Source organism: Peribacillus sp. NPDC101481 (assembly GCF_044767165.1).
Taxonomy (GTDB): Bacteria; Bacillota; Bacilli; order Bacillales; family DSM-1321; genus Peribacillus.
The window spans coordinates 1,589,010-1,646,680 of sequence record NZ_JBIWNJ010000001.1; the positions used below are offsets into that span (position 1 = coordinate 1,589,010).

At 41.2% G+C, this 57,671-nt stretch carries 59 protein-coding genes, 2 pseudogenes and 1 other annotated feature (2 of these 62 cut by a window edge); of the genes and pseudogenes, 13 read left to right on the forward strand and 48 right to left on the reverse strand.

Annotated features, from left to right (window positions below):
• The 3 genes in view from ACIROD_RS07660 to pruA are tightly spaced (at most 22 nt apart) and all read right to left on the reverse strand, a layout consistent with a single transcriptional unit that may run on beyond the window.
• Positions 1-782 carry the 5' portion of a Glu/Leu/Phe/Val family dehydrogenase gene (locus tag ACIROD_RS07660; RefSeq protein ID WP_260358427.1) on the reverse strand. Its footprint begins 484 nt before the window's first position, so only the first 782 of its 1,266 coding nucleotides appear in the window; the start codon lies at positions 780-782; its stop codon lies off the left edge, out of view.
• A 22-nt stretch (positions 783-804) separates the two neighbouring features.
• The gene (locus tag ACIROD_RS07665; RefSeq protein WP_402939219.1) at positions 805-1,998 is read right to left on the reverse strand and encodes an ornithine--oxo-acid transaminase; all 1,194 of its coding nucleotides are present in this window, start codon (positions 1,996-1,998) and stop codon (positions 805-807) included.
• 18 nt (positions 1,999-2,016) lie between these two features.
• The gene (gene pruA / locus ACIROD_RS07670) at positions 2,017-3,564 is read right to left on the reverse strand and encodes an L-glutamate gamma-semialdehyde dehydrogenase (RefSeq protein WP_101223092.1); all 1,548 of its coding nucleotides are present in this window, start codon (positions 3,562-3,564) and stop codon (positions 2,017-2,019) included.
• A 383-nt stretch (positions 3,565-3,947) separates the two neighbouring features.
• Here pruA and ACIROD_RS07675 point away from each other — a divergent pair, with 383 nt between their 5' ends.
• Positions 3,948-5,360 carry a sigma-54 interaction domain-containing protein gene (locus tag ACIROD_RS07675; RefSeq protein ID WP_402939222.1) on the forward strand — a complete coding sequence of 471 codons (1,413 nt, stop codon included), beginning with the start codon at positions 3,948-3,950 and terminating at the stop codon, positions 5,358-5,360.
• 605 nt (positions 5,361-5,965) lie between these two features.
• Here the strand turns inward: ACIROD_RS07675 and ACIROD_RS07680 are convergent.
• The 20 genes and pseudogenes from ACIROD_RS07680 to ACIROD_RS07775 all read right to left on the reverse strand — a co-directional run bounded on the left by ACIROD_RS07680 (position 5,966) and on the right by ACIROD_RS07775 (position 26,676).
• Positions 5,966-6,652, reverse strand: coding sequence for an FMN-dependent NADH-azoreductase (locus ACIROD_RS07680; protein WP_402939225.1), 687 nt, complete (start codon positions 6,650-6,652; stop codon positions 5,966-5,968).
• A 33-nt stretch (positions 6,653-6,685) separates the two neighbouring features.
• Positions 6,686-7,534 carry a VOC family protein gene (locus ACIROD_RS07685; protein ID WP_402939227.1) on the reverse strand — a complete coding sequence of 283 codons (849 nt, stop codon included), beginning with the start codon at positions 7,532-7,534 and terminating at the stop codon, positions 6,686-6,688.
• A 4-nt stretch (positions 7,535-7,538) separates the two neighbouring features.
• Complete coding sequence (locus ACIROD_RS07690; RefSeq protein ID WP_260358432.1) at positions 7,539-7,943, reverse strand: DoxX family protein; 405 nt, start codon at positions 7,941-7,943, stop codon at positions 7,539-7,541.
• A gap of 282 nt (positions 7,944-8,225) precedes the next feature.
• On the reverse strand, positions 8,226-8,990 hold the full coding sequence (locus ACIROD_RS07695) for an ABC transporter ATP-binding protein (protein WP_101223097.1): 765 nt from the start codon (positions 8,988-8,990) through the stop codon (positions 8,226-8,228).
• A complete protein-coding gene (locus ACIROD_RS07700; RefSeq protein WP_402939232.1) occupies positions 8,987-9,784 on the reverse strand; it encodes an ABC transporter ATP-binding protein in 798 nt (265 codons plus the stop codon). The genes ACIROD_RS07695 and ACIROD_RS07700 overlap by 4 nt, the downstream gene beginning before the upstream one ends.
• Positions 9,781-10,620 (reverse strand): nickel transporter permease, encoded by an 840-nt coding sequence (gene nikC, locus ACIROD_RS07705; RefSeq protein WP_402939235.1) that lies wholly within the window; start codon positions 10,618-10,620, stop codon positions 9,781-9,783. Before nikC ends, ACIROD_RS07700 begins: the two co-directional genes overlap by 4 nt.
• Positions 10,611-11,564 (reverse strand): nickel ABC transporter permease, encoded by a 954-nt coding sequence (gene nikB / locus ACIROD_RS07710; protein ID WP_402939238.1) that lies wholly within the window; start codon positions 11,562-11,564, stop codon positions 10,611-10,613. The genes nikC and nikB overlap by 10 nt, the downstream gene beginning before the upstream one ends.
• Positions 11,565-13,091 (reverse strand): nickel ABC transporter substrate-binding protein, encoded by a 1,527-nt coding sequence (gene nikA, locus ACIROD_RS07715; RefSeq protein WP_402939241.1) that lies wholly within the window; start codon positions 13,089-13,091, stop codon positions 11,565-11,567.
• 587 nt (positions 13,092-13,678) lie between these two features.
• The gene (locus ACIROD_RS07720) at positions 13,679-14,125 is read right to left on the reverse strand and encodes an OsmC family protein (RefSeq protein ID WP_402939244.1); all 447 of its coding nucleotides are present in this window, start codon (positions 14,123-14,125) and stop codon (positions 13,679-13,681) included.
• Positions 14,126-14,154: 29 nt separating this feature from the next.
• Positions 14,155-14,892 carry an amino acid ABC transporter ATP-binding protein gene (locus ACIROD_RS07725; RefSeq protein ID WP_402939247.1) on the reverse strand — a complete coding sequence of 246 codons (738 nt, stop codon included), beginning with the start codon at positions 14,890-14,892 and terminating at the stop codon, positions 14,155-14,157.
• A gap of 15 nt (positions 14,893-14,907) precedes the next feature.
• Entirely contained in the window at positions 14,908-15,552 is a 645-nt protein-coding gene (locus ACIROD_RS07730; RefSeq protein ID WP_214770723.1) for an amino acid ABC transporter permease, read from the reverse strand.
• A gap of 33 nt (positions 15,553-15,585) precedes the next feature.
• Positions 15,586-16,416 (reverse strand): transporter substrate-binding domain-containing protein, encoded by an 831-nt coding sequence (locus ACIROD_RS07735; RefSeq protein WP_402939251.1) that lies wholly within the window; start codon positions 16,414-16,416, stop codon positions 15,586-15,588.
• 16 nt (positions 16,417-16,432) lie between these two features.
• Positions 16,433-16,795: a hypothetical protein gene (locus ACIROD_RS07740; RefSeq protein ID WP_402939254.1), complete on the reverse strand. Its 363-nt coding sequence runs from the start codon at positions 16,793-16,795 to the stop codon at positions 16,433-16,435.
• 90 nt (positions 16,796-16,885) lie between these two features.
• A pseudogene (locus tag ACIROD_RS07745) lies at positions 16,886-17,050 on the reverse strand (TetR/AcrR family transcriptional regulator); the annotation flags it as partial.
• Between the two features lie 221 nt (positions 17,051-17,271).
• Entirely contained in the window at positions 17,272-18,417 is a 1,146-nt protein-coding gene (locus tag ACIROD_RS07750) for a mannitol-1-phosphate 5-dehydrogenase (protein ID WP_402939257.1), read from the reverse strand.
• A 5-nt stretch (positions 18,418-18,422) separates the two neighbouring features.
• Positions 18,423-20,513, reverse strand: coding sequence for a BglG family transcription antiterminator (locus tag ACIROD_RS07755; protein ID WP_260358437.1), 2,091 nt, complete (start codon positions 20,511-20,513; stop codon positions 18,423-18,425).
• 87 nt (positions 20,514-20,600) lie between these two features.
• Positions 20,601-22,544 (reverse strand): PTS mannitol transporter subunit IICBA, encoded by a 1,944-nt coding sequence (locus tag ACIROD_RS07760; RefSeq protein ID WP_402939261.1) that lies wholly within the window; start codon positions 22,542-22,544, stop codon positions 20,601-20,603.
• 201 nt (positions 22,545-22,745) lie between these two features.
• Positions 22,746-24,038 carry a CitMHS family transporter gene (locus tag ACIROD_RS07765; RefSeq protein ID WP_402939264.1) on the reverse strand — a complete coding sequence of 431 codons (1,293 nt, stop codon included), beginning with the start codon at positions 24,036-24,038 and terminating at the stop codon, positions 22,746-22,748.
• Between the two features lie 350 nt (positions 24,039-24,388).
• Entirely contained in the window at positions 24,389-25,078 is a 690-nt protein-coding gene (locus ACIROD_RS07770; RefSeq protein ID WP_063232519.1) for a response regulator, read from the reverse strand.
• On the reverse strand, positions 25,072-26,676 hold the full coding sequence (locus ACIROD_RS07775; RefSeq protein WP_260358440.1) for an ATP-binding protein: 1,605 nt from the start codon (positions 26,674-26,676) through the stop codon (positions 25,072-25,074). The genes ACIROD_RS07770 and ACIROD_RS07775 overlap by 7 nt, the downstream gene beginning before the upstream one ends.
• 182 nt (positions 26,677-26,858) lie before the next feature.
• On the opposite strand from ACIROD_RS07775, the gene ACIROD_RS07780 reads away from it, so the two are divergent.
• Positions 26,859-27,215: a hypothetical protein gene (locus tag ACIROD_RS07780; RefSeq protein ID WP_402939268.1), complete on the forward strand. Its 357-nt coding sequence runs from the start codon at positions 26,859-26,861 to the stop codon at positions 27,213-27,215.
• A gap of 35 nt (positions 27,216-27,250) precedes the next feature.
• Here the strand turns inward: ACIROD_RS07780 and ACIROD_RS07785 are convergent, their stop codons facing one another.
• Both ACIROD_RS07785 and ACIROD_RS07790 read right to left on the reverse strand, forming a co-directional pair.
• The gene (locus tag ACIROD_RS07785; protein WP_402939271.1) at positions 27,251-27,634 is read right to left on the reverse strand and encodes a collagen-like protein; all 384 of its coding nucleotides are present in this window, start codon (positions 27,632-27,634) and stop codon (positions 27,251-27,253) included.
• A gap of 204 nt (positions 27,635-27,838) precedes the next feature.
• On the reverse strand, positions 27,839-28,765 hold the full coding sequence (locus tag ACIROD_RS07790; protein ID WP_402939274.1) for a DNA-3-methyladenine glycosylase family protein: 927 nt from the start codon (positions 28,763-28,765) through the stop codon (positions 27,839-27,841).
• 169 nt (positions 28,766-28,934) lie between these two features.
• Between ACIROD_RS07790 and ACIROD_RS07795 the strand changes: the two genes are divergently transcribed.
• Together ACIROD_RS07795 and ACIROD_RS07800 are read left to right on the forward strand one after the other, a co-directional pair.
• Complete coding sequence (locus tag ACIROD_RS07795) at positions 28,935-29,537, forward strand: bifunctional transcriptional activator/DNA repair enzyme AdaA (RefSeq protein WP_397315445.1); 603 nt, start codon at positions 28,935-28,937, stop codon at positions 29,535-29,537.
• Positions 29,527-30,051: a methylated-DNA--[protein]-cysteine S-methyltransferase gene (locus tag ACIROD_RS07800; protein ID WP_402939277.1), complete on the forward strand. Its 525-nt coding sequence runs from the start codon at positions 29,527-29,529 to the stop codon at positions 30,049-30,051. The genes ACIROD_RS07795 and ACIROD_RS07800 overlap by 11 nt, the downstream gene beginning before the upstream one ends.
• A 60-nt stretch (positions 30,052-30,111) precedes the next feature.
• On the opposite strand, the gene ACIROD_RS07805 is transcribed toward ACIROD_RS07800, so the two are convergent.
• From ACIROD_RS07805 to ACIROD_RS07815, 3 genes are all read right to left on the reverse strand, one after another.
• Entirely contained in the window at positions 30,112-30,549 is a 438-nt protein-coding gene (locus ACIROD_RS07805; RefSeq protein WP_230176842.1) for a DUF2690 domain-containing protein, read from the reverse strand.
• Positions 30,550-30,639: 90 nt separating this feature from the next.
• Positions 30,640-31,113 carry a YjfA family protein gene (locus ACIROD_RS07810; RefSeq protein ID WP_402939280.1) on the reverse strand — a complete coding sequence of 158 codons (474 nt, stop codon included), beginning with the start codon at positions 31,111-31,113 and terminating at the stop codon, positions 30,640-30,642.
• Positions 31,114-31,675: 562 nt separating this feature from the next.
• Complete coding sequence (locus ACIROD_RS07815) at positions 31,676-31,942, reverse strand: transporter suffix domain-containing protein (protein WP_230176643.1); 267 nt, start codon at positions 31,940-31,942, stop codon at positions 31,676-31,678.
• Positions 31,943-32,184: 242 nt separating this feature from the next.
• Between ACIROD_RS07815 and ACIROD_RS07820 the strand changes: the two genes are divergently transcribed.
• Entirely contained in the window at positions 32,185-32,865 is a 681-nt protein-coding gene (locus tag ACIROD_RS07820; RefSeq protein ID WP_402939283.1) for a copper homeostasis protein CutC, read from the forward strand.
• Between the two features lie 206 nt (positions 32,866-33,071).
• On the opposite strand, the gene ACIROD_RS07825 is transcribed toward ACIROD_RS07820, so the two are convergent.
• The 4 genes from ACIROD_RS07825 to ACIROD_RS07840 form a co-directional block, all read right to left on the reverse strand.
• On the reverse strand, positions 33,072-33,494 hold the full coding sequence (locus ACIROD_RS07825; protein WP_402939286.1) for a UPF0715 family protein: 423 nt from the start codon (positions 33,492-33,494) through the stop codon (positions 33,072-33,074).
• A 119-nt stretch (positions 33,495-33,613) separates the two neighbouring features.
• Complete coding sequence (locus ACIROD_RS07830) at positions 33,614-34,396, reverse strand: putative protein N(5)-glutamine methyltransferase (protein WP_397315447.1); 783 nt, start codon at positions 34,394-34,396, stop codon at positions 33,614-33,616.
• Between the two features lie 213 nt (positions 34,397-34,609).
• On the reverse strand, positions 34,610-35,347 hold the full coding sequence (locus tag ACIROD_RS07835) for a MerR family transcriptional regulator (RefSeq protein ID WP_230176642.1): 738 nt from the start codon (positions 35,345-35,347) through the stop codon (positions 34,610-34,612).
• A 463-nt stretch (positions 35,348-35,810) separates the two neighbouring features.
• A complete protein-coding gene (locus tag ACIROD_RS07840) occupies positions 35,811-36,659 on the reverse strand; it encodes a pentapeptide repeat-containing protein (protein ID WP_402939290.1) in 849 nt (282 codons plus the stop codon).
• 264 nt (positions 36,660-36,923) lie between these two features.
• On the opposite strand from ACIROD_RS07840, the gene yyaC reads away from it, so the two are divergent.
• Positions 36,924-37,496, forward strand: a complete 573-nt coding sequence (gene yyaC / locus ACIROD_RS07845) for a spore protease YyaC (RefSeq protein ID WP_402939293.1) — start codon at positions 36,924-36,926, stop codon at positions 37,494-37,496.
• 174 nt (positions 37,497-37,670) lie between these two features.
• Here yyaC and ACIROD_RS07850 read toward each other — a convergent pair whose 3' ends face one another.
• The 7 genes and pseudogenes from ACIROD_RS07850 to ACIROD_RS07880 all read right to left on the reverse strand — a co-directional run bounded on the left by ACIROD_RS07850 (position 37,671) and on the right by ACIROD_RS07880 (position 43,101).
• Positions 37,671-37,817 carry a hypothetical protein gene (locus tag ACIROD_RS07850; protein ID WP_230176639.1) on the reverse strand — a complete coding sequence of 49 codons (147 nt, stop codon included), beginning with the start codon at positions 37,815-37,817 and terminating at the stop codon, positions 37,671-37,673.
• 57 nt (positions 37,818-37,874) lie between these two features.
• Positions 37,875-39,185, reverse strand: a complete 1,311-nt coding sequence (locus tag ACIROD_RS07855; RefSeq protein ID WP_402939302.1) for a CitMHS family transporter — start codon at positions 39,183-39,185, stop codon at positions 37,875-37,877.
• A 173-nt stretch (positions 39,186-39,358) separates the two neighbouring features.
• A complete protein-coding gene (locus ACIROD_RS07860) occupies positions 39,359-40,063 on the reverse strand; it encodes a response regulator (protein ID WP_402939305.1) in 705 nt (234 codons plus the stop codon).
• A gap of 2 nt (positions 40,064-40,065) precedes the next feature.
• Entirely contained in the window at positions 40,066-41,670 is a 1,605-nt protein-coding gene (locus ACIROD_RS07865; protein WP_402939307.1) for an ATP-binding protein, read from the reverse strand.
• Between the two features lie 127 nt (positions 41,671-41,797).
• Positions 41,798-42,256: a VOC family protein gene (locus ACIROD_RS07870; RefSeq protein ID WP_402939310.1), complete on the reverse strand. Its 459-nt coding sequence runs from the start codon at positions 42,254-42,256 to the stop codon at positions 41,798-41,800.
• A gap of 175 nt (positions 42,257-42,431) precedes the next feature.
• A pseudogene (locus ACIROD_RS07875) lies at positions 42,432-42,575 on the reverse strand (ABC transporter substrate-binding protein); the annotation flags it as partial.
• Positions 42,576-42,591: 16 nt separating this feature from the next.
• Positions 42,592-43,101: a GNAT family N-acetyltransferase gene (locus ACIROD_RS07880; protein ID WP_402939313.1), complete on the reverse strand. Its 510-nt coding sequence runs from the start codon at positions 43,099-43,101 to the stop codon at positions 42,592-42,594.
• Positions 43,102-43,397: 296 nt separating this feature from the next.
• Here ACIROD_RS07880 and ACIROD_RS07885 point away from each other — a divergent pair, with 296 nt between their 5' ends.
• On the forward strand, positions 43,398-44,786 hold the full coding sequence (locus tag ACIROD_RS07885) for an L-cystine transporter (protein WP_402939316.1): 1,389 nt from the start codon (positions 43,398-43,400) through the stop codon (positions 44,784-44,786).
• Between the two features lie 55 nt (positions 44,787-44,841).
• On the opposite strand, the gene ACIROD_RS07890 is transcribed toward ACIROD_RS07885, so the two are convergent.
• Both ACIROD_RS07890 and ACIROD_RS07895 read right to left on the reverse strand, forming a co-directional pair.
• On the reverse strand, positions 44,842-45,498 hold the full coding sequence (locus tag ACIROD_RS07890) for a phosphatase PAP2 family protein (RefSeq protein WP_402939319.1): 657 nt from the start codon (positions 45,496-45,498) through the stop codon (positions 44,842-44,844).
• A 228-nt stretch (positions 45,499-45,726) separates the two neighbouring features.
• Complete coding sequence (locus ACIROD_RS07895; RefSeq protein ID WP_101223124.1) at positions 45,727-47,076, reverse strand: amino acid permease; 1,350 nt, start codon at positions 47,074-47,076, stop codon at positions 45,727-45,729.
• A 59-nt stretch (positions 47,077-47,135) separates the two neighbouring features.
• Positions 47,136-47,373 (reverse strand) — a binding site (T-box leader).
• A gap of 385 nt (positions 47,374-47,758) precedes the next feature.
• Here ACIROD_RS07895 and ACIROD_RS07900 point away from each other — a divergent pair.
• Positions 47,759-48,136: a hypothetical protein gene (locus tag ACIROD_RS07900; protein WP_402939323.1), complete on the forward strand. Its 378-nt coding sequence runs from the start codon at positions 47,759-47,761 to the stop codon at positions 48,134-48,136.
• A 380-nt stretch (positions 48,137-48,516) separates the two neighbouring features.
• Here the strand turns inward: ACIROD_RS07900 and ACIROD_RS07905 are convergent, their stop codons facing one another.
• Positions 48,517-48,753: a hypothetical protein gene (locus tag ACIROD_RS07905; protein ID WP_260358454.1), complete on the reverse strand. Its 237-nt coding sequence runs from the start codon at positions 48,751-48,753 to the stop codon at positions 48,517-48,519.
• Positions 48,754-48,962: 209 nt separating this feature from the next.
• Between ACIROD_RS07905 and ACIROD_RS07910 the strand changes: the two genes are divergently transcribed.
• From ACIROD_RS07910 to ACIROD_RS07920, 3 genes are all read left to right on the forward strand, one after another.
• Complete coding sequence (locus ACIROD_RS07910) at positions 48,963-50,123, forward strand: MFS transporter (RefSeq protein WP_214744657.1); 1,161 nt, start codon at positions 48,963-48,965, stop codon at positions 50,121-50,123.
• Positions 50,124-50,445: 322 nt separating this feature from the next.
• On the forward strand, positions 50,446-50,862 hold the full coding sequence (locus tag ACIROD_RS07915; protein WP_402939327.1) for a hypothetical protein: 417 nt from the start codon (positions 50,446-50,448) through the stop codon (positions 50,860-50,862).
• Between the two features lie 17 nt (positions 50,863-50,879).
• Complete coding sequence (locus ACIROD_RS07920) at positions 50,880-51,053, forward strand: hypothetical protein (RefSeq protein ID WP_402939330.1); 174 nt, start codon at positions 50,880-50,882, stop codon at positions 51,051-51,053.
• Between the two features lie 290 nt (positions 51,054-51,343).
• Here the strand turns inward: ACIROD_RS07920 and ACIROD_RS07925 are convergent, their stop codons facing one another.
• The 6 genes from ACIROD_RS07925 to ACIROD_RS07950 all read right to left on the reverse strand — a co-directional run bounded on the left by ACIROD_RS07925 (position 51,344) and on the right by ACIROD_RS07950 (position 56,026).
• Positions 51,344-51,985: a response regulator transcription factor gene (locus ACIROD_RS07925; RefSeq protein WP_214744755.1), complete on the reverse strand. Its 642-nt coding sequence runs from the start codon at positions 51,983-51,985 to the stop codon at positions 51,344-51,346.
• Positions 51,978-53,024, reverse strand: a complete 1,047-nt coding sequence (locus tag ACIROD_RS07930) for a sensor histidine kinase (RefSeq protein ID WP_402939334.1) — start codon at positions 53,022-53,024, stop codon at positions 51,978-51,980. Before ACIROD_RS07930 ends, ACIROD_RS07925 begins: the two co-directional genes overlap by 8 nt.
• Positions 53,021-53,764, reverse strand: a complete 744-nt coding sequence (gene liaF / locus ACIROD_RS07935) for a cell wall-active antibiotics response protein LiaF (protein WP_402939337.1) — start codon at positions 53,762-53,764, stop codon at positions 53,021-53,023. The genes ACIROD_RS07930 and liaF overlap by 4 nt, the downstream gene beginning before the upstream one ends.
• A gap of 157 nt (positions 53,765-53,921) precedes the next feature.
• Positions 53,922-54,557 (reverse strand): PspA/IM30 family protein, encoded by a 636-nt coding sequence (locus ACIROD_RS07940; protein ID WP_098373728.1) that lies wholly within the window; start codon positions 54,555-54,557, stop codon positions 53,922-53,924.
• 19 nt (positions 54,558-54,576) lie between these two features.
• Positions 54,577-54,924, reverse strand: coding sequence for a lmo0954 family membrane protein (locus ACIROD_RS07945; RefSeq protein ID WP_063232490.1), 348 nt, complete (start codon positions 54,922-54,924; stop codon positions 54,577-54,579).
• A gap of 487 nt (positions 54,925-55,411) precedes the next feature.
• Positions 55,412-56,026 carry a TetR/AcrR family transcriptional regulator gene (locus tag ACIROD_RS07950; protein ID WP_101223132.1) on the reverse strand — a complete coding sequence of 205 codons (615 nt, stop codon included), beginning with the start codon at positions 56,024-56,026 and terminating at the stop codon, positions 55,412-55,414.
• A gap of 172 nt (positions 56,027-56,198) precedes the next feature.
• Here ACIROD_RS07950 and kynU point away from each other — a divergent pair, with 172 nt between their 5' ends.
• Positions 56,199-57,476, forward strand: a complete 1,278-nt coding sequence (gene kynU, locus ACIROD_RS07955) for a kynureninase (RefSeq protein ID WP_402939341.1) — start codon at positions 56,199-56,201, stop codon at positions 57,474-57,476.
• 89 nt (positions 57,477-57,565) lie between these two features.
• Positions 57,566-57,671, forward strand: partial view of an amino acid permease gene (locus ACIROD_RS07960; RefSeq protein ID WP_230176625.1) — the start only. The gene runs 1,316 nt beyond the window's last position; only the first 106 of its 1,422 coding nucleotides appear in the window; it begins with the start codon at positions 57,566-57,568; its stop codon lies off the right edge, out of view.

The window sequence follows — 57,671 nt, forward strand, 5'->3', positions numbered from 1 at the left end:
TCCAGACCATCCGGTTTATAGATGGCACCATATGCGTCCGATATGCCAATCACTTTCGCACCAGCATCATGCATGAATTTGGCCAAAAAGCTTCCTGCGTTCCCAAACCCTTGGACGATGATGCGTGCACCTTTCAATTCTATGCCCTTACGCTTTGCCGCTTCCTCGATACAGATGGTGACACCTTGTGCCGTCGCCTTTTCCCTACCGTGTGAACCGCCCAGTACCAGTGGCTTGCCTGTAATGAAACCAGGCGAATCGTGTTCTCTTATTCTACTGTATTCGTCCATCATCCATGCCATGATTTGTGAATTCGTATAAACATCCGGGGCCGGAATATCTTTAGTCGGCCCCACTATTTGGCTGATTGCCCGAACGTATCCACGGCTAAGCCTTTCCAATTCACCGATGGACATTTGGCGCGGATCACAGATGATGCCGCCTTTTCCTCCGCCATATGGCAGATTCACGATTCCGCATTTCAAACTCATCCACATTGAAAGTGCCTTGACTTCTTCCTCATCGACTTCAGGATGAAAACGGATTCCGCCTTTCGTCGGACCTACAGCATCGTTGTGCTGTGCACGGTATCCAGTGAAAATCTTCGTCGAATTGTCATCCATCTTGATTGGAATCCGGACGGTCAGCATCCGAAGAGGTTCCTTCAAAAGCTCGAACACTTCTTCAGAATAGCCAAGCTTATCCAGCGCCTCCTTGATTACGACCTGTGTTGAATCAAGCAAACTGGCAGTTTCTTTTTCTTCTTTGACTGTTGTACTCAATTGAATTCACCTCATAGGTATATTAGGATAAAACTTTTTTAATGCGTTCGATTGCCCAATCCAAGTCTTCTTTTGTAATCACTAATGGCGGAGCAAAACGGATAACTGTATCATGTGTTTCTTTACATAGCAATTTTTCTTCTTTAAGCTGCTCACAATAAGGTCTTGCTGCTTCCGTTAATTCGACTCCGATGAATAAGCCTCTGCCGCGGATATCTTTAATCATTGGATTCTTGATTTCTTTTAAACTATCCATAAAGTATTGTCCAAGCTCCAATGAACGTTCAGCAAGCTTCTCTTCTTCAAGGACTTCCAATGAAGCGATGGAAACCGCACATGCCAATGGATTGCCGCCGAATGTAGAACCATGGGAACCAGGATTGAATACGCCAAGGATTTCACGGTTTGCAGCTACGCAAGAGATTGGGAAAACCCCGCCGCCCAGCGCTTTACCTAAAATGTACATATCCGGAACTACTCCATCCCAGTCAGAGGCGAACATTTTTCCTGAACGTCCAAGTCCTGACTGAATTTCATCAGAAACGAATAGGACATTATTTTCTTTACATAAGTCGTAAGCTTCTTTCAAGAATCCTTGTGGCGGTATGATGATTCCCGCTTCACCTTGAATCGGTTCGATTAAAAATCCAGCCGTTTGCGGTGTAATCGCTTCTTTCAATGCATCAAGGTCGCCGTAAGGGATAAGCTTGATTCCTGGCAGCATCGGTCCAAAGCCCCTTCTATATTCATCATCGGATGACAAGGACACTGCTGCCATCGTCCGGCCATGGAAATTCCCGATACATGCAATGATTTCAGCTTGGTTTTCTGCGATTCCCTTAACATCATAACCCCAGCGTCTAACAGCTTTGATTGCAGTTTCAACAGCTTCAGCACCTGTATTCATAGGCAGTGCCATGTCTTTTTTCGTAATGCGCGAAACCATTTCATACCATGGTCCTAATTTATCACTATGGAATGCACGGGACGTTAATGTTACGCGATCAGCTTGTTTTTTTAATTCGTCGATGATTTTCGGATGCCTGTGGCCTTGGTTCACTGCTGAATAGGCACTAAGCATATCCATATATTTGTTGCCTTCAGGATCTTCAACCCAAACTCCTTCTGCTTTCGAAATGACGATTGGAAGTGGATTATAATTGTTTGCACCATATTGTTCTGTTTGCTCGATTAATTTTTCCGTTAATGTTGTCATGTTGATTCCCCCTAAGATTTATAGCGTTTCAGAAGTTGTTTTTCCTTGAAGATGAAGAACTAAATAATCAGGACCGCCCGCTTTTGAATCTGTACCTGACATATTGAATCCGCCAAATGGCTGGTATCCTACAATTGCACCAGTACAGCCGCGATTGAAGTACAAGTTACCTACGTGGAAATCCTCACGCGCTTGTTCGATATGTTCAATGTTGTTCGAGATGACCGCACCCGTTAATCCATAATCCGTGTTATTGGCAATCTCGATTGCATGATTGAAATCTTTTGCCTTACAGAATGCAACCACTGGTCCGAAAATCTCTTCTTTCATGACACGTGCGTTCTCATCCACATCGGCAATGATAGTTGGCTGGATGAAGAAACCTTTTGAATTGTCTCCTTCTCCCCCTGTAACAATTTTCCCTTCTTCTTTACCGATTTCAACGTAGCTCATGACTTTGTCGTAAGCTGCTTGATCGATAACCGGACCCATGAAATTGTTTAGATCTGTTGGTTCCCCGACTGTTTTTTCTTTCGTTAATTCAATGGCACGATTCAAGACTTGGTCATATACATCTTCCACTATTACGGCACGTGAACAAGCAGAACATTTTTGACCGGAGAATCCGAATGCAGAAGCGACAATTGATTGTGCCGCCAATTCCAGATCAGCCTCTTTATCAACAACGATCGTATCTTTACCGCCCATTTCAGCGATGACACGTTTTAACCAAATTTGGCCTTCATGAACTTTTGCCGCACGCTCATAAATACGGATTCCAACATCACGAGATCCAGTAAAGCTGATGAAACGTGTACGAGGATGATCTACCAAATAATCTCCAACTTCAGCACCGCTTCCTGGAATGAAGTTCACAACTCCTGCAGGCATGCCCGCTTCTTCCAGCACTTCGATGAATTTAGCTGCAATGACCGGTGTTGTACTGGCCGGTTTCAATAAGACCGTATTTCCTGAAACAAGAGCTGCCGTCGTCATGCCTGCCATGATCGCAAACGGGAAGTTCCAAGGTGAGATGATGACACCGACACCAAGCGGGATATAATTGAAAGCATTGTGTTCAATCGGACGGCTTTCCACTGGCATGCCGTCTTTAAGCTTCAGCATTTGACGTGCATAGTATTCCATGAAGTCGATCGCTTCCGCTGTATCCGCATCCGCTTCATTCCAAGGCTTTCCTGCTTCTTTCACCAATAGAGCCGAGAAATAGTGTTTTCTTCTCCGTACGATGGCTGCAGCCCTGAATAAAATATTTGCACGCACTTCCGCTTTCGTTTTTCTCCAAGTTTGGAATGTCTTATCTGCCGCTTGCATAGCTTGCTCAGCAAGATCCTTATTCGCTTTGGATACGGTTCCAATAACTTCTTCTTTATTTGCTGGGTTTACAGAGGTAATGACTTCATCAGTAAACACTTTTTCACCATTAATGATCAACGGATATTTCTTCCCTAAATCATTAGCTACATCATTCAATGCCGCTTGAAAAGCTTTATTGTTTTCTTCGATTTTAAAATTAGTAAATGGTTCGTGTTTATATGTTTGGACCATTATAGCTCATCTCCCTAAAATTTTATGTTTTTTTCTTCACCCTTACTTAACAAGCAAGTTCCGTGCCAACTTTTCATTTTTTTGAAAAAATAATGATATTTCATTAGATATGCAATGAAATTCAGCACTTTTGGGGCAAAATTGACATAGTATGCCATCTTTTTTTGCTCTAATCCCTATTTATGTCGCTTAACCTTACACTTTTTATTAATGCAAGATTCATGCCAACTATAAAAACCATAAAAAACAGTGTTTTTTCACTTTTTCCGCAAAATATTTTTGCACTTCGATGCAAAATTATCTTGCTGTGCAAATTTTATTTGCGCCTTTACTTCAATTCCTCTACAATAGCTCTAAGAAAAGAAGAAAAACGGGAGGCATTCATGAATTTAGATCAAATCATTAAAATAGATGGTTTCCAATCCATCCTCTATTCGCTTGTGGATGTAATCGATACAGGGATACATATAATCGATATAAAAGGGCGGACCATTGTATATAACAAGAAAATGGCAGAAATAGAAGGAATGGATTCAGAAGAAGTGTTAGGGAAGAAGATTCACGAAATCTTTAAATTCAAGGAAGAAACGGAGAGTACATTAATAAGGGCACTTCATTCGGGTAAGACAACCGAGAACTCGAAGCAGACCTACTTCAATAATCTTGGTCAGGAAATTACAACAATCAATAATACGTTTCCGATTTTGGATCAAAAGCAAAATATCATCGGAGCAATTGAAGTGGCAAAGGATATAACGAATCTGGAAAGAATCATTAAAGATAATATCTTAAATAAGGGCGATACCAAATATACGTTTGACAGCATCATCGGAACGAGTGAAAATTTCCTGGAAGTCATAGAAAAGAGCAAGCGCTCGACCAGAACGGCATCCTCCATCCTCGTCGTCGGAGAAACGGGCACAGGAAAAGAGCTCTTCGCCCAAAGCATCCATAATGGCAGCAGCCGTTCGACACATCCTTTCATCAGCCAAAACTGTGCTGCCCTGCCAGATAGTCTAATTGAAGGAATACTCTTCGGAACAAAGAAAGGCGCCTTCACCGGATCGATTGAAAGGCCTGGATTATTCGAACAGGCACAGGGCGGTACCATCCTGCTCGATGAAATCAACTCATTAAATCCGAACATGCAAGCAAAATTATTACGAGCCCTTCAAGAAAGGACGATTCGCCGTGTTGGGGATACAAAGGATAAAAAAATTGACGTTAGGGTCATTGCAACGATAAATGAAGATCCGATAGATGCCATTGCAAATGATCATTTACGAAAGGATTTATACTACCGATTAAGTGTCGTTTCGTTATTCATCCCGCCTCTTCGTGAACGGAAAGAGGATATTCCTCTGCTGGCGCAATCCTTCATCGAGAAATTCAATGCGCTGTTCGAATTGAATATAGAAGGAATCAGCGAAGATGTCTACTCGCTTTTTTATGATTACGACTGGCCCGGGAACGTAAGGGAACTTGAACATATCATTGAGGGGGCCATGAATTTAATGGAACCTGGCGATACAAAGATTGCCATCACCCACCTTCCGGCTCTATTTAGGAAGAAAGCCCATTTGGAAGACATTCGTCCCGATAAAAAAGAAAATCATGAAAATGGAGATTTACAGGAGTCGACCTTATCTCTTGATGATTATATCGCCCATACTGAAAAGCAATACTTGGAGAAGATTTTAAAAGAACATGGGATGAATATCTCCAAAGCAGCCAAGGCCCTGAATATTAGCCGCCAAAGTCTTCAATACCGCTTGAAAAAGTATCAGGTCAAATAACACAAAGAAGGCCCCCATTATATATATGGTGGGCCCTTTAGTTTATCGGCGGAAAGCGAGCGGGTTTCATGCGTATACCCTAAAATAAATGCCCAAATTCCGAATAGTGAGGTGAAGGTTAAAAAAATTCGTGAACGGTTGAATTAAGTTACGTGTAGGTCGAATTAATGCATCAACGGTCGAATTAAATCCCGTGTAGGTCGAATTAAATGCCATGTAGGTTGAATTAATGCTTCAACGGTCGAATTAAATGCCATGTAGGTCGAATTAATGCATCAACGGTCGAATTAAATCCCGTGTAGGTCGAATTAAATGCCATGTAGGTCGAATTAATGCTTCAACGATCGAATTAAGGGTCGAATTTATGCCCCAACGGTCGAATTAAATCCCATGTAGGTCGAATTAATGCATCAACGGTCGAATTAAATCCCGTGTAGGTCGAATTAATGCTTCAACGGTCGAATTAAAGGTCGAATTAATGCGTGAACTGCCGAATAATGCCGTGTAGATCAAGGCAAACTCACTTTCTGCGAATTTGTCTACAGTCTGAAGGCCCTCATTGATAATGAGGGCCTTTTTTTGCTTCTATTCATTTTACTTCGCAATCAGAATGCTTCAGCCGCTTTTACAACGTTTTCCAAACCATCCGCGATGAGTTTTTGTGTCCGATCCGGATACTGATTATGTCCTTCAATGACCACGACATCCGGATTGTTAATTCCCCATAGGCCAATGATATTTTTCACTAAATTCACGGCCATTTCAGCAGAAGCCATTCCTTCTAATGCATAATCAGAACCGCGGGCATTCAATAGCATGACTTTTTTATCACCAGCATACCCGACAGGACCTTCTGCCGTATAATTGAACATTTTACCTGCTTGTGCCAAATAGGAAAGATATGTGATAAGCGGCGCAGGAACCGTTGCATTCCAAAGAGGGAAAGCGAATACCACTTTATCCATGGCCAGGAATTGATTTAAATATTGGTCAACCAGATCGGCCGCCTTTTCCTCTTCGGCTGTCAGTTCAAGACCTTGGTTACGTTTATACAAACCGGTAATTGCCGTATTTCCATAGTAAGGAAGTTCTTCTTTAAATAAATCCAGTTCTGTCACTTCATCTGTACGGTGTGTCTCTTTATATGCTTTTAAGAAGGTGTCATACATTTTCGAGCTGATTGCCTGTTCTGCAGGACGATCGTTCACTTTTACGAATAATACTTTTGTCATTTTTCCATTCTCCCCTGCCGCGGTTTCTTTATTTCTAAATAATCTACTTAAGAATCCCATATCCTCTCACCATTGCTTTCTGATTTATAATATTTAGACGATTAAATGAATCTCATTGCCTGATGGATCTGTTACAGCGAAAAACCCTTCTTTTTCCGTGACGACAGCCCCGATTCCTTTCAGTTGTTCGGTTACTTTTTTTCTCGCTTCTTCGTCTGCAAAAACGAGAGTATACCAGTTTAGCCCTACACTATTTTCCTTAGGAGCAGGGGCGCCAACGCCATTCCAAGTGTTCAACCCTATGTGATGATGATATCCACCGGTTGAAGTAAAGAGCGCTCCACCATATCGATTCACGACGCTAAACCCAAGACCTTGCATGTAAAACTCCTCCGTTTTACGTAAATCCGCTACATGCAAATGTATATGCCCCATTAAGGTACCTGCAGGCAGTTTGCTCCACTTGCCATCGCTTTCTTTCAGAAGGTCATTCCCATCCAGCGGATCCGTGCCCATTGCGACTTCCCCTCCGGCCCATCTCCAATCAGTTGATGGCCGATCAGAGTATACTTCAATCCCATTGCCATCCGGATCGGTAATGTACAGCGCTTCACTCACTTCATGATCAGCCGCTCCAAATGGATATTTCGTTTGAAGTAAATGGCGTAAAAAAATCGATAAGTCAGCACGGCTTGGCAGTAAAAGGGCAAAGTGATACAAGCCCGTCGTCCGCCCTTCTTTCGGAATCACATCTGCAGGCTGCTCAAGTGTCAGCAACGGGGTTTTACCGTCTGTCGTCAAAACAGCTTGCCGGTCGGTTTTATTCAATACTTGAAGACCGATGATTTCTTGATAAAACAGAATGGCATTATTTAAATCCAATACATTTATACTGACCTCGCCAACATAGGTAATCGGTTTTTGATGAAAATTTTTATCCATATTGTCACTTCCCTTTTTTATTGAAAATCACATGATCCAAAGAAAGAACCGTGCGGTTTGCACACGCTAGATAGACAGACATGGCAAGCAGTGCCAAGTCCAGTTCGTAACCCGCCGCTTGCCCGTTTCCAAGAAAACCAGCAGGTAATTTAGCCGTGAAAATCGCCCCCGCCATAATGACCGCAAATAGGACGGATACGATTCGTGTTCCCAAACCCAGTATAACCGCAAGTCCTCCAATCAATTCGATTCCTGCAACGATGTATGCCATGAAGCCAGGAATGCCAAGGCTATCGAAAAATCCCGCCGTATTTCCTATGCCCCCTTGAAACTTTGAAACGCCGTGAATGAAAAAAGTAAGACCTAAAATCACCCTTAAAAAAACTTGACCTGCATCATTTTTATTCATGTATGAATTCTCCTTTTGTCAGTTACTTTATGTAAGTAATTATATTTTCATAAGCTTATAATGTCAAGTAAGTTTATTGGAATTCATTTTTTTACCTAAAAAAACGAATTGCCGAAAGCAACTCGTTATATGGTGTCACTATTTAAATGTGTAATAAATGGTTGAATTGATGATGAAAGAATCCGCAATCGTTCTCCCGACTTCCTCACATGCCACCCTACTTCCTCCTTAAGAACTTAATTGAAATCTTTACGATTTAAAACTCAAATAAACACAACTTCATTATTCAAACATCGAAATCAGTTCTTTTGTGTATGAATGGCGATCGCTGCAAAAAAGCTGTTCTTTTTCAAAAGAATCCACAATAACACCCCCTTTCATCACCATGATCCGTTGGCTCATCTCCTGTACAGCCGATAGATCATGGGAAATAAAAAGGTAAGAAATGTCCAAAGTCTCCCGCAGCCCGCCTAACAATTTCAGCACCGCCGCTTGAGACAGAACGTCCAGGCTTGAAGCCGGTTCATCCAATATAATGAGGGCCGGTTCAATGCTGATTGCGCGTGCAATGGTCACCCGCTGCTTTTGTCCGCCGCTTAGCTCATGCGGGTAACGTTCAGCAAAACTCCTTGGAAGCTCCACAGTTTCCAGGAGCTGTTCGATAAAGTTCGCTTCACTTGTATAAGTAAAATGTTTCAGATTTACCTGACTTCCAAATTGAAGATATGGATCCATTAGTGAATCTTTAATCCTTAGTTTTGGATTCAAAGCCGATGCAGGATTCTGCAAAACAGCCTGGATGTTCTTACGATACGGTTTTAAACTGCGTTCGCTTTTGTTTTGCAGCGCCGTTCCTTCAAATAGGATGCTGCCCTGGTCAAAAGATTCAACCTGAAGGATGAGTCTTGCCAATGTGCTTTTTCCGCTCCCGCTCTCTCCCACTAATCCAAGGCATTCCTTCCTTTCGATGCTGAAATTCACGTTCCTTAGTATTTCCACTCCGTTATCATAGCTTTTATGGACATTGCGTACGTCTAATAAACTCATCCTGACACTCCTTCAAGCTTAAATGGAATTCTGCTCAATGATGGTGATGATTGAATCAGTTCATTCGTATAAGTGTGCCGCGGATGATTCAATACCTGATTTTTATCACCGGTCTCAATGATGGCCCCGTCTTTCATGACCGCAATGCGATCCGCATACTTCCTGACATGACGTAAATCATGGGTAATGAACAAGATCGCACATCCGGTTTCTTTTTGGAGCCTTGATAACAGCTGTAAGACCTTAAATGAAGATACACTGTCCAAGGCTGTGGTCGGTTCATCCGCTATCAATATATCCGGCTCAAGCAGCAGGGCTATTGAAATGGATACACGTTGAAGCTGCCCGCCGCTTAATTGAAAAGGGTATCTGCTGTAGATATCTTCATTCAGGCCCACCGAAATGAGCGCCTTGACCGCTTGCTTGCGCCTCTCCTTTTTGGAAAGGTTCAAATGTGTTCGCTGATATTCGTCGAAATGTTTACCGATGGTAAGGAACGGTGTAAATGAACCCTGGTAATCTTGAAAAATATAAGCCAGGCGGTTTCCGCGAATCTTCCTGATTTCTGAGGAAGATAGCGTTAATAAATTCTTTTCCCCGTACCATATTTCTCCCTTCGCTTGGAGATTGGGTGCAAGCAGCTGACATATTGCCATGGCAGTCATGCTTTTGCCGCTCCCGCTTTGTCCGACAAGTGCGAACCATTCACCTTTCTGCACATCCAATGAAATATCCTTGACGATATGATTTTGCTTCCCCATGATATTTAGATGCCTCACGGATAAAATGCTCATGATTCCACCTCCTTTTTCACATCGAATGCATCGCGCAAATAATCACCGAGCATGTTGGATAGAAGGACGACAAATACGATGGCTAGCCCTGGGTAAATCATCAGCAACATATTGGATTGAAAGTATGGACGGGCATCATTCAGCATGGCTCCCCACTCTGGTGCCGGCGGCTGCGCCCCGAGCCCGATATATGATAAGGAAGATATGAGCAAAATGATTTTTCCTAAATCAAGGCTAGAAAGGACCAGCACGTTCCCGATAAGGTGCGGAAATAGATGCTTCCGCATGATTCCAAATGAACTTAATCCATTGATTTTAGCAACTGTGACATAGTCCTCCTGACGTTCGGTGATCACCGCACTTCGTACAAGCCGGGCATAATTCACCCATTTCACTAGAACGATCGCCAACAGGAGATTTTCGATTCCTGGTCCTAATAAACCACTAAGCACAATGGCAACGATCGTATCAGGGAATGCGAGAAACGCGTCGGCAATTCGCATGAAAATCCGATCGATCAGACCTCCTTTAAAACCGGCAATCACACCGAACGGGACGCCGATGATAACCGCGGCAAACAAAGATAAGAGACCGTAGCCAACCGTCAGCTGTGCGCCAAGCAGAAGACGTGTCAATACATCACGCCCTAGATGATCTGTCCCTAACGGATGTTCCATGCTTGCCGGCCGTAGCCTTTCTCCCAGATTTACCAGAGCCGGATCATGTTCCAGAATAAGAAAGGTATAAGCCGTAACAGCAAGGACTGTGGCCATCACCGTAAAAAGGACTGTCATTCTCCAACGCCTTTTGGATTTTTTTTTGATAACTAACTCCATTTTCCATGCTTCCTTTCCTTCAGTCTTAGCTCCGGATTTAAATACCGATAAGATAAATCCACGGCACTATTAACCATGAATACAGTGATGGCCATTACCAACAGGTACCCTTGGATGACTGGATAATCCCGAGACCGAATCGAGTCCACGACCATCTTACCTATGCCTGGATAGGCAAAAATCACTTCGATCACCACTACACCGCCGATCAGGCTGCCAAGGCTGACACCGAATACGGTAATGACCGGGGGCAAGCTATAACGAAATGCATGGGCAAAGAATATCCGTATTTCTGATATCCCCCTAGATCTGGCAGCCCTGATGAAATCATGACTGAGGGAATCTATTAAACTCGAACGCAGCAAACGTACGTACACACTTGTGATGGCCAGTCCCAGCGTGACTGACGGCAGAATCAAAGAACGAAATCCGTCCCTGCCCATTGTTGGAAGGGCCCCCCATCGTACCGCAAATAAATCTATCAAGAGCAGCCCCAGCCAAAAGCTAGGAATGGCTGCGCCCAACAAAGAAACGGCACGGCTTATCTGATCAATCCAGCTTCCCCTGTACAAGGCAGCAAGCGAACCTAATGGAATGGCTATACCAAGCATGACAAGCAATGCGCCAATCGCCAGCTCAAGTGTTGCAGGCAGTCCGCTCATGATCATCTCCATCACAGGCTGATTCGTCAGATAGGAATGCCCGAAATCCAATTGGATAAAGTCCATAAACCAATCGCCATACTGCACTATCAGCGGATCATTGAACCCCAATTCTTCACGAAGCTCATTGACTTGCTCGTTTGTGATCGACACATCATCCACTTGAAGTATCGAGAGAACCGGGTCCCCTGGAGCAAGCCGAACAAAAAGGAAAGAGATGAATGTAATTACAAGGACAAAAATCACGACCTCAATGAATCGCCGGACTAAGATGCGCAACATTCACTTCACATCCAGTTCATTCGTCAGCATGTAGTATTCGCTTCTAGAAGTGATCCAGTTTTCAACTTTATCGGCATCATAAGCAACAAGTGTATTCGGATGTAAAATGAATGAATTATACACCTGTTCATCCACATACATCGCAATCTCCTCAGCTAAATCCGAGCGCTTCTCCTGTCCGACCGTTACGTTCAGCTCATCAATCAGGGACGTCAGGCGATCATCATCGGCCCCACTGAAGTTCAAGGCTCCCTTTGGATGGTAAGTAGCATTTAAATAATAACCAGCATCCCCGCGCGGAGCCGTTAAATTGCTGTAGGTCGTTAAATCCCAATCGCGATTGGCAGCCATATACTCTTCAGGGATTTCTATTTGCTTGATTTTCACATCAATCCCCAACTGGCCGGCATCCGATTGAAAAACTTGGGCAATTAACGGCAGGTCGGCACGTGAACTGTATGTAAGAAGTGTAAACGTTAACGGTTTGCCGTCTTTTTGCATGACACCATCCACTTTCTTATATCCCGCCTGATCAAGAAACTCCTTAGCCGCTTCCATTCCATTCTCTTTTTTCGGATAGTCCGGAGCAAAAGAGAATGTTGATGGAAATGGCCCAGTTGCCACTTCTGCATGACCATGTAAAATCGTATCCGCAATGGATGAACGGTCGATCAAGGCATCTATCGCCTTTCGGACGTGTATGTCCTGCAATGCTTTACGTTCCAAATTCATCGTCATTTGATGGACGCGGAAAGTGGATGTCGATTCAACCTTCACACCATCTATCGCCTTTAAATTTTCCAGGCTTTCCACTTCCGGACGGAAAACAATATCGGCGCCTCCCGATTCAAGGGCAAGAGACCGTGCATTGGCATCTTCATTAAACGAAAACCTGGCGCTCTCAAGCTTTGCGGCCCCATGCCAGTAAGACTCATAACGTATTAATTCAACAGCCGTACCTGGTATGAATTTCGAAACGGCAAATGGCCCTGTACCTATCGGCTTGTTTATATAGTCACTTTCCTTCACGTCAATAATCGATGTATTTGGATGAACCAATTCAGAAGGAAACTCAGGAAAAGGAACCTCCGTCTTAATCGTCAGCGCATTTCCGTCCGCTTCAATCGACTCAATGCGCAAGGCATTCTTGATCGCCGGACTATCTTTCACCGCCCTCTCCAACGAAGCCTTCACCGCTTTGCCATCCATCGGCTTTCCATTCTGAAAAGTCACACCCTCCCTTAACTCGATATTCCATAATTGACCGTCCTTGCTATCCCAGCTTTTCGCCAGCCAAGGTTCGATGGTCAGATCCTCATCATTGAGATGCACCAATGTCTCAGTGATCCCAGCCCTTAGTGACACATAACTAGTATCGACATTCGGATCAAGCGAGCTAGTCGCAAAATTAAAAAGCAAGTTCACTTCCTTCTCCCCTCCCACTTCATTCGCAGACTCGGTGGAACAAGCAGCCAAAAGTAAGAATGCTAAACAAACAATAAAAATTGATATACATTTCCTGAACACGATATATTTCCTCCATTACCTCAACTATTTTGGCCGACAAAAAATCGTATTGATTACGATTTAGATTGCAGCTTTACCATCATGACAAACGACGTAACACATCGCCGAATGCTTATCAGAAATCAAACTATGTAATCCTCCTCGAGAGTAAACATCAATTCACGAGTAAATGTGCTAAACTCACGAGTATTTGCTCCAAATTCACGAGTTTTTGCTCTAAACTCACGATGATTTGCTCTATATTCACGAGTTTTTGCTCTAAACCCTTGAGTAACAGCTCTAAATCTCTTGCAATATCACCAAATTATTAAAAAATGCACCAAATTCTCTATTTATTGCACGAATCCTCCTTTTTCAATTCATTCTTTCAGTGCTTTTCGTCTAATAAATCAAAATGATTACGATTTATTCTTTAAAAAAATCTACATGTCACTCTTGTATTGGCTGTCTTTCATTATAAAACGTAATGATTACTATTTACAAGTTTTTTTTTAATTTGCTAAAATTTATTCGTTCCCTTTTTTTCCTTAAAAACCACAAAAGCACAGTAGAGATTTCTCTACAGCGCTTTTGAAAGGTTAAAAATATTATTCTGCTTCGTTCTGATCAGTTACCACTTTCGTTTTCTCTTCTCCATTTAAAATAAGCCGGAATGAGATATTGGCTTTCAAGGAATCCGATACTGCACAGTATTTCTCTTTTCCTAGATCGATTGCTCTCCAAATTCGTTTACTGTCCACTTGTCCATCAATTATGAAAGTCACAACAATGGATGTGAATCCTTTTGGCAATTCTTCTTTTCTCGTACCATCTGTTTCAATTTCAAGCTTGTCCACAGATGACAAATAAGGTTTCAGTATCATCGTGACATCTATTCCAATGCATCCAGCTAGGGAAGCTAAAAGCATTTCTGTTGGTGTACACCCTTTACCTTCGCCTCCATATGCAGGTGTTGCGTCCATATTGACTTCATAACCTGAATCTCCAACAGCTGTGAAAGCACGCTGGCCATTCCATTTTGTTACCACTTTCATGATAATTCCTCCCGCTTTCCTTATATTAACTACATTTTCTTCAAAAATTTCTTGGCTCGATCAGTTTTTGGTTGTGAAAAGAATTCCTCTGGTGAACTTTCTTCAACGATGACACCATCTGACATGAAGACGATTCGATCAGCGACTTCCTGAGCAAATGTCATCTCATGAGTAACAATAGCCATGGTCATTCCATCATGAACGAGTTCTTTTATTACAGCCAACACCTCATCTACCAACTCTGGATCTAATGCAGACGTTGGTTCATCGAACAATAAGATATCCGGTTCCATTGCAAGTGCTCTGGCAATCGCGACCCTTTGTTGCTGACCTCCAGATAATCGCGAAGGATACACATCTTTTTTATCAATCAAACCTACTCTTTTTAACAGCGTTTCCCCTTTTATCACTGCATCATTTTTCGACCACTTTTTCACAATTAACAGTGCTTCGATAACATTTTCCAATACCGTTTTATGCGGGTATAAATTGAATTGTTGAAAAACCATTCCCGTATGTAGACGGACCTTTTTAATTTGTTTATTGCGCACTTTATGACTTTTTTTCGCATCAACGACAATGTTGCTCACTTCAATAGTTCCACTCGTCAATTCTTCCAGTCCATTTATACATCGAAGCAATGTACTTTTACCTGAACCACTCGGCCCAAGAATCACAACAACTTCGCCGCTGTTCACTTGTAAATTAATATCATTCAACACTTCTAAGGTTGAAAAACTCTTCGATAGGTTACTGATGTTTATCATTCTACCTCTCCATACTTAGTCATATATTGATAACCTTTTTTCAATTCTTTCCAACACAAAGGAAAATCCTGTACTCATGATCCAATACATTAGTGCAATTGCTAAATAAAATGGCATGTACACATAGTATTGGGCAATTAATAATTGAGCAGATCGCAATAATTCGGTAACCGTTATAACGGAGACAAGCGATGTTTCTTTTAACATCCCAATGAATGTATTACCAGCTGGCGGGATGGCTACCCTAATCGCTTGCGGAAAAACAATTCTGCGCATCGTTTGATATGGTGTCATTCCAGATGCATATGCCGCTTCATATTGCCCTTTTGGGATGGATTGAATCGCCCCGCGCAATGTTTCAGAAAGGTAAGCCCCGATGCTGATACTTAACGCAATATAAGCCGCTGTTAGTGGTTGAAGATTAAAGCCGTAATCAGCCAGTCCATAATACACAATAATAATTTGCACCAAAGTGGGCGTACCTCTTATGATGGAAACATATGCACGAGCCATCCATCTAATAAATTTATTACCTTTTAATCTTGCTACCGCCACAATCACAGCAATAATCGATCCAAAAAACATTGAAATAATGGTGATAAGGAGCGTATAGTATGCTCCCTTCAATAAAAATGGCAGGTTAATCCAAATAACATCCATAAATTTGCTTGTATCCTTTCTACTACTATCGGTTTATTCTTGTGGCTCTTCCCCAAACCATTTCACAAAAATCTCTTTATATGTGCCGTCTTCTTTCATATCAGCTAGATGTTTGTTCAATTCTTTCAATAATGATTCATTGCCTTTACGAATCGCGATTCCTGCTTTATCAGATTTAACCGGATCACCAACAGCCTTGATCTTAAATCCATTACTCTCTACAACTGGTTTCAACGCATACATATTATTGATGGTTGCATCGATTCTTCCAGAGTCCAAATCCTTTAATGATGTAATCACGTCATCATATGTTTTAATCGTAAAGTCTCCCACTTCCGGAAGCAGCTCTGTACGAAGATATGTTTCATCATTAGTTCCTAGCCCCACTCCAATGTTCTTGCCTTTGAAATCTTTTACAGACTTAACCGTATTATTATCTTCTTGAACTATTACCTTCACATTGTTTGTGATATATGGTTCTGTAAAATCCATTTGTTTTTTGCGTTCATCAGTAATGGTCATTTGACTGATAACTGCATCAAATTTTTTAGTTTGTAATCCTGCTACCATACCTGAAAATTCTTGGGAAACAAATTCAACATCCACTCCAAGTCGTTTGGCCAATTCCTTCGCGATATCAGCATCAAATCCATCCATCTCTTTTTTTTCATTTAAGAAATTGTATGGCTGATATGTACCCATAAGCCCTACTTTAAGGGTTCCGCGATCTTTGATTTGTTGTAATAAATCTGCACTGCTTTCTTTATTTTCGCTTGCCTTATCGTCTTTCGTACCACATGCACTTAATATCAAAGTAAATGCTACTAATAAAACTAATGTAAGGTATGAATATTTTTTCTTCATAATAATCTGTCTCCTTTTATGTTCCTAATAATCCAAAAAATTCGAATCTAACCATTTCTTTAGCCAGCTCAGCCGTTGTTCTGCTTCGGATATGCGAACCATCTGAGACCGGCCCGAATAACCACCTAGATAGGATTCCTTCAAATAAACTCATTAATAATGCAGCTTGTAAACCAGAATCCCTTTCCGGTAGAATGTTTAGCTCCATTGCTCTTTTAATATTATTCTCAAAAGCTTCTTCCACCTTCAATCGAGTATCAATGATCGCCTGTTTAAGTGACCCTTCACCATCAATTCCCTTGAATATCATTTCCATTATATATCGATTAGATTCCGAAAAATCAAACAACTCCACAAATAACTTTTCAGAGGAATTCAAAACATCCTGAACTGTTCCAGGAGATTTCCGATGTCCGTGTGCTACTACTTCCAGAAGTCCGATCCGCCCTTGTTGAATAATTTCTAAAGCAATAGCTTCTTTACTTTTAAAATGCCAATAAAAAGTACCCTGTGCAATGCCCGCCTCTCGAACGATGTCAGAAATCTTCGTTTTATGATAACCAAGTGAAGCAAAAAGTTGTTGTGATATCTCTAATATTTGCTCTCTTCTATCCGGCTTTTCTTGAGTAGAAATTCTTTCTCACCTCCCGATTGATTAGTCAGTCAGTATTATCATATAAAATTCCTGCACTGTAGTCAATTATCTTTAGTGGTTTAGTTGGTATTGTATTATTTCCTTCTGAGCATTGTAAACCGCATTCATTCACGATAGTAAGCACAATAAGCCCTTTTAACAATTTTCCTATTTTTAAAAGCTCCTGAAAATTCATTTCAGGAGCTTTTAACTTAAATTATTTATTTTTTCAACGCATTGTAATGATTGACAACCTCTTTTGTTATTTCATTGCTTTCATCCAATCCGCTAACTTCCTTAAGTGCTGACGCTACACCGTGTTCTTTGATCATCGTTTGCAGTTTAAGGGCTTCTTCATCTTCGTTAAAATCAAAGAGTAAAGCGGCCGCTATCGCTTTCGCCAGATTAGTATAGGAAAGGCCGGCTTTCTTTGCTTCTACGGCAGGGCGCACGAGACGGTCGTTTGGCCCGAGCTTACGCAGCGGTGAACGTCCGACTCTATTCACCGAGTCATTCAGGTAGGAGTTTTTAAAACGATTAATGATTTTTTCGATATACTGCTGATGCTCATCTGCGTCCAAACCGTATTGCTTTATTAAATAAGCGCCCGTTTCCCCTAGGGTTTTCTTGACTTGCTCTACAATGCCTGCGTCCTCCAATGACTGGTCAATCGTAGATTTTTTATTTTTGAGATAACCGAGGTAAGCAATTACGGCATGTCCTGTATTAACGGTAAAAAGTTTTCTTTCAATGAATGGAGCGAGTTCTTTTACAATGGTCATCCCTTCAACGGCAGGAATGCTTTCCTTCGTTTCAACGACCCATTCATAATAAGGTTCCACCAAAACATCGAGTGATCCTTCGTTATTTTGGATAGGAACAATGCGATCGACTGCTGAGTTAAAGAAGTAGACTTTATCGGTTAGTTTTTCTTTTGTATCTTGATCCAAGTTTTCTAGAATGTAGCCTTCTAAAAGGTCTGTTGCCGATATTTGGTTTTCACAAGCGATCACATATAGTTTTTCATCGGTTTCCTTCACTCTTGACGCTAACCCTTTTGCAATTAAAGGAGCGATATGAGGCAAAATATTGGGACCGATAGCAGTGGTGAGGTAGGTTGCTTCGGAAATTGCTTTTATGATTTCCTCTTCCTGCTTTAAACTGTTTAAACCCGAAACATTTTCTACTGTGACGGATTCTTGTTGATCAGTGGCCAGTTTGACTTGATATTGCTTTTTATCATTTAACTGGTCGATTATTTGATCAGCTATATCTACAAATGTCACATGATATCCAGATTGTGAAAAGAGCGCTCCGATAAAGCCTCTTCCAATGTTTCCTGCACCGAAATGTACTGCTTGTTTCATTACAATCATCCCTTTATCAAGTTAGTATATAAATAATCCAAAAATATGGCTTCCAGCCTTCTGTTAATCATTTCTTCGTCTGAAGATGAAAAAATCATGATGGATTCATTGCTTTCAATTAAGCTTGAACTTATTAAACTGACGATTTCCTGCTGCTTCACACTTAATTCTTCAGGTGCCAGCATCAGCAGTAAATTTTTCATATGGACGTCATTTCCGTCCATACCTTTGACCAGACGATATTCATCCAGGTGGGCCACCTGGAATATCAGTTCTTTTACATTCTTATGTCTCGTATGGAAAAGGCCCATTCCAGTGCCAGGAATGCCTAAACCGCCTTTTTTTTCCCGTTCCTTCAAGGATTCGACCACATCATCCGCACCCATTAGCAGTTCTTCCGCTTCTGCCATCCTGACCATTTCTTCAATGATCTCTGGATGTCCTTTCAGATGCGGCAGCCGATAAAACCGGAAATTATCCATGATCGACTCGATGCTCTGCTGGGCATACTTCAATTCCTGCAGCACTTCTTTCAATTCGCCATCCTCTTTTTTTGTCACGGTATCCTTATGGGCTGAATGACTGCCATAACGCTTATTCTTCGTGAAGTTTTCGATATTCTTCCTTAAATAATTCCTGATGTTCAATATATTCTCTTCACTCAAAAGAGGGGATACAAGGATATAATCACTATCGATATACGGAAGCCGGACGGTAGAAATGATCACATCGTAGTTTTTCAGGCTGCCTTGCTGCTGGATGTCTTTGATCGTCTTGATTTCTACAGTCTCGATTTCGATTATTTCTTTTTTGATCCGGCTTGCAAGCATCTTCGATGTACCGATACCTGTCGGGCAAACGATGAGAGCCCTTATTGAGATTTCTTCCTCCCGGAGCACTAATGCAGATCCGAAATGAAGGACGATGAAGGCTATTTCATCTTCAGGAAATTCTTTTATTTCTGTGAATCCCTTTTCCAGACTGGTCTTCACTGCCAAAAAGAGAACCGGATACTTTCGCTTAATATCTTCGGTTAAGGGGTTGTACAATCCCATTTCCTGTTTGATCCGGAAAAGCGATGGTTCCATATGGGCAAGGAGCCCCTGATACAATGGGAAATCCTTGGTCAAATCGATTTGCAGTTGTGCCGAAACATCTTTTATCAGGTTTCTTATCAACTGACCAAGCAACACACTGTCATATGGAACGGCATCTGCCGCATGAAGCTTGGACCCTTTAAGGATGGCTGCCAGGTAGCTTATATCATCGATGGTAAAAGAGACTTCCAGCTTTGTGCTGAGTTCCTTGCCTATTTTATTCATGAGATTATTCTCATCGGAAAGTTCGCTTATTTTCTTGAAGTCCTTCTCCAAAAAAAATTGGCTTTCATTCCTTTGCAGGGTTACATAAATATGTACTATTAACCCTATATACCCGCTATCCGCCAAACGGGAATGGACACGGTTAAAAGTTGAGTTCAGCACCCCATCGATAGCCAGAAGATATTCGGGATCGAAATAGTCGAGGATTTTCGCTTCTGGAAATTTTCCTTCTTGCAGCAAAAATAAACTTTCAATCAGCTCTTCATTAAAGAAGTGCAAGAAATAGGCTGCCTGTGCTTTCCGTTTATTTTCTTCGGTACCGGCAAGCTCTATTCCGACTCCCCTTTTTCTGGTAATCACGATATTAAAATTCTTTAACCATTCAGTCAGTTCGTCCAAATAGGTTGTAAGAGTCGTTATGCTTATACCGAGATCCCCCGCAAGAACTTGAGTTTTATATGATTCTTCCTGCAGTAAAGCTAAAAGGAGATGCAGCTTTCTTTCTTGTGGCGTTTGATCGATCGGATGATTGCCCATCAGGTGCTGTACAAGCCGAAAGACTTGTTCATTCTTCCCGTCGATGGACAGGCCCTCATGTGTATTGCGTGTTAAATTCAACTCAAATGATTGCAGGATTTTTTCTATGGACTTCAGATCGCGTTGAACCGTCCGGACACTAACATTCAATTGTGTCGCAATGGATAAGGCTGTATGTTTTCCTGAAGTTTTTATGATCAATTCTATGATTGATTTTTCCCTTGAAGTAATATACATGCTACCAACTCATTTCAGGTGGAGTAACACGAGAAAATACTGAATAGAAAAGCGTAAAACGCTTTTCTATTCTTGTTTTAAGAGTATTTAATTATTTTCGACATTTATAATATCCATCAATTCCCTGGCTGATGTGGTTTTAACCATCTTTTCAATATTCTCCATCTCAGAGCAGGTAACTGCAATGCCAGATAGAATTTCAAGATGTGTCCCGTCCTTGCCGGCAATGCCGAATATCAATCTTGCCTTTTGGCCGTCAAAGTCGACACCATCAGGAATTTGTAAAACGGTAAATCCAGATTTAAGGACATCTTTCTTAGCTTCCTCGGTTCCGTGCGGAATGGCTACATCATTCCCCATATAGGTTGAAGTCAATTCATCACGGGCAATCATCGCTTCAATATAGCTTTCCTTAACGTAACCTGCATTAACCAAAGCTCTTCCCGCAAAGCGGATCGCTTCTTCCTTATTGGCGAATTGTTGATTAAGGAAGATGTTTTCTTCACGAAGCAATTCATTATCATCCTGCTCCTCCTCGTTGATGCCAGGCTCGATTGAATGTTCACGAACACCGGGAACCTTCTCTTCAGCATCTTCGACGATTTCATGCAGTTCATCGGTACCGTCATCCTGAAGCCGTGCAAGCAATGAATCGTATTCAGGGCTCGATAGGAAATTATCGACGGATACATGATATGCATTAGGGACTTTATTCTGTGCCCTTGGAGTTAGCTCTTCCTGTGTAATGACGATTTGTGCATCTGCAGGAATGTTTGAGATCGCCGTATTTGTAACAGTGATATTCAATCCGGCTTCCTTCACCTTCTTGCGAAGCAGCGAAGCCCCCATCGCACTTGATCCCATCCCAGCATCGCAGGCAAATATTATTTTGTTGACGTTTGCTGGCATCGTACCCGGATCTGAAGCGAATACATCGGCAACAGAGCTTTTCTTGCCTTTCATTTCTTGCATTTTTTTCGCGGCATCTTCAATATTCTCTTCAGATTGCTTTCCTGTTTTCAGGATGAATGCACCGACGATGAATGAAACGATGGCCGCTACGATCACGCCTGCAAAGTTAGCAATATATGCTCCCGCATTATGCGGAGTTACCGCTGTAATGGCAAGAATGCTTCCTGGAGATGCTGGAGCGAACAATCCTCCGCCTAAAAGGACCAAAGTGAAGACTCCACTCATGCCTCCAAGAATGACTGCTAAGAATAACATCGGCTTCATTAGGATATAAGGGAAATAAATTTCATGTATCCCGCCGAAGAAATGAATGATGGCAGCTCCTGGCGCCGATTTCTTCGCCGTTCCCTTTCCAAAAAAGCAATAAGCAAGCAGTACGCCGATACCTGGTCCAGGATTCGATTCCAGAAGGAACAGGATTGAAGCCCCTGTTTGTTTAACTTGCTCTACACCGATTGGTGATAGTACACCATGATTGATGGCATTGTTCAAGAACAATACCTTGGCAGGCTCGATCAGGATACTAGTCAACGGCAGTAAACCTGTACCGACAAGCCAATCTACTCCTGCAACAAGCCAGCCTGTAAATACGTCTACAGCAGGACCGATGGCCAAGAAGGATAGAATGGACAATAGGCCGCCAATAATTCCTGCTGAGAAATTATTAACAAGCATTTCAAATCCGGCTTTTATTTTCCCTTCAATCAATTGATCGAATTTCTTGATGACATAACCGCCGAACGGTCCCATAATCATGGCTCCAAGGAACATCGGGATGTCAGATCCGACGATGACGCCCATTGTCGCAATGGCACCGACTACGCCGCCTCGGTGGTCATGGATTAGCTTACCACCCGTATACCCAATTAAAAGCGGCAGTAAAAACGTAACCATCGGTGTAACCATTTTGGCAAGGCTTTCATTTGGCAGGAAACCAGATGGAATGAATAGGGCAGTGATTAGCCCCCATGCTATGAAAGCTGATATATTCGGCATGACCATTGAACTTAGAAAGTTACCGAACTTTTGAACTGCAACTTTTATATTAAAGTGAGCCATTTTGCTCCCTTCCCTTCATATTAATATAGTTTCCTCTAATCTTAAGGTACGTACCTTCCGCATTCAATAAAAGAAAAAGCTAACTTTGTCGCGAAGGAGAAGACAAACATAATGTATCTCACTTTTCCAGATTTATTCAGCGCTTGATGCAGACAGAAAAGAGCCCCGTTCGCAACTTGACGAACGGGACTCTTTAGAATCTTATAGTGGGATGATTCCCAATAGGACACATACCACTATCATGACAAGCGTCGAACCGCATGCCCATTTAAGGAAAGTGCGCTGCAATGCACCGAAATCCTCCCCTACCATTCCAACCAATAGATAGGTGGATGGAACAAGCGGGCTTAATAGATGGACGGGCAATCCTAATAGTGAAGCTCTGCCGATCAGGGCAGGGTCGATTCCATAAGCAGCTCCCGCTTTAGCAAGTAATGGGAGCACACCATAATAAAATGCGTCATTAGACATGAAGAACGTAAAAGGTGCTGAGATGATGGCTGTGATGACAGCAAAATGTGCGCCCATTTGATCTGGAATATGCTGAATCAAAGAGTTTGCCATGGCATCGACCATTTCCGTACCGGCAAGGATTCCAGTGAAGACACCTGCTGCAAAAATCATCGAAATTACAGATAAAGCATTGTCCGCATAGTTTGCCACACGCTCTTTCTGATCACTGAGTTTCGGATAATTAACCGTAATGGCAATTGCGAAACCTACCATGAACAGAACTGCTGAAGGCATAAGTTCCATAATCAACGCAACCAGAAGTGTAAGAGTCAATGCGTAATTGAATATTATCAATTTAGGACGCTTAAGATAAGCATCTTCCGTTGCAGCCGCGTGCTGTGCCACAGCCCGATAATCGACTTCAATGATTCCAATTCTCTTTCTTTCTTTTTTACCCAGGCAATATGCCATGAAAAGGACGAATAGGACTCCGCCAATCATTGCAGGAATGACAGGGGTGAAAACATCGGACATTTCAAGTTTTAAAGCGGTCATTACCCGTGCTGTAGGGCCTCCCCAAGGAAGAAGGTTCATGACTCCAGATGACGAAACAGCAATACCGGCCAATACTAGCGGTCTCATTCCAATCCGTTTATATAGCGGAAGCATGGCTGAAATCGTTATCATATATGTTGTCGTACCATCTCCATCCAAGGAAATCAGCAAGGCCAGGACTGCCGTGCCGATGGCAATTTTCACCGGATCGCCTTTTACAACCTTAAGAATCGTATTGATGATCGGGTCAAAAACCCCAGCATCAATCAAAATGCCAAAGAAAAGGATCGCAAATAAAATCATGATTCCCGTTGGCGCGACGTCTTTGATTCCTTCCAACGCCATCTCACCCATTTTACCGCCAAACCCGCCAATAAGTGCAAAGGCACTTGGTACTGCAATCAAAGCTATCATGGCTGTAAGTCGCCCTGTCATAATTAAAATCATAAACACTACTATCATCAAGTATCCTAATAAAGCGAGCATATGATCACTCCTTAATTTCTAATTTTCTAATTTTCTAAATTGTATATGAAATCACTTTATCTGTAAGCGTTTTCAATTTATTGTGTTTTAAAACTATTAAATTAATTGTGTTCATTGTGTTCACGGAGGCGATTTTCCAGAGTGAACCAGACTCCATTCCCCGGGTTGAATGGCGGGTTCTTTAAGGAAAAAATACGATTATTAAGCAAACAGTGACTAAATCTTTATGCATTGCAGAGGATTTCTAAACTAACTCACATTGCTTTTTTTGAAATCTTTCAAACCATTTTACCGTTGTACAGCATGCATAAAAAAACACCTCCAATCGTGAAGGTGTTCCACATTTAATTCTATTGAATTTTATAATATCTTCGCTCAGGTCTTCCCACTACCCCGTATACGACTTCCGCTTTACATTTCTTAACGGATATCAAGTATTCCAGATAGCGTCTCGCGGTTGTCCTGGAAGCACCGATCTGACCGCTCACTTGCTCAGCCGACAAACCGATATCGCTTGCTTCGAGTACCTCGATCACTTTCGCCAAAGTAATTTCGTCGACCCCTTTCGGTAAGGACGGCCCATCATTCGTTTCCGAAACGGAAGATCCCTTTTTCAAAATGAGATCAACAAAATCCTGATCTATTTCTTGTTTGGATTTCATCAGATGGACTTTCTTCAGATACTCTTCGATAACTTGGTTGAAGCGCTTCATTTCCACTGGTTTAATTAAATAATTCTCTACACCATAGTGAAGGGCTTTTTCAAGTTGTTCTTTATCCGTTGCCGCGGTAATCATGATGATATCCACATTCGGGAATTTTTTACGTATGTCCGGAAGAAGGTCTGTACCAAGCTGATCTGGCATATAAACATCAAGCAAAAGCAGATCCGGACTTTTTTGTTCCAAGATACGAAGCGCTTTTTTGGCATTGACAGCTTTTCCGACCACTTCTATTTCATCAAAGTTTTTTAAGAATTTTTCATGGATATCCGCTACACGAAAATCATCTTCTGCGATGACTGCTCTTATCTTCAGCATCCTTTCCCTCCTCTCTGTTCTTTAGGAAGATACACTGTGAATATGGTGTTTCCATCCTCGCTTTGAACTTCGATGATGCCGCCCAGCTCTTTTACGACATGATCAGCATTCGAAAGTCCATAACCACTCGGACTTCCGCTGTTTTTCGAAGTGAAACCCCGATCGAAAATATGGGCGATGGCATCCTCAGGTATTCCTTTTCCGTTATCACTCACTTCAAATACCATATCATTTCCGATATCTGTGGCGAAAAATTTCACGTGCGGCTCTTCCATGCTTGAAACCGCTTCAAGTGCATTATCGATAATGTTGCCTAGAATCAATGTTAGTTGTGACAATTTTATATGATCCGGCAGTTTCTCTAGGTAACTTTGTGCGTCTATTTCAAAGATGATCTTCTTCTCCGATGCTTTCCCTATCTTCCCTAGTAACAGGGCTTGTACTTTTGTATCCTTTATCTGTTCGAACACGACACGGTTCAGGGAATGCAATTCGGATGTTTCGCTTTGAATCATTTCTATCGCTTCATCGTATTCTCCTAATTGTATCAATCCTGAAAGGACGTATAGTTTATTGGTAAATTCATGGGTTTGTGCCCTCAAATCCTCTGAATGCATCTTCACTTCAGATAATGTGTTGACCATTTCCTCAATTTCCGTTCGATCACGGAACGAAGCGACAACACCGCTTACCCCTTCACTATCGAAGATTGGCGTGCAATTAACGATAACGGATTTGTCTTTCCATGAAATCTCCTTATCCACTTGCGGTTCACCGGACTTCAGCACTTCGAATAAATATTTCGAAGGAAATAGGCCATCCACGTTATCCACGTTCAAATGGCGAACTGACTCTTTAATATCCAGCAATTTTTTCGCCGGCTGATTCATCGAGGTAATCGACCCATTTTGGTCAATGGCCAGAATACCTTCTTTCACCGAATGCAGCACTGCATTTTTTTCTTTATATAAATTGGCGATTTCAAATGGTTCCAGCCCCAATGTATCTTTACGTATGCTCCTTGCCAGCATATAACTGCCAATGATCGATATCATGATGGCCACTAAAGATACAATCATCTCTTTGGACAAATCCTTGAAAATTTGGGCGCGGACATCGTCCACTAAAAAACCGACGGAGACGATTCCAATTATTTTTCCAGCCTCATTGAATACCGGTGACTTCCCCCGAATGGAAAGTCCGAGTGATCCTGCCGCCTCGGAGACATAATATTCGCCTTCCCGAATGGCCCTGCTATTATCCCCGCCTTCCATCCGCTTCCCAATTTCAGAAGCCAGCGGATGGGAATAGCGAATTCCCTCTGCATTCCCTACAACGATGAACTCAGCCCCTGTTTCCCTGCGGATCTTTTCGACAATCGGCTGGATTATGCCAGCGGGATCGTCAGTTTCAAAGGCATCTGTAACTGTAGGCATGAAGCTAACCGTCTTTGAAAGCTCCAACGCCAATTGACCTTTATCCTTCGCTATTTGCCTTCCTTCCATATAGGAAAAAGAAGTAGTCAATAAGATAATCAAAAAAAGGCTCAACGATAAGACTAACCCGAGAATCTTGGTTTCCAGCGATACTTTCCTCATTTTCAACAGCATCCTCTATTTTCATTTTCATTCACTAAATTTTATAGGAGCATAATGATTTTACCATTTCTATTAAATATTGAACATTGTTGGCCGTTTATTTCGCCACATTCAAAAATGAAAGGATTTAAGTAACAAAACAAGGTATAATTTAACAAAAAGGGGAGGGTGAAATAAATTTCTTGAATCCTTTTCAAATGATTTATATGATCATCATAACCCTTTTGCTGATTTACGATTTTTTTCCAGTCTTTTTTCTTTCTGATATCGTGTCACCCGAGGTACTTCTTGGGGTTATGATAGGATTATTTCTCAGTGTCCTTTTTAAGAAAGATGGTCACACCAATAATGGTGCGAGAATCAAGGAGCAGGTGTTTTACACCTTGTATCTCCTTTCCGTAGTGGGAGTGTTGACCGCTTTAGGTGGAAAATCAGCTATAGGCATTTCTCTTACTAATGTATATCTTTGGATAGCACTGCTTCTGTCTTGCTACCCTACCTTTTCGTATTGGAAGAAGGCAAAACAACCTGAAACATAAAATGCTCAAAGGAAGCATCTCCTTTGAGCATTTTTTCAAAAACAGCTAAAAGAATTGATTTGTCTTGTATCGATACCAAAAAACGTCCAGAACCTGCCATTCCACCTGAAGCCGGCAACAGAACGCGGACCGACAAAAATGGGATAATACCAGAAACTCGCACCATTGTTTAGCCATATAAAAGTATTCCTGAACAGACAAAACGAAATGGCACCTGGATCTACGGCAAATGTTGAAGCCGATTGCTGGTGGGGGATAAACGCTGGCGGGGGAGCTGTTGGTGCTTGCGAACCCGGCGGCGGTCCTGGCTGCCCTGGAAATTGAGGCATACCAGGGATGCCCGGAAAGCCGGATAGACCGGGAAACTGCCGTTCAAGAAAAGCTTGATCTTCATAATGATACGTTGGGTACATATACATGGTCATTCACCTCTATAAGATTGAATGTAATAAGTTATGATATATGAACTCAACGGAAATGCTTTAACTTAGAAAATGGAGATATATCAACGAATTCTATAGTTTTATCTCCGAATATGGAAATATATCGGCGAAATTTATTGTTTTATCTCCGAATATGGAGTTTTATCGACGTTACTTGCAGGTTTATCTCCGAAGCGGTATTCAGTATAGCAATCTCCATAAATAGAAGGTCGCGTAGGATTCCCAATCGGCCCACGCTTCCGAAAGTTTCAGGATTTCCGTTTTCGTTGGTTTTGCTTCCGTTTGCATGACCAGTTTCATGGAATTATGCAGCCCGACATCATCGATGGGAAAGGCTGCTGGAAAACGTAAACAGCGCATTAAGACATAGTTCGCTGTCCACGGGCCGATTCCCCGTATATTGGTCAGCATTTTTTCAGCCTCTTTTACATTCTTTGCAATCAACAGCTTTTCTTTAGTAAGTTCCCCTTCTGCAATCAGTTGAGCAACACCTATTAAATATTCACACTTCTTCACCGTCATCCTCATATCGGCAAAATCTTCGACCGTCAATTTCGCGATCACCTCAGGCGTCGGAAACAGCCAATATTGCTTTCCTTCGAATTCTACAAAATCACCAAATCCCTCCACAAGCCTCCGTTTCAAGGTATAGGCATAAGTCAAGTTAATCTGCTGTCCAAGTATTCCCCAGGCAATCGCTTCAAATAAATCAGGGATGCCCATATTTCTCAAACCGAAGAATTGGCTTACAGGCTTTTGCAATAAAGCGTCATTTTGGGCCAGCTCATAAAAAGGAAGCAGATTTGTCTCAAGATCGAACCAGTGACGAACGTATTGGGAAACAGCATTCTTTACCTGATTATCCATCGGTGCAGTTCGTCCTGGAAATCGAACGGTCAGCTCCGTTTCATTCATCGCACTGATTTCTATTATAAGAGTCGCGTTTTCGGCAACAAGTGCTCGATAAATTTTTTGATCAACAATATCGAACAGACATTCATTGGAGGATCGTGATAAGTATTTAAGATTTTCCGAAAAACTGAACTCCTTTGGTGCACGAATTCTCAATTCAGTCTTGACTTCATCATTTGATAATTTCTCTTTCATTCCGCTCCTCCTTTAGCTTTATTCTAATGAAAGGTGAGTACGTTATCTCGCTCCTTCCTTCATGCAACTCCCTTATTTTAACAGACCAATAGTGTTCTTTTCTAACTCGAACAATTACGTTATCTTGCTTTTATATTATCAAAATGGTTGTATATCAACCCTTTCTTGTATACTAAATGAAGAGGTGAATGCAGTGAATCTTTTCCCGAATGAATATTGGAAAGCTATTATAGATTGTGATGCCGCATATGATGATCATTTTTTATACGGAGTAATTACGACAGGCATCTTTTGCAGGCCCTCCTGTAAATCCAGGGTGCCGAATAAGGAAAACGTGAAGATTTTCAAAAATGCCATGATGGCTTTGGAAGAAGATTTCCGGCCTTGTAAACGATGTAAACCGGAAGGAATGAATTTGCCGACGGAAGAATGGGTTGAACAAATAACCGAATGGATCGACACCCATTACAGCGAACCCCTCACTTTGAACAAATTGGCGGATATTTCTCACGGCAGCCCCTATCATTTACAACGTTCATTCAAGCGCGTGAAGGGGATATCGCCCACTGAATACATTCAACGGCTTCGCCTTGAAAAAGCAACGAGGCTGCTGGAAAACTCCGAACAGCCGATAACCGAAATAGGCTTGGCTGTGGGGTTCTCTAGTACACCCTATTTCTTGACCCTGTTCAAAAGAAAAATGGGGAATACCCCTTCAGAATATCGGAATGCTTATCTCAAAGCTTTGGAGCGTGAAGAAAATGAAGAATGATCAAGAACAAACCATTGACTGGGCCATATTGCATTATGATAAGTGGCAATTATATGTGGCCAAGACGGAAAAAGGACTTTGCTATGTAGGCTCTCCGGATCAAACGTATGAAGAACTGAAGTCTTGGCTACAAAAACGCTTTCCAATGGCGAGCCTTGTTGAAAATGAGAAAGCATTAAATCCCTATCTAAAAGAACTACAAGAATATTTCGAAGGAACCAGGAAGACTTTCTCTCTTCCCGCAGATGTAAAAGGCACGCCCTTTCAACAAGAAATTTGGGCAGCGCTGAATCAAATACCCTATGGAAAAACCTGTTCCTATTCCGATATAGCCCAAATCATCCAAAGACCTGCAGCTGTTCGGGCGGTTGGTACGGCCATTGGTGCCAATCCTATTCTAATCACAGTGCCCTGTCACCGGGTTATCGGAAAAAACGGGGCCATTACCGGTTACCGGGGAGGCACGGAGATGAAAAAATATCTACTTCAATTGGAAGCAGAAATGAAAGCGTGAGTACAATCTGACCGCAAAAAAAGCATCCGACCATAAGGATGCTTTTTTTGCCTTTGTTTTTCAGTACCAAATGGTCACCGCTTTTTTATATGCATCACTATTAGGTATCGCATGTATCCCTTGGGCCTGTGCCTTTCGCGGATCATAATCATATACCATTGGTGTATAGCACGAGGTCTGCCCGATATTCACAACACCATTGCCCCCAGAACTGGCGCATGTATAGGCCTTACCATCAGTACTTCGGACGATCCTGGCATCCGCTTCATGGTTGTATACCGCGGGCCGTGTTACGGTCACTTTTGCCCATGCGGTTTTACAGACAGTGCTGAATTTCAATTCTACGTACGAATTGGAATCGATCCATTTTTTATCCTTCGTTACCGCCGAACTTGCACAACTATTATAGTAAGGACTTTTTCCATCATAGGTGTGTGTTTCGGCCAGTGCTTGATTTTTTCCAAAACCAAAGTCGACAAGAAACATCGACAGTGTCATCACAATGGATAAACCTATCATTTTAAGCTTTTTATTCAATACATTCATCCTTTCTTTGCAAAAATATAGATGAAGGTTTTTCCTTTTTCATTAATACCAATCGGTTTCACCTGCTGTATATGGCCAAAAAGCGACCGCTTTTGCTTTTCGCGGATCTAAATCATATACCATTGGTGTATAGCATGACGTTTGACCTTTATTTATTTCACCATTTCCTCCAGGAGATGCACAGCTAAATTGTTTATTATCAGTATTTCGGACAACCAATGCCGTTGCTTCCCCGTCTGTTTTAGCTGGTCGGCTTAGAGTGATCTTCGCCCATGCGGTTTTACAGACAGTGCTGAATTTCAACTCCAAATTGGCAGAACCGCCATTGGCATAAATTTTCACTGACTTCTTCGTGACAGCGCTATTCGCACAACTATTATAGTAAGGACTTTTTCCATCATAGGTGTGTGTTTCTGCTGAAGCTTTGCTTACAAAAGAATCAAGGGAGCCAAAAAGTACTAAAGAAGCTACAAAAAATGAAATGCATAAAACCACTTTTTTCATTATTTCACTCATCCCCTTAACAAAATTTATACACTGTTCATCTTACAATTTTGTAATATTCTTACAAGTGATAAATTCCCTAGTTCATGAAAAACTACATCCCCGCCTTAAAGTTGCAGCCTGCCATCACTATTACAGTCTTGTATGTCTCGCTTTATCAACTGAATCAGCACAGAGACAAAGTCATTATCCCTATGAGCAATTCAGGACAAATAAGGTAACAACTAAGGACATATGCGTATCGAGCTGAGACAAAACGAGCCAATAGGCTGCAGTTGATTGGTAAGGATACAGGTCGATGTACTTAATGTTTTTTTCAAGAAAAAAGAAAAACCCCAACAAAACTCGAATCGTTTTGTCGGGGCTTTATTTTCAATTAACGAGGTTTTCTCTGATCAATCTAATGGTGCTTTCATAATAGTAATCCAATCCCGTTTCACTACTTGCGAACCAGCAGGCCAATATCCCAATCTATGTACTACCTCACGACGGTTTGAATGTGATTGGAATCGAAAACTTTCAACAACTCAGTTTCCATTGGAGCTTTACTCCCAGCCCTTTTTATAAAACAGCTTCATCCTTTTTCTTTTCTCCAATTTTTCGGGTTTAAATAACCTTTATATTTAGCAGCCACTTCTTTCCCGACCAAAAGTGCTCCTGCCCAAAACATGACCTCCGCAAAGACGATTGCACCTGTTATGACCCCCGCTTTAACCGCAGTCGAAAATGGGGTAAAAGGAGCTACGACAGGAATGATCCAAGTGAGAAGGGAAATAATCAGGAACCCCATCCCTACTTTGTAAAACCTCGATTTCTTTATTTCCTTACTTTCTTTATCCAATTAAATAACCTCCGTCATGATGATTTTCATTTAATTACACTGCCGAACATTCCACTTTCAAATATACCATTGAATATATTCTTTTTTTATACGTTTGAAAGTTCATTTCGTTTCATAAATAGCGAAATAAAGATATTCCATTTGAGGAAAGCTAGGGAAAACTATCTATTAATGAATTGACTTTACTATTTTTAATGGATTTAATAATCTTATAACACTTGCATGAAGGAAAGGAAAATCCAATGTACATTGAATTCATTGCCACAACGATAGAGGATGCAATTATTATCGAAGAATCGGGCGCAGACCGAATCGAGCTTGTCAGTTCTTTAGCCGAGGGGGGATTAACTCCCAGCCACGCCCTGATAGAAGCTGTCGTCAATTCAGTAAAGATACCAGTCAACGTGATGGTAAGGCCTCATAGCCAGTCGTTTAGTTATACGAAAAATGATTTGGAAATAATGAAAAAAGATATCGAAATCATTCGATCACTGGGAGCCAACGGGGTTGTATTGGGTGCATTAAATGAAAATAATGAAATCAATCGACCATATCTCGAAGAATTATTGACGGTATGTGAAGGTTTGGAGATTACATTCCACCGAGCCATCGATGAAACAAACGACCCGGTCATTTCAGCTGAAATGCTAGCACAATATCCAGAAATCACAACGATATTAACCTCAGGAGGTAATGGGGAACTCCCCAGCCGCATGAAAACGATTCAACAAATGAAAAGAGTCAGCGGCGACATAGCCATACTGGTTGGAAGCGGCTTAAATAAGGATAATATCCTTTCTATCCATTCCGAACTGCATACCGGTCACTATCATTTCGGTACGGCTGTTCGAAAAAATAACAGTATCATTGAAGGTGTTACATTAGAAAAAGCAAAAGAAATCGTAAACTTGCTAAAGAAATAATGTCGAAAAGGGATCATTTAACTGGTCCCTTTTGTTTGTCAAAAGGGGTTCTATCAAAATGAAACGGAAGGTGCGAGACTCCTGTGGGAAAGCGCCTCCAGGGGAGACCGCAGGCGCAAAGGCGCCGAGGAAGCTCCCGGACCGCCCGCGGAAAGCGAGTGCCTGGAGGCAACGTTTGAATTTGTCTACAATCTGAAGGTCCCATTTCAAGATACAGGGCTCTTTTTTTGTAAAAAGACCGAGTCCCAAAACCAAAAAAACAGTGCCGCAGAAAGGCTTATTGCATAGTAATTCTTTGTAGTTAAAACATCCATACTGAAGTCAAAATTAAGCACCGCACTATAAATGAATACAGCGAGCAAAGAGAAAAAAATATAAAAACTAAAATAAATTAAACTGAATTTTTTAGGATGTTTATTGAAAAGGACCTGTACCGGAACAGCAAATAATAAATAAGGGATAACAACATAAAAAGAAAACACGATAATGCCAAGCACCCCCCAGGTACCGAAGCTAAATATAACCAACATCGTGGAAGTCGACAGACAGGAAAAGACTAGACTAAAAAAATAATAAGGAATCACATCGCTTAGCTCCGATACCTTTTGGCTCATTTTCCAAAGTTCCATTTAAACTGACACCTCAAGATGACTTGGATTTTTTTATTGCTCGATTGCCTCATTTTGTTGCAAAAATTTGATTATTGAAGGTCACGGTTTTTTCCCCAGCCTTAACTTAACAAGTGCCCTCAAACATTTCTTTTGAGTGCGGGCCTGGTTCCAATCACGACAGTGGCGTCCAGTTCTTCACACTTTACCATCTGTGGCATCATCCCGTATCCAGCAAAGATTTCAACGGTCTGCATCGCTTGCCGCTCACTCGTCTCGACTAACAAATGGGAGCCCGGCGCCAACCAAAGTGTTGCCGAGGCCGCCACCCTTCGCTGGACATCAAGCCCGTCCGCCCCTCCGTCTAATGCCACCCTCGCCTCATGCATGCGCGCTTCATGGGGTAATAGACCGATTCCCTCAGTGGGGACGTATGGTGCGTTTGCGACCAGGACGTCAACACGTCCCCGTAAATTTGCTGGAAGCGGTTCATAGAGGTCCCCTTCGTATACCCGACCATTGATTGAAGTGACGTTACGACGCGCGCACCGCACCGCGGCTGGGTCAATGTCGACTGCGTACAACTCGATACCTTCGAGAACATCGCCAACCGCGGAGCCAACCGCGCCCGTCCCGCAGCACAAGTCCACTACGACTGCTCCTGGCATAGCGAGTGCTGTCACTTGGCGGACCAAAAACTCGGTCCGTCGGCGGGGTACGAAAACTCCGAGATGAACCTCTATCCGGATACCGCAGAATTCCGCCCAACCGATGACGTGTTCAAGGGGCAAACCCGCTATCCGTCTATCCACCATCCCAGCCAGTTCGGCCGTTGTCCCTGCCGCGTTGATAAGCAAACGGGCCTCTTCCTCCGCGAAAACACAACCTGCGGCCCTAAGTTTAGTGACGATACTTGTATAAATGGTATCTCCATTAAAAACAGCAACTTTACTTCCATCAACATCATTGATTTTCCCGAGGTTAAAGGAATCATTCCTAAATTCCATAAGTTTCCCCCTGTTCTCTTAAATTCTAAATATTCCCATAATAACAGTATAAACTGACCGTCCCCTTAGCACCAAAATAAAAAGGTTGCCGCAGCAACCTTCCATCATGAAATCTCTCAAACTTGAGTTTTAATTTTTGTTAGCGTCAGCAAAGTGCCCCATCGCATCACACATGAATTTTGCCAACCCTTCACCATATTGGTCGATATTTTTGGTGAAGCGTTGATCGTCCACGTACATTTGACCTAATCCTTTGAAAGCATCCAGCGAGTATGTGCCGAAGTTATTGTTCAAACAATCATACCATTCTTTAATTGCCTCTTGTGCCTCCTCCGACTTTGGCGAGCCATTTCGGATTGACGCAAGTTTTAAATAGATTGCTGATACAACTTTCTGTGCATCTTTGGACATGCCCGCCACTTTAGCCTTCGACTCATCGACAGCTTTATCCCCCCAAAGCTTGCGAGCTTCTTCTTCATATGGATTCTGACTGAAGTCAAACCCTTCAAATTTTTCTTTATTCGTCATTTGAATTTCCCCTTTCATATGTTTAATCGATTTTTCGACCGTCTTAATTAATTTATCGAGCTGACTGCGTTTCTCCAGCAACATTTTTTGATGTTGCTTTAACGCATCTTGTTTATCAAACGAAGAGCTGCTAATCATTTGTTTTATTTCCTTTAATGGCATGCCAAGTTCCCTGAAAAACAGGATTTGCTGCAACATTTCAAGATTATCATTCGAATAAAGGCGATAACCTGCATCGGTTATTTCCTCTGGCGATAATAACCCGATTTCATCATAATAATGCAGCGTCCGCACACTAATGCCAACCAAATCGGCTAACTCCTTCACTTTCATTGCCACTGCTCTTTACCTCCTTCCGATATCATTAACAGTAAGGTATTACGCAACGTCAGAGTAAATGGAAAAATGAAAATTTCCCTCCCAAATTTAAAAGACGATCCTTCCTAATGAAGAATCGCATGTTAGCAGGGTTCACTCTTTGTAAAAGCTTCGGATTAAAGCAAATCTAATTTACTTGTCCGCTATTGATGTTCATACACTATGTAGTAAATTTCCCATTACTCGTAATCTGGCGCTTTTACTCGTGAGTTTCGTGCTTTTACTCATGAATATGGTGATTTACTCGTGAATTTCGCGCTTTTACTCGTGAGTTTGGCACTTTTACTCGTAAGTTTCCGCCTTTTACTCGTGAGTTTCGTGCTTTTACTCGTAAGTTTCCGCCTTTTACTCGTGAATTAAACAATCTCATTATTCGTTAAGCGTTTGCTCTGCAAGAAATCTTGCTCCAATCTTGGCTAAACTTCTATCTCCAATGATTGGGAATGCTTAATGAAGGTGGTAATTTTGTCTTTGTGTCGCCTTTAGCCGAGTTAATCTGTGCTTGTGTGATAAAGAAGCTTCCGGTGAGATCGGCACCTCTTAAATCAGCGTCCCTAAAGTCTGCACCAATAAGATCCGTCACTCGCATGTCGGCTTCTCTGAGGTCAGATGCAATAAGCAAAGCTCCTCTTAAGTTCGCTCCCCTAAGGTCAGCTCCTCTCAACTTTGCACCGATCAGGTCACTTCCCCTACCTATTTTGTTCGGCTTTTTTTTATTTTTCTTAAATGAAACCTTTGCACGTACCAGTTCACTTGTGCGCAGAAGTAAATCATTAACGATCGCTCTATGAGCTGGCACATTCAGGTCCATGATAGACTTTGGACTTTGTTGAGTGAGATATTCCATGTCTTCAAAAGCGGTCTGCAATTCTCGGTGAAGAGGTTGCGCATCTTCTAAATTCAGTGCTTCATTTAAGTAGCAAAGCATTTCATGAAGTTGTTGCATAATAGGAAATACATCGAACATTTCCTTTGCTGACTCTGGGTTGTTCCTCCAATCGTTTCCATCATAGGTGAGTTGAGATACCTTTTGACCGGCACCGAAACATTCATATACCGTGCAGCCTTTATACCCTTTAGCTCTGAGATTTTCATGGATGCCGCAACGATAATCTGATTGCAAGTTTGAACATGGTGTACCTCCCTCTTTATCAAATGCAAAATCAGCAGATTTTGCATAAGGCAAAGCCACACAGCACAAACCAAAACAATTCTCACAGTCTGCACGTAATTGATTAAGGATACTATCGTTATTCGTTAATTGATTAAACATTCTTACACTTCCTTCTATAAAACACTGGCTCTGCCTTTCTATAATCAAAAGTTTCATACAGTATATTTTTTTGTTTTCATTTTATCAAAAAAACCAATTTATCTATATATTAACAAAATACAAATAAACAAGAAATGATATTCCACTTGATACGGCGGCTGAAATTGATCATTAGAGGGAAGCAAGTGATTTCCATAATATTTTGAAGAATAATTAATCATGTTATAATTTATTCAAGATCACGGTACTCTAGGGGGTGTAGGCATGTATCCTTTTGATGGCAGGAAAAAAAGGGAGACAAAAATTGAAATGCAGCGTTGCAGCTATACGTTGGATACAAATGCAGAAGGAGAAATAGACGAAATGTCTTTTCAAATCGCAAGAATTCTTCGGCCAATGTCCAAAGAGATCATCTTTTTATGTATTGGATCAGATCGTTCCACAGGAGATTCATTCGGGCCTTTAGTAGGGACGATGCTTAGAGAAAACCAAGTCCCTTATCATGTCTTCGGTACACTCGCAGATCCTGTTCACGCCCATAATTTGAAAAGTGTTTTGAAAGAAATAAAAAAGCAATTTAAAAATCCCTTTATTTTTGGTATCGATGCTTGTTTGGGTGGTTATCATCAAATCGGTTCTATATTTCTGACAAAAGGTCCTTTTACCCCTGGTGAAGCGATGAATAAATCCTTACCTGAATTGGGTGATTATCACCTAAAAGCCGTCGTAAATTATTTAGATCCCCTTTTGCCCCGACAATCTTTAAATGATACGAGACTGCTTACTGTAATGAATCTGGCGAAGATTACCACAAGAATCATTGTTAAAAGCGGCTAGAGCAACAGAAAAACCCCAATAAAGCCTTAGCTTTTCGGGGTAAACAATGAAATGCATAACCTTGAAGGACACTCCCATGATTTGCGTTTTGAACATACATCATATTTTGTAAAGTTCCACTTTTCTTTTGCAATAACCTTTTTTTATTAAACACCCTACTATTCATTGCTATCATTATGCTAAACATGGGTCATTAAAGTAAATAACTTCTGATAGAACCTTATTGCCCCGAATATTACAGAAAACTTCCCTTGCTGCTTGTTCTGTTTCAAATTCATACATTACAATACCTCTGCTTTTATAGAGTGTGATGATCCACATTGAAAATCCTCCAATTTTAAAATATCCTTCTGCAAGATAGAGTAACCATTCCTTTTACTAAATGACTCCCAAGATTATCGCGGCTATTGTCATAACAGTGACAGTCCCTAATGCCCATTTCACGGCAAACCGCTGTAGATCCCCGAAGTCAGTGCCAACTAAACCTATTAGCAAATGTGCTGCGGCCACCAAAGGACTCAATACGTGTATCGGCTGCCCTATTAATGAAGCACGCCCTATTTCTGCCGCGCTAATTCCATAAGCATCAGCGGCTTGTGCGATAATAGGAAGTACGCCAAAATAGAATGCATTATTTGACATAAAGAAAGTAAAAGGGGCACTGGCATACGCAACAATAACCGGTAAAAATGGTCCGAAAGATTCCGGGATTAATGAGACCAACGTAATGGCCATTGCATCGATCATTTTCGTTCCAGACATGATACCGGTAAAAATCCCGGCTGCAATGACAATTGAAACGACGGCCAATGCATTTTTCGAATGAACGGCGATTCGATCCTGCTGATCTTTCAAATCAGGATAATTGACCAATAACGCAACGGCGAAAGCAATCATGAATAAAATGGTCAAAGACATAAAATCAATGATTAATGATGCCATGAGCACAATCGTTAAAATGAAGTTGAACCAGACCAATTTCGGTCTGCGATAATCACGGGAGACCATAGTTGCCGCTAACTCGGAATTGGCCTCCGAATTCATTTCATTAGTGTGATTATGCTGGATCTCCACTACGCCCAATCTCTTTCGTTCCCCTTTTCCCAATATAAAAGCCACGACAAGAACCCAAATTAGGCCAAACCCCATGACAGGAATCATCGGCAAGAACAATTCCGATGCGTCAAGGTTCAACGAGGCCATCGCCATAGCGGAAGCTCCGCCCCACGGTGTCATATTCATTACACCCATAGATAACATGGCTACAGTGGCTAATATTATTTTGTTCATGCCCAGACGCTTATAAAGGGGTAAAAGTGCTGAGACAGTAATGATGTAAGTAGTTGTCCCGTCCCCATCTAATGCGACGGTCATTGAGAGAATAGCGGTTCCTAAAACTATTTTTAATGGATCTCCTTTTACTATTTTCAATATTTTAGAAATAAGAGGATCAAATAAACCGGAATCTATCATTATTCCAAAATATAAAATCGCAAACAATATCATTATGGCTGTTGAAGCTATACCTTCAACACCATCCTGCATCATGGGTCCCAGCTCTGTAAAAAATCCTCCAATCACTCCAAATATGATTGGAACGAGCATAATGGCCACTAGTGCCGATAGTCGCTTCGACATAATTAAATACATGAATACTGCAATCATGGAAAATCCTAAAATGGATAACATCTTCAAGCCCCCTTCTGTTTATCACCATCTCGTTTTGACAGCGCTTTCTTTAGAGACTATCATCCATTATGCCTTATTCACATATAAAGAAAGTAAAAAGAGTTTTTTTCATTTTTTTCACGCCTAAAAAAGAAAAAATCCCATTGATGAAAACGAATTTCATCAACTGGGATTTACATGTGCTTTATTTTATATTTTCTTTCAGGCCTTCCTATACCACCATACAGAACCTCAACTTCCATTTCATTACAAGAAACTAAATACTCCAGGTATCTTCGCATGGTTGAATAACTAATTCCAACGAGTTGACCTAGTTCATCAGCGTTTAAACTGCCATTGACGTTTTGAATCTTGCTTCTGACCATTTTCAAGGTATGTTTGTCAATTCCCTTGGGAAGAGAACTTATTTGGACATCATTTGCTGTATTTGAATTACTTATGGTCCGAAAAAGAGTATCCACTTTATCTTGATTTACTAAATTGCCATTATGCAGCTGCCGTCTCGTCAGGTCGTATTGGTTGAGCGTCGCAAGAAGCTTATCGATAATGATCGGTTTTATAAGGTAACCAAAAGCCCCTCCCCTAATCGCTTCACTGACTGTTTCGGTATCATTCGCGGCGGTGATCAGGATTACATCAATCCCCCGGTATTCCCTCCTAATTTCCCGAAGAAGGTCAATTCCATTCATATCAGGTAAAAAGATATCCAATAAAATTAAGTCCGGTTGTGCGACATGCAGTATATTCAGCGCTTGCTTGCCTGTGCTAGCTGTAGCTATGACAGTGAATTGATCTAGTTGATTCGTAAATTGTTTATATATATTCACTGCATTCTCATCATCTTCAACAATGACGACTGTAATCGGTCCTTTGGACATTCTCACGCCTCCTTTTCTGCTTTTATATCCTTCGGGAAGACGATTGTAAATCTTGCTCCCCCCAAATAACTGCGATCAATATAAATTTCACCGCTTAAAAGACCAATGGAGTTTTTTACAATGGCCAAGCCGATCCCATGATTTTCCCCATTTTTAGTCGTATAACCATCTGAAAAAATAATATCTTCCATTGCATGAGGGATACCTGGACCGTTATCCTCGATATCAAATATGATTTCGTTTCCTAAATCCGTAAACGAAACTTTGACCTTTCCCCCACTTTTGTTCTTTTGCCGCGCTGCCTCCATCGCATTATCGATGACATTACCAATAACGGAAACCAAGTGATGGGAATCCTCAGGTTTTAATGTACTGTTTAAATTGCTTTCCTGTTCTATTTCTAAAATAACCTGCAATTCTTTTGAACGGTTTATCTTTCCAAGTAAACAGGCGGCGATTAAAGGGTCTTTAACCGATGACATAAGAAACGATATGATATCTTGCCTCTCCCTCACTTCAGAAGAGATGATGTTCATTGCCCTATCATACTGTTTTAAACTAAGTAATCCATAAATGGTATTTAATTTATTTAAAAACTCATGATTTTGTGCCCGCATATTTTCTGAAAAGGCCTTGATTTCTGAAAATTCATTAGTTAATTGTTCAATTTCTGATACTGTTCTTATTGTTAAAACGATACCTCTGACGTCATTATGATTTAGGATCGGGGATAAATCCAAAATGTATAGCTGTTGGCCTAAAAGTAACTTACGATTGAACTGCCCCTCTTTTGTGCTGATTACCATTTTGATGAGTTTTTCTAAATGCCCATTTACAACTCTCTTTCCCACCATAAGCTGATGATCATGAAACAATTCACGTGCTCTTTTATTCATGGAAGTAACCTGTTTTTCAATATTAATCGTAACGGTAGCATATCGGATGGCATCAAGTGTCGCTTCCCTTTCCTGAAAAAGAAAAGAAATTTCCTCAGGCTCCAGACCTAAAATAAGCTTTTTTAAGCGTCGCGCTATAAATATTGCCCATAAGATTCCTACACTGATCGGGATAAGTGACAAATGAATAATCTTCATTTTATAATTGGATATTTGATCTTGTACATTCTCTACCAAAAATCCTACAGATGAAACACCGATAACTTCCCCTTTATCATTCCAGATAGGAGCCTTAGCTTTAATCGCTGGCCCCGATATCCCATTTCCTTGATAAATGATTGATTTGTGTTCATTTAGTACTGCATCATTACTAGTAGCCGTAGGCTTACCAATATATTCTGGATTAGGATGAGAGTATCGAAGTCCTTTATGGTCCGTAATGGTTACATAATCTGCACCTGTTGTTTGACGAATCATTTCTGATACGGGTTGAATCACCTCTGAGGGCTGTTCATCGTCAAATCCCTGGATGATCGTTGGATTTTGAGCCGCTAATTTGGCCACCGTCATTGCTTGCTTACCCATATGGTTTTCGACGATGTCTTCCAGCAGTGTAGAGAATAGGATGCTCACAAGTAAGGTACTGATAAAAACAACGAATATGATAAGTAATGTCATTTGAGTTAATAGGTTCACTCTAATTTTAAACATCCACATGCCAAGCCTTTCCGTATTGATTGCTCATACTCGTATAGTATATTTCATCAAAACAATGATTTGTTTCTTATCAAATGGACTTGAATAAAATTTTGCAAAATCCTAAGTAACTTTACAAAGTTCACCTGGTTAATAGTTCTTCCCATTCTTCAAGTGATAGTTTTTCGGTAATATGCTTATATGCATCAGGGACTTTTATCGAACACATAAGTTCCAGACTATTGCCATCGGGATCATTGAAATAGACGGAAGCGTTTCCTTGGTTCGGACGCACAAATGGTTCAATCGTTGTCCTTTTTCCAAAGGGGACGACTTCAATTTGCAAGGTTTGAAGCCAAGTTAATGCATTTTTCATATTATCATAAGTTACCCGAAAGGCGATATGCCTTAGTGAAGGGTGGTATGGAGTTTGATATTCCTTCCCTTCCCATAAGCCGACCCAGCTTTTGTTTTCCTCGATCCAAAAGAAGGCAGTATCTTCATCCCTCCAAGCTAGTTTCAAGCCTATTTTCTTATAATAATCCATAGAGATCTCCAGGTTCTTGACTGGTAAATGGGCTTCATATAAACCTTCTATCATATTAGATTCTCCTTCTCCTATAACTTTCATTTTTACGAATTATGATCTGCCAAACAAAATAATTCAAGAAACCGATCCTATTATCCTTCTAATTGGATATAGTAAAACCCGAACAAGAACACGTCTCATTCGTGTCAATTATTCGGGTCATTTGTTCAGCATCCGCTTGGTCGGTTCAAAACTTCTCGGGATAGAGTCCTTCCGCTACTGTCCGTAAGGCTAGTGGTGCACGAATCCCTTCCGCGCCCGCTGAAAGAGGAAGCACGATGATTGCTTTATTTCTAATGGCCGGTACATCCGCCAGTTCACTTTTATTTAAATAGAAGAAAATGGATTTAAAGGTTCCAACTATAATGGAAGAATGTTAGCTTTTGACCCGAATCCGCACTAATTTCCTCATTAATCGAAATCCGTTCAAAACCGTTTTTCACTAAAACCTTTTGGGAGGCGATATTGTCACTTGTCGTTTTGGCATGTATTTGCGTCACATTCAATTCCGGCGCCAGCTTCATCAATAGCTTTAAAGCTTCATTCGCATTCCCTTTTTGCGTAAACGCTTCACCGATTCTATAACCGACATGAGCCGTACCCTTGATGGCGTCGATATCCACAAGATTAATCCTGCCGACGATTTTGCCTGAACCATCCTTAATCAAATAAAAAGAGGAGATGGCCTCTTCTTGTTCTTTTAATAATTCCTTATGCCTGATCCCAAACGTTCCAAAGCTATAATAATCATCACCCCGGCCTGGGACCGTTTGCTCGAAAAACCTTCTATTATTGCATTCAAATGCAAATAACGCTTGTGCATCCCGTTCATTAAGCCTGTCAATGTATATATCCATCATTCTTCCACCCTTTCAAAAAAAACGCTAAGCATATGCGGCCTAAACTATCATTCAAGAAAACAAAGGGCTAATCCTTCCTGATAAATAAATAGATGAAGATTTGTACCCTGGCTTGATCCAGCATCCCTTTATTGTTCCCTCAAATCCAGTTCCTGAATAAAGATAAATACATGAATTACTTGAAAAGTCAAAAATAAATTATTTTCTTCTGGTAAAAAATCAGCGGATGATGTATCATAGGCTTCAGATATTTATTATTCTTATTTGGTTAATCGGAATTAGGAGGAATATATATGATTGGTTATGTGTTTTTAAATCTTGCCATAATGCTCATTCTTTTAGGCGTTTTATTTTACATGAATAAGAAGCATATTTCCTTTACAAAAAGGGTCTTTACTGGACTTGGTTTAGGAATTGTATTCGGACTTCTTTTGCAGTATTTCTATGAACCTCAGTCAGAGGCGATCGTTAAATCGGTCGATTGGTTTAACATTGTAGGTTCCGGCTATGTCAAGTTCCTGCAAATGATCGTCATGCCGCTTGTCTTCATTTCAATCTTATCCGCATTCACAAGATTGAAACTGACTAGCAATATTGGAAAGATCAGTGTCCTGATCATCGGAATCCTGCTTGGAACGACTGCGATTGCAGCAGCTGTCGGGATCACATCGGCAACTGTTTTCAATTTGGAAGCCGTTCAAATTGAGCAAGGGGAAGCGGAGTTAAGCCGCGGGGATCAAATATCGGAAACATACGGTACGATTCAGGATAAAACCATGCCGCAGCAAATTCTTGAATTGATTCCGTCCAATCCGTTCCTTGATTTAACGGGTGCACGTCCGACATCAACCATTTCCGTTGTAATTTTTGCTGCATTTCTTGGGATTGCCTATTTAGGAGTCAAAAGGAAGCAGCCTGAACATGCTGAATACTTTGCTAAAATAGTAGATACATTGCACAGCATCATCATGCGCGTAGTAACATTGATCCTGCGTTTAACACCTTACGGGATCTTGGCGATCATGACGAAGACGGTAGCTACGAGTGATTTGGATGCCATCCTGAAATTAGGGAAATTCGTAGGTGCCTCATATGTGGCCCTGATTGTCATGTTCCTTATCCATTTGCTATTGCTGATGCTTGCAGGATTGAATCCAATCGTATATTTGAGAAAAGCTTTCCCAGTATTATCGTTTGCCTTCACTTCAAGAACAAGTGCTGGCGCTCTGCCATTGAACATCCAAACACAGAAACAACTAGGGGTGTCCGAAGGTATTGCCAACTTTGCCGGATCCTTCGGCTTGTCGATCGGTCAAAACGGCTGTGCCGGAATCTATCCGGCCATGTTAGCGGTCATGATCGCTCCAACGGTTGGGATCAACCCGCTAGACCCTTCCTTTATCGCCATGTTGATTGCCATCGTAGCCATTAGTTCTTTCGGGGTTGCAGGTGTAGGCGGAGGCGCAACATTCGCTGCCATCCTTGTATTATCTGCAATGAACCTGCCAATCGCCTTGGCCGGCCTGTTGATTTCCGTCGAGCCATTGATCGATATGGGAAGAACGGCCGTGAATGTCAGCGGAAGCATGACTTCCGGTATTTTGACAAGTAAAATAACGGGTGACCTGGATAAGGAACAGTTCAGAGAAGAATCATCTTTGAAAATTGAAGCTGAAATGTAAAAGAAAAAAGCATCGGACTTCCTGTCATGGAGGTTCGATGCCTTTTTACATATAGTCACTTTTTAATTTGCCTCGCTGCGTAATGCTTGGTCTGAAAACTAGGTAGCGCATGGAATATATACTGGACAGCTGCATATACCCCACATGCAAGGAGTATTCCTGCGAGTACATCCAATACAGCATGCTGTTTCGTAAATAGCGTCGAGAGGATGATCAGTGTTCCGAATGCAGTGACACTGGCATACTCCCATTTGTGCTGTTCTTTCCGCTTATGGGCAACGATCATCATGATGAATGTAGTCAGTACATGTATGCTGGGAAGACAGTTGACAGGTTGATCATGACTATAGACGAATCGCATTAAATGGGCAAAGATATCGTTACCCACCACTTCCGGACGCGGAACTGTCGTTTGCCAAAGGCAATATACAAGAAAACAGAAAAGTTTCCCCGATATCAAACTGCCTAATCCTACGAAATAGTGCTTTCGGTCAACAAAACAGTAGTAAATCATCAATCCATAAATATACGGATACCAAAGTAAATAAGGAACGACAAATTCTTTAATAAAGGGAATCTCCCCATCTATTATAGTCGTAACATCGACAGCATGACCTGAAGATTGATTGATGATTGAATAGATGGAACTAGTAATCACCAAAAGTATTAAATAATATAACGGGTGAAAGGATAGTAAGGAATTGTTTTTCATAGCTCGCTCCGACTTTCAATATATTGGTTTTTTTCCAAAGATTATTATACAACATTTTTCACTAGATTATCTCTTTAATTGCTAAAGTTAATGATTCCCATGAACTAGTAAAATGGATATCTCTTACTTTTCATCAGACCATGAATACATAACGAAAGCCATGGCATATACCACGGCTTGAAACGGAAACTTATATGCGGGAAGGCAAAAGTGATCACTCCGCCTTTTCTAGATTTTGTTATGGCGTTTTTTCCATACATACGTTAAGGAAATGAAGATGTAGATGCAAAGTGTAATGATTGTGACGACTATGGATGTCGTGAAAATGATTCCGATCAGGATCGTTATTAAAGCGATGATCGCAGCCCAAGTCGTATACGGGAACCATTTTACCGAATAGGCACTTGTTTTTCCTGACTGTTGTTTACGTGATTTCAAATGGGCGAAAGCAATGATCAACCAGATGAATAATACGGTATATCCAAGCGAACCCATTAGGAAATCGAAGGTCTTGCTTCCAGCAAATAAGGAAATCAGTACACCGCCATATAAAGCGGAAGTACACATTAATATTGCGGGAACAGGTACTTTCTTCTTGGATAAACGGGAAAAGATTTTCGGAACTCGACCATCCACGGCTTGTGTATACAGAACGCGGGATGAACCATACAACCCGGAGTTCATCGATGAAATGATCGCTAATAGAACAACGGCGTTCATGATATGGTCGGCACCAGGAATACCGATCATTTGAAAGACCATTACAAACGGACTTTCCTTCACTCCGTTTACTTCGTTCCAAGGAATTAAGCTAACGATGATGAAAAAAGGAATGATATAGAAAGAAATGATCCTGACCAATGTACTGCGAACGGCCTTTGGAACCACTTTTTCAGGATTTTTCGTTTCAGCTAATGTGACCCCGATGATTTCCGTACCGCCATATGAATAGATTACCACCAGCATCGCAGTGATCAAACCTGTCGATCCATTCGGAAAGAAACCTCCATGCTCGGTCAAGTTAGAAAAACCGACGGCTGTATGATCACCAAAAGTAACGAGCAGCAACAATAATCCAGCCATGATGAACACAATGATGACCGTAATCTTAATTAAAGCAAGCCAGTACTCCGTTTCAGCAAAAACCTTTACCGACAGTAAGTTAACCGCAGTAACTAAAACCGAAACAGCTAATGCCAATATCCAGATTGGATATCCAGGCAGCCAATATTGAATGAAAATTGCCGCAACCACTGATTCGGCCGCGATATTCAATACCCACATTTTCCAATAAATCCAATCCAAGAAATAGGCAGGGTACTTTCCTAAAATCGATTGGACCAAATCCCTGAATGTTCGTGCACCGCTATTGCGGACCGCCATTTCAGCTAAACCTTGCATGATGAATAATAGGATGATGCCTCCTATCAAGTACGCAATGATTACGGAAGGACCTGCCATATCAATAGCTGAACTGCTTCCTTTAAATAAACCTGCCCCGATGGCACCTCCTAATGCCATCATCGTTATATGTCTTGAAGTCATTGTCCTCTGTAAATTCCGTTTGTCCGTTTCCATATCCTTCCCCCCCAAAAATCAAAAAAAGCATATCGTCTCTTCCTTCATAATCAAATGAAGAAAGAGACGATATGCCTTAAGCTTACCGCGGTACCACTCTTATTGGCTCTCTTTTAGAACCCTGCTTTAAAAACCTTGTAACGAAGGTCAATCGTTAAAACAAAAGAATGGAATCATTCCTATCTTTCGCTTTACCACTCCCAGGCAAGTTCAAAGTATCATTGGACTGCGTTGCACCAACCCGCAGCTCTCTTCACCTAATAATGAGCTTTTACTACTCCTGTTCATTGCGTTTCAAAAATTATATCTGAATATTTTTAATAATATCCAATACTATACGGACTCAAGGTAAATTTGTCAATAACTTTCTTAGGATAATATTTTCAAAGAAATAAATTAGGGGAAATCAACGTGAGCCAGCTATTACGATCTTGTGAGGATGAGTGGTTCTATTTCCGTTTCTTGGCAAACGCAACCGATAAGACTGGTTGCTACGGCAGCTTATCTGTTAGAAATGTATCATGAGGTTACCTCCTTCCCCGTTTATAATTAGATGGAAAAGCAAAACCGTGACCTTCTTCCTGCACTCGGTTCCCTCTATATTTTTCCATATATTCAATGTTATAGTATTTATACAGGAAATAAATCTAACGAATAACTCACTATCTGTTTGGAGGACATAATGAAAAAAACGTTAATTATTATATTTTTTTTATTATCTGTTTTGGTTGGGTGTAGTAACGGTGATAAATACATGAATCTTTCTGGGGAGAGCGATCATTGGAAAGGAGAGTATGTTGCAACCGCTACCGAAGAGTCGGAAAATGGAACCTATACTTTTAAATATAAAGATGTAGCCAGCGATGTATTTTTCAAGACTTTGGAGATTTCAATTAATGATGGTGAAACTAAGCAGAAAACGACAAACTACAACGAATCAACAGTTGAAATTCAAACTGCATGTAGCGGCTGTTCAGTAACTAATGAAAGTATGCCTATACATATAACAATTAATTGGGATGGTAATGAAGAAAGCTTTACTTTAAAGCAAAGCAAATAAAGAAGAGGGCGTATTCGCCCCTCTAGACCAAATTAATTCCCTTTGTTTACAAGTGCTGCTAACATCTGAACTAGATCACCGAAATGAGTAGCCAACGTATAAGCAATGACGAAAAGGCTTCAAGAATAACAACTTACTAATGATACCTTTTTAATTAGTTCGAATTTCTCTGGGTCAATTTTAACAAATTCATTTTTATATAATTATAGGATAAATACCCTCTAATATCCTAACTAACAAAATAGAACCGTTATATCCGAATGGACGGATTTTAAAGGTCTTTTCCCTATCCATCGTCAATAATTCCCACTGAAAAAAAACGATCACAGCTCCTGTTGTTTACCTAATCAATTAATCTATTCATAAAAGCCTAGACTCTCCTAAAAAAACTCCATCCCTAACCATGATGCAGCCACCATCAGAACCCCAACGACAATCACAATAACCGGTCCTACAACAATTAATCCAAATAGCAGTGAGCCTACTGCGTCCAGGAAGATTCGAAATGGTCCTGCTTTTTCCTTTTTATTCTTTTGCTGCGTTAATAAGTCTTCCAGATGACCGACTTTTTGCTTCAATTCCTGCAACTCTTGAATTACTTTTGTGTCCTGGTCCATGAATTACCACCCTCCTCAATTAACAATAAGTGTTAATTCTATCATTTACATCCATTTTTAAAAAGTGAAATTTAACCTCGAAACCAACTCTATCATTCTATTTTCATCCATAAAATTTAAACTATTTTTTCAAATTCTGTCATCAATGATACAATAACATGGTCTGAAATCAATCCAATCTATAGAACACGTGAGGTATCATATTTTTTATGAAAGCAATACGATTATTAAAGAGTTTTAACTTTTTATATTTTGGACTGCTTGCCATTTTCATTCCGTTTCTGCCAGTCTATCTGGCTGATCAAGGTTTGCGTCCAGCCCAAATCGGATTCATCATCGGTACAGGAGGTTTTGTCACCCTCATTACCCAGCCTTTATGGGGAATGATCAGCGACAAAACAAGGACTATACGAAAAGTCCTGTTGTTACTCATCTTTTTCTCGAGCGTAATCGGTTATTTCCTCTATGATTCAAGCAGTTATCTTCAGCTTATCCTGTTTGCCATGCTGCTATATTTCTTTCTGATGCCGATCGATCCCCTGACGGAAAGCCTCAATTTTACGATGGCAGAGAAATCCGGAATCAGCTACGGCTCCATCCGGACATATGGTGCATTGGGTTATGCGGTCATATCGCTGATCACCGGCTATGTTATGTCATATTTCGGAGCGAACAGCCTTGCGTTCCTTTTTGCAGGAATAGGTTTGATCAGCTTCATTGTCAGCTGGATGATGCCTGATGCTCCCGTTTCAGGGAAACCTGTCACCTTAAGCAGCCTTAAGCATTTTTTCAGCAATAAAGAGACGCTTCTCTTTCTGTTATTGGTCTTTATCTGTGCTGTTCCTGCAAGGATGAACGATACCTTCCTTGGAGTATATATCCGGGAACTTGGAGGAAGTGCCAAGCTTGTAGGCTTGACCTGGTTCTTGGCGGCGGGAAGTGAAATCGTTGTATTCGCCCTAAGCTTTTGGTGGCTGCGCAAAGGTAAGGAAATCATCATCATTTCGTTTGCAGCAGCGTTTTTCTTTATCCGTTATTTCGTCTCTGCGTGGATTACCGATCCACAGCTATTAGCTTATTTGCAAGTCATGCAGCTATTGACTTTCCCGATTTTCTACTCGGCGGCCATCCAATATCTTTACCGGATCGTTCCGGTGGAATGGCGTGCCACAGGCCAGACCGTACTGGCGCTGCTATTCTTCGGGGTTTCGGGAATCATTGCTTCTTATATAGGCGGGGCCATATATGGAGCATATGGAGGGAAGACCCTTTACCTGTTCATCTCCTCCATCTCCTTTATAGGAATGGTATTCGCTTTGGTTCTTTATCGGATATACGGAACGAGGCTCGATACCGCAGAGGAAGCTTGATTTAATTCTACGGATTCTCTGGAATAGAGTCATTGTAGAAAACACTGAATTGTCTACACTTATCTGGCCAGATATTTTAAGGGCAGTTACAATAACTAACTACAAATAAGTCTAAACGATTCAAACCATCCAACTTGTTCGTGAGGTAGACGGTAAGCAATAGCTTTTCCATTCAACAAATAAATAAGCATACCAAAACAGCAATGCCCCATTTCAAAATTGGAATTTCGTTCCTCTCACTTTGTATTATTATAAAGTTATGAATTAAAATATCTATTAAACACAAAGTGAGCTTAAATTTGTCTTTGGAAGGGGAATGTTCGTGAGAAGTAAAACTTTAAAAGCCTTATTGTCCGTTATCCTATTAACCAGCATGTTCAGTATTACATCACTGGCAAAACCAGAACCGGCAGCAGCATGTTATCCTGCATATACATGTATGAAAGTACCTCCAAAAAACTATTCATTGGTCTATCAAAATTCAGATAGGCGTAAAGGTCTTATTATTGGTGGGGTTGTATTGGGTGGTGTAGGATTTTTAGGGACTACTGCAGGTGTCGGCTCTTTTGCAGTTGCTACATATACTAGTTGGAAAGAGTTATATCATGGTAGTCTTTCATTTAGAAACTACATTAAGAAAAGTGACCTTAAAGCTTATAAATTTAAGTCAAAAACAGTATACTATGAAAAGATCAACTACAAAGGTAAGACTACGACTAAGTACAAGTACCACAACTAAATAAAAGAGGTGTTTTGATGTCAAAATATCGTTTATTCCACACTCTTATCGTGGTCATATTCTTCGGATGCTTTCTATATGGTGTCACCACCAGAACACCTGAAAGTTTCACAGTAACCATTATTGGTGGGATTGTGGGAATAGGTTTATTGTTGGCTAATCATAAGATGAATAAAAAGAGTGAAACATAAAGACTGGGGCTACAAGGTAATGTCCTTTTGAGACCCCAAGAGGGTCTTGGTACAGCAGCGAGTCTATCAACTCCTTATCCTCTCCCGTTCACAGACGTTATATGGCGATTTCTCGCCTTCTCTAGTCTCTGTCTAGAACCATAGAAAAAGGGGGCTGTCTCATAAGTCCAATTTAGACTTATTGACACCCCATCTTTAAAATCAAGATGTTGATTTAACAGCATTCTTGATTTTTTTATTTGCTTCTTTTTGGCTGGTTTTATCCTTTTGGGAAAGCCCCTTTTTTTGCATCATTGCTCGTCGTGAACGAGCGAATGCTTAAATGCGTAAATCACTGCTTGCGTGCGGTCCTGCACGGCAAGCTTGCTTAATATATTGCTAACATGCACTTTGGCTGTTTTCAGGGCTATGTATAGTTCATCGGCAATTTCCTGATTCGTTTTCCCTTGTGTCATCAGCAGTAAAATTTCCATTTCACGGTTTGTCAATTGATCATGAAGCTGGGTGATTTTTGGGCGACGCAGCTTTTCCATCATTTTTCCCGTCACTTCAGGTTCAAGTACGCTTTGACCCTGGAAAGTGGAACGAACGGCTCTCGCAATCTCACTGGCCTTTGATGTTTTCAGCATATAGCTCGTCGCTCCGGCTTCCAATGCCGGATACACTTTTTCATCATCCAGGAAGCTTGTCACAATGATGATTTTCGCTTCTGGCCATTTTTCAATAATTCGTTTCGTCGCTTCTATGCCGTCCATTTCTGGCATCACCAAATCCATCAAAATGATATCCGGACGCAATTCCATTGCCAGTTCGACAGCTTTCAAACCATTGTCCGCTTCCCCGATCACTTCGATATCCGACTGTGCGGATAAATAAGCCGATACCCCTATCCTTACCATTTCATGGTCATCGACAAATAATACTTTAATCATCATGATCACCTCCAGCATTTAATAATGGGATTTTCACTTCAAGTTTCGTTCCTTTATTCGGAACGCTTACAAGTTGCATCGTTCCGCCTAATTCAACAGCCCGTTCATGCATGTTTTGCAGACCATAAGATCCCGTTTTCGACTCCTCGACGTTAAAACCGATGCCGTCATCCGTTATCCGTAAAATGATCAGCCCATCACGAACGATCAATAGCACTTCAAGCGAGCTCGCTTTTGCATGTCTCAGTGTATTGGAAATCGATTCTTGTAAAATCCGAAACAGATGGTCCTCAATCCCCTTATCCAAAGTGACAGGCTCCATCTTCCAATTTATATCCATCGTCACTTTTTGGGCCAATTCCAAAAGAAGCTCCTTCATTCCTTCATGTAAAGATTTTCCCTTTAATGCAACAGGCCTCAAGTGAAGCAATAACGCCCTCATCTCAAGCTGGGATTGATGGATCATTTCTTCCACTACCTTGAATTGTTTCATTTCCGTTTTTTCCATATCGGATTGTGACTCGGTGATGGCCGACATGAACATCGAAGCGGCAAACAATTGCTGGCTCACCGAATCATGCAGTTCCCGCGCCAAACGGTTTCGTTCCTGGGAAACGATTTCCTGAATCTGTTTCTCCTGATCAATGGCCTTTTCATTCGCCATTTTTTGTGATAATTTTGTCTGCTCATTGATTTGCTTATGGATTAGATGCATCCTTTCCACCATTTTAGCCATCTCTTGGACCGGATACGTCTCCTGTTGCGAAGGTAAGCGGCCCTGTTCAAGTAAGTACAGCCCTTCATCCATCCTTTCCAGCTGCCTCTTCCAAAACATTCCCGAAACGACTCCATAAATCAGCCCTACCGTCATGACCAGACTTGGCAGGAATATGACGAAGGGTAAGCCCATGACAACTTTCTCCCACAATAAGCTCCAGTCGGATAAAGGAAAGATGAAGAAAACCGCCGCCGGCAAGGCAAGGGAAAGAACGAAAGCAACACCAAGGGCAGTCAATATCTGCCGTGTCAGTATACTCATATCCGCTTCACCTCTAAATCCCCAACTAAGATTGAAGTGATGATATGAACCTTTTGATCCGTTTCATTGAACCCTTCCGTTTGGTAGGAATAAATTTGATTAAAGACCCTGGATTCAGGCTTATTTTCAAAAATCCTCGCTCTGCCTGCAATGACAGAATGATGGACCCTGATTTCGATGCCATATGGTACGAGAACAGTGATATTGCCAATGATATTCCTGATGGAAATGACAGCGTCGCCTTTCGGTAAAATCGTTTTGCTTAAATCGATAACCGTATCACCGACCCCGCCCTGAACATTCACGGAATTCCATTCATATACTTGCTCGGCCTGTTGATGACCGAAAAACTTATTTTTAAAAAGGTAATCGGTTTTCAGCAATTGTTCCTTATTGATCTTTTCTTCGTCCGAATCATCATTGATTAAAATGGGACTGACCCAATCAGGATTCTTTTTGGACTGATAATATAAAAACAAAAGATAAATGAGGATCGCCATTAGGAAAAATTTAAAGACGAACATATTCAAGACATTGATGATAAGCGAAATCAACCCTATAAAAAATAGGATTTTCCCGATTGTCCGTTTTGTGAATTTCCTGCCTAAATAGATGCATCCTATTGAAAAAGCGAGGGAAAAAAGGAGACCTCCACCCGTAAATGCAATCTCTAAAAAAATCAGGACGACTCCGATGAGAAGTATCCATCCCATATAGTCCGTCTTCATCTTGTTCAACATCGGTTCGCCTCCCCTTTATATGATCACGATATTCTTAAAAGGCACAGGAACCCGTGCCTTTTAAGAATACCATGAAATTATCATTTTCTGACAGCCCGTTTTCCCCCGCCCTCCATTCCAAAAGGTCAGGGGATAACAGCGATGCCTTAAAAAAACTTTACGCTTCTTTCTGTTCCAATTCTTTTTCAAGCTGGACAATCCTGGCATCGATCGTATGCCGATTATAATCAGTATGGACCTGGTGCTCGATGCGATCGATATAATGCTCCATTTCTTCAAACATCGCTACCGGTTTGGCTTCGGATCTGCCCCCATCCAAAACCCGATTGATCCGGTTGTTTGCCCGGGCAATATTTTCCCTGCCCATCAGCTCCAGACGCTTTAGATGCATATCCTTCAGCTTATGCTTCATTTCTTCATATTTCCGCTCCAGTTCAGCTAACTGAACCTCTGCACTTTTATGCGCCTCCTTCAAACTTAGCGCTCGCTCTTCATAGTGCAGGCTTTCCTTTACAGCAAACTCCATTAAATCCGTTTCTCCCGACTGCTTGGCAATCTCAGCCTGATGCTTACGTTTTTCAGCCAGATTTTGCGCTTGATTATATTCACGCGTAAACTCTTCTTTCAAAAGATATTGACGTTCAAGCAGCTTACCGACCTTTTCCGCCTCCTGCTCACATTGACGCAAATATTGATTTAACATTCCAATTGGATTTTTTTGCTCCTTTTTATCCAACAAGTCGTGAAAATCCGCTGAAATCGTTTGTTTCATTCTTGAAAATAAATTACCCATTCCAATTACATCCCTTCTATTAGTTCTTATTCAACTCTTTCCACTCTCTTTCAAAATTTGAGAATGGGTCATTTTCTTTCGATGATGCACTTTCATCATTTTCATTCCATTTTTTATAGACTAGGTAAAGAACATAAGCTGCCACCAGTCCCAATATTGCCGGGATATGGGAAATAGAAACGATCAGCACGATAATGGAGACTGATCCCCACGCAATCTTCGCCCCTGTCGATTCGGACTTCATGAACTGCTTGAACCCAAAGTATAGGATCGCCAAGCAAATCGCCAGGCTGATCAGTGGACCAACGTTCGCCAGTAACAGGAAAAGTGCGATCAGTCCTACAATAAATAAACCAAATTTCTTCATTGTTTTCGTCCTCCTTTCTATGTTTATATCTTATCTACTTTTACAAGTTCGTATAATGAGCCTTAGCTATATTTTCTAGTAAGACTTAAGGCGTAGACGCTGTAAGTCCGATGCTAATGTAGTGTTTTGGCGGTTTACTCGTGAATTTGCACTTACTTGTAAGTTTGAGTGATATATTCGAAAGTTTGATCGATATATACCAGAGTTTGCGTGATATACTCCGAGTTTGAGCTATATCCTCGTGAGTTGCGCTTTACTCGTGAATTCTGCGACTTTACTCGTGAGTTTGGGCACTTTACTCGTGAATTTGCACTATTTACTCGTGAGTTTGAGCAATTTACTCGTGAATTTGCACTATTTACTCGTGAATTTGCATTTACTCGTGAGTTTGAACGGTTTACTCGTGAATTCTGCGGGTTTACTCGTGAGTTTTGAAATAAAAAAAATCTTCCGATAAAACCGGAAGATTGGTGTACTGTCATTATCATTACAAATACAAGCCTTCGACGTAAACTGAGGTGATGGTTTGAGCAATTTCTTCGACAGTGCTTTGGTGTTCGTTTCGGACAATTTCCCATAGATACATTTCATTTGTGAAAAACCACCCTCTTGCCACAAGCTCATGGTTTAGTTCAGCCCTTGCCAGACCATTTTGCTGGGCATAGGCGACGTCCTTTGAAATTCGCTGAATGAACTTCATGCGAATCGCTTTCCATTTATCTGAAATAATGGTTGATATCCCAATGGCCTGTTCGAAAACTTGCATCATGTTGCGTTCAGCTTCTGCCATTTTCAAAAATGAATTAGCTTGTCTGTTTATGATATGTTTTGCTTCGTCTTTTGATTTTGGAAAGAAAGAGGTCTCGGCAATTTCATAGAATTGCTCCATTACATTCTCCATTAATACAATTAACAGATCCTCTTTCCCTTTAAAATGAACATAGGCCGTTCCGTATCCGATGTTTGCCCTTTTGATCATTTGGGAAATAAGCGCAGCTTGATAACCTTCTTCAAGAAATATTTCCTTTGCAGCTTCCAATAACTTTTGTCGTGTCATGATCGAGCGTAAATGCCGTTTATCCCCTACTTTGCCATTCTCCATGCTTATTCCTCCCTTATCTTCTAGCATAAAGGATTTCCATAAAATAAAAAACATTTGTTGGAAAGTTCGATTTCAATGTTTATAATTTTCCGAATCAACTTATTGACACGATGTCATATTCTTTGGTACGATTCTCCTAGAATTATTAAAATACTAATATAGGAGGATGATTATGGTTTCTGAATATACATTGGATCACGCTAAACAAATGGATGAGAATGATACGCTTAAAGGTTTTCGAGAAGAGTTTTATTTAAAGCCGGATTCCATCTATATGGATGGAAACTCATTGGGGCTTCTTTCGAAAAGGGCTGAACGCACTCTTCTGGAGTCTTTGGAAGATTGGAAAGAGCATGGGATCGATGGATGGACGCAAGGGAATCACCCATGGTTTTTCATGGCTGAGAAATTGGGCGCGAAGATGTCCCAATTGGTCGGAGCTTCTCCCGAGGAAGTTATTGTAACCGGCTCCACAACCGTGAATCTGCATCAGCTTGTAGCTACTTTTTATAAGCCTGAAGGAATGCGCACAAAAATTTTGGCAGATGAATTAACCTTTCCGACTGATATTTATGCTCTTCAAAGTCAGCTGCGTACACATGGATACGATCCGGAAACCGATCTCATCCGCGTGAAAAGCCGCGATGGCAGATTTCTTGAAGAAGATGACATTATCCAAGCAATGACCGATGACATCGCTTTAATCATCTTACCAACGGTCCTGTATCGCAGCGGTCAAATATTGGATATGAAACGATTGACTGATGAGGCCCATAAAAGAGGAATTGTAATCGGATTTGACGGATGCCATTCCATCGGTGCCATCCCGCATTCATTCAGCGAATGGGATGTGGATTTTGCGTATTGGTGCAATTATAAACATTTAAATGGCGGTCCTGGCGGTGTTGGCGGTTTATATGTAAATCGAAAACATTTTGGAACGATGCCTGGATTGGCTGGATGGTTCGGCTCAAAAAAAGATAAACAATTCGATATGGAACATACCTTAACACCAGCTGAATCAGCAGGAGCGTATCAAATTGGCACGCCGCATGTGTTAAGTTGTGCGCCTTTGATTGGGTCTTTGGACATTTTTATAGAAGCTGGAATTGAGAATATTCGCGAAAAATCCCTTAAAATCAATCAATATTTAATGGATTTAGTCGAATTCGAATTGGAAGACATGGGATTTTTCATTGGAACTCCTAGTGAAGACATACGCCGCGGAGGTCATGTAAGCCTTGAGCATAAAGAAGCTGCACGGATATGCAAGGCACTGAAAGAGAACGGTGTCATTCCAGATTTCCGGGCACCTAACATCATTCGTCTCGCTCCGGTTGCACTATATACTTCCTACGCAGAAGTTTGGGAAGTTGTACAAATACTCAAGAAAATCATGTCGGAAAAACAATATGAAAAATTCAAGAATGAGCGTGAAGTGGTCGCATAACATGGAATTCCGCCAAATGGGGCTCATCCCTCAAATGGTTAGTTAATTACGGCAGGCTAAAATCTTTTTTGATAAAAAGGGGATGAACTATGGAGAACAAAAATACTCAATTGAACTTTAAAGATGAGCCAGAAAAAGGATTAAAACGTGAGCTGAAAACAAATCAGCTTTCCATGATCGCGATGGGCTGTGCCA

What these genes read in the sequence shown, in the direction of transcription:
- ACIROD_RS07665 (WP_402939219.1), bottom strand. Translation starts at nt 1,998, where the DNA reads ATGACAACATTAACGGAAAAATTAATCGAGCAAACAGAACAATATGGT.
- pruA (WP_101223092.1), bottom strand. Translation starts at nt 3,564, where the DNA reads ATGGTCCAAACATATAAACACGAACCATTTACTAATTTTAAAATCGAA.
- ACIROD_RS07675 (WP_402939222.1), top strand. Translation starts at nt 3,948, where the DNA reads ATGAATTTAGATCAAATCATTAAAATAGATGGTTTCCAATCCATCCTC.
- ACIROD_RS07680 (WP_402939225.1), bottom strand. Translation starts at nt 6,652, where the DNA reads ATGGGATTCTTAAGTAGATTATTTAGAAATAAAGAAACCGCGGCAGGG.
- ACIROD_RS07685 (WP_402939227.1), bottom strand. Translation starts at nt 7,534, where the DNA reads ATGGATAAAAATTTTCATCAAAAACCGATTACCTATGTTGGCGAGGTC.
- ACIROD_RS07690 (WP_260358432.1), bottom strand. Translation starts at nt 7,943, where the DNA reads ATGAATAAAAATGATGCAGGTCAAGTTTTTTTAAGGGTGATTTTAGGT.
- ACIROD_RS07695 (WP_101223097.1), bottom strand. Translation starts at nt 8,990, where the DNA reads ATGAGTTTATTAGACGTACGCAATGTCCATAAAAGCTATGATAACGGA.
- ACIROD_RS07700 (WP_402939232.1), bottom strand. Translation starts at nt 9,784, where the DNA reads ATGAGCATTTTATCCGTGAGGCATCTAAATATCATGGGGAAGCAAAAT.
- nikC (WP_402939235.1), bottom strand. Translation starts at nt 10,620, where the DNA reads ATGGAGTTAGTTATCAAAAAAAAATCCAAAAGGCGTTGGAGAATGACA.
- nikB (WP_402939238.1), bottom strand. Translation starts at nt 11,564, where the DNA reads ATGTTGCGCATCTTAGTCCGGCGATTCATTGAGGTCGTGATTTTTGTC.
- ACIROD_RS07720 (WP_402939244.1), bottom strand. Translation starts at nt 14,125, where the DNA reads ATGAAAGTGGTAACAAAATGGAATGGCCAGCGTGCTTTCACAGCTGTT.
- ACIROD_RS07725 (WP_402939247.1), bottom strand. Translation starts at nt 14,892, where the DNA reads ATGATAAACATCAGTAACCTATCGAAGAGTTTTTCAACCTTAGAAGTG.
- ACIROD_RS07730 (WP_214770723.1), bottom strand. Translation starts at nt 15,552, where the DNA reads ATGGATGTTATTTGGATTAACCTGCCATTTTTATTGAAGGGAGCATAC.
- ACIROD_RS07735 (WP_402939251.1), bottom strand. Translation starts at nt 16,416, where the DNA reads ATGAAGAAAAAATATTCATACCTTACATTAGTTTTATTAGTAGCATTT.
- ACIROD_RS07750 (WP_402939257.1), bottom strand. Translation starts at nt 18,417, where the DNA reads ATGAAACAAGCAGTACATTTCGGTGCAGGAAACATTGGAAGAGGCTTT.
- ACIROD_RS07755 (WP_260358437.1), bottom strand. Translation starts at nt 20,513, where the DNA reads ATGTATATTACTTCAAGGGAAAAATCAATCATAGAATTGATCATAAAA.
- ACIROD_RS07760 (WP_402939261.1), bottom strand. Translation starts at nt 22,544, where the DNA reads ATGGCTCACTTTAATATAAAAGTTGCAGTTCAAAAGTTCGGTAACTTT.
- ACIROD_RS07765 (WP_402939264.1), bottom strand. Translation starts at nt 24,038, where the DNA reads ATGCTCGCTTTATTAGGATACTTGATGATAGTAGTGTTTATGATTTTA.
- ACIROD_RS07770 (WP_063232519.1), bottom strand. Translation starts at nt 25,078, where the DNA reads ATGCTGAAGATAAGAGCAGTCATCGCAGAAGATGATTTTCGTGTAGCG.
- ACIROD_RS07775 (WP_260358440.1), bottom strand. Translation starts at nt 26,676, where the DNA reads ATGAGGAAAGTATCGCTGGAAACCAAGATTCTCGGGTTAGTCTTATCG.
- ACIROD_RS07785 (WP_402939271.1), bottom strand. Translation starts at nt 27,634, where the DNA reads ATGTATATGTACCCAACGTATCATTATGAAGATCAAGCTTTTCTTGAA.
- ACIROD_RS07790 (WP_402939274.1), bottom strand. Translation starts at nt 28,765, where the DNA reads ATGAAAGAGAAATTATCAAATGATGAAGTCAAGACTGAATTGAGAATT.
- ACIROD_RS07800 (WP_402939277.1), top strand. Translation starts at nt 29,527, where the DNA reads ATGAAGAATGATCAAGAACAAACCATTGACTGGGCCATATTGCATTAT.
- ACIROD_RS07805 (WP_230176842.1), bottom strand. Translation starts at nt 30,549, where the DNA reads ATGACACTGTCGATGTTTCTTGTCGACTTTGGTTTTGGAAAAAATCAA.
- ACIROD_RS07810 (WP_402939280.1), bottom strand. Translation starts at nt 31,113, where the DNA reads ATGAGTGAAATAATGAAAAAAGTGGTTTTATGCATTTCATTTTTTGTA.
- ACIROD_RS07820 (WP_402939283.1), top strand. Translation starts at nt 32,185, where the DNA reads ATGTACATTGAATTCATTGCCACAACGATAGAGGATGCAATTATTATC.
- ACIROD_RS07825 (WP_402939286.1), bottom strand. Translation starts at nt 33,494, where the DNA reads ATGGAACTTTGGAAAATGAGCCAAAAGGTATCGGAGCTAAGCGATGTG.
- ACIROD_RS07840 (WP_402939290.1), bottom strand. Translation starts at nt 36,659, where the DNA reads ATGTTTAATCAATTAACGAATAACGATAGTATCCTTAATCAATTACGT.
- yyaC (WP_402939293.1), top strand. Translation starts at nt 36,924, where the DNA reads ATGTATCCTTTTGATGGCAGGAAAAAAAGGGAGACAAAAATTGAAATG.
- ACIROD_RS07850 (WP_230176639.1), bottom strand. Translation starts at nt 37,817, where the DNA reads ATGTGGATCATCACACTCTATAAAAGCAGAGGTATTGTAATGTATGAA.
- ACIROD_RS07855 (WP_402939302.1), bottom strand. Translation starts at nt 39,185, where the DNA reads ATGTTATCCATTTTAGGATTTTCCATGATTGCAGTATTCATGTATTTA.
- ACIROD_RS07860 (WP_402939305.1), bottom strand. Translation starts at nt 40,063, where the DNA reads ATGTCCAAAGGACCGATTACAGTCGTCATTGTTGAAGATGATGAGAAT.
- ACIROD_RS07865 (WP_402939307.1), bottom strand. Translation starts at nt 41,670, where the DNA reads ATGTTTAAAATTAGAGTGAACCTATTAACTCAAATGACATTACTTATC.
- ACIROD_RS07870 (WP_402939310.1), bottom strand. Translation starts at nt 42,256, where the DNA reads ATGATAGAAGGTTTATATGAAGCCCATTTACCAGTCAAGAACCTGGAG.
- ACIROD_RS07880 (WP_402939313.1), bottom strand. Translation starts at nt 43,101, where the DNA reads ATGGATATATACATTGACAGGCTTAATGAACGGGATGCACAAGCGTTA.
- ACIROD_RS07885 (WP_402939316.1), top strand. Translation starts at nt 43,398, where the DNA reads ATGATTGGTTATGTGTTTTTAAATCTTGCCATAATGCTCATTCTTTTA.
- ACIROD_RS07890 (WP_402939319.1), bottom strand. Translation starts at nt 45,498, where the DNA reads ATGAAAAACAATTCCTTACTATCCTTTCACCCGTTATATTATTTAATA.
- ACIROD_RS07895 (WP_101223124.1), bottom strand. Translation starts at nt 47,076, where the DNA reads ATGGAAACGGACAAACGGAATTTACAGAGGACAATGACTTCAAGACAT.
- ACIROD_RS07900 (WP_402939323.1), top strand. Translation starts at nt 47,759, where the DNA reads ATGAAAAAAACGTTAATTATTATATTTTTTTTATTATCTGTTTTGGTT.
- ACIROD_RS07905 (WP_260358454.1), bottom strand. Translation starts at nt 48,753, where the DNA reads ATGGACCAGGACACAAAAGTAATTCAAGAGTTGCAGGAATTGAAGCAA.
- ACIROD_RS07910 (WP_214744657.1), top strand. Translation starts at nt 48,963, where the DNA reads ATGAAAGCAATACGATTATTAAAGAGTTTTAACTTTTTATATTTTGGA.
- ACIROD_RS07920 (WP_402939330.1), top strand. Translation starts at nt 50,880, where the DNA reads ATGTCAAAATATCGTTTATTCCACACTCTTATCGTGGTCATATTCTTC.
- ACIROD_RS07925 (WP_214744755.1), bottom strand. Translation starts at nt 51,985, where the DNA reads ATGATTAAAGTATTATTTGTCGATGACCATGAAATGGTAAGGATAGGG.
- ACIROD_RS07930 (WP_402939334.1), bottom strand. Translation starts at nt 53,024, where the DNA reads ATGAGTATACTGACACGGCAGATATTGACTGCCCTTGGTGTTGCTTTC.
- liaF (WP_402939337.1), bottom strand. Translation starts at nt 53,764, where the DNA reads ATGTTGAACAAGATGAAGACGGACTATATGGGATGGATACTTCTCATC.
- ACIROD_RS07940 (WP_098373728.1), bottom strand. Translation starts at nt 54,557, where the DNA reads ATGGGTAATTTATTTTCAAGAATGAAACAAACGATTTCAGCGGATTTT.
- ACIROD_RS07945 (WP_063232490.1), bottom strand. Translation starts at nt 54,924, where the DNA reads ATGAAGAAATTTGGTTTATTTATTGTAGGACTGATCGCACTTTTCCTG.
- ACIROD_RS07950 (WP_101223132.1), bottom strand. Translation starts at nt 56,026, where the DNA reads ATGGAGAATGGCAAAGTAGGGGATAAACGGCATTTACGCTCGATCATG.
- kynU (WP_402939341.1), top strand. Translation starts at nt 56,199, where the DNA reads ATGGTTTCTGAATATACATTGGATCACGCTAAACAAATGGATGAGAAT.